56 protein-coding genes and 6 pseudogenes (1 of these 62 cut by a window edge) are annotated in these 53,265 nt (G+C 40.1%); 47 read left to right on the forward strand and 15 right to left on the reverse strand.

The annotated features are described in order from the left end of the window. Both AAY47_RS01690 and AAY47_RS01695 read right to left on the reverse strand, forming a co-directional pair. Positions 1 to 270: the 5' portion of a type II toxin-antitoxin system RelE family toxin gene (locus AAY47_RS01690; RefSeq protein WP_047766513.1), read on the reverse strand. It extends 30 nt beyond the left edge of the window; 270 of the gene's 300 nt are visible here — the first part of the coding sequence; it begins with the start codon at positions 268 to 270; the stop codon falls past the left edge of the window. Then, on the reverse strand, positions 267 to 518 hold the full coding sequence (locus tag AAY47_RS01695; RefSeq protein WP_047766514.1) for a type II toxin-antitoxin system Phd/YefM family antitoxin: 252 nt from the start codon (positions 516 to 518) through the stop codon (positions 267 to 269). The genes AAY47_RS01690 and AAY47_RS01695 overlap by 4 nt, the downstream gene beginning before the upstream one ends. 145 nt (positions 519 to 663) lie before the next feature. Between AAY47_RS01695 and AAY47_RS01700 the strand changes: the two genes are divergently transcribed. From AAY47_RS01700 to AAY47_RS01755, 10 genes are all read left to right on the forward strand, one after another. Next, on the forward strand, positions 664 to 5,460 hold the full coding sequence (locus AAY47_RS01700) for a phage tail tip fiber protein (RefSeq protein WP_235428266.1): 4,797 nt from the start codon (positions 664 to 666) through the stop codon (positions 5,458 to 5,460). An 80-nt stretch (positions 5,461 to 5,540) separates the two neighbouring features. After that, complete coding sequence (locus tag AAY47_RS22355; RefSeq protein ID WP_053014187.1) at positions 5,541 to 10,460, forward strand: tail fiber domain-containing protein; 4,920 nt, start codon at positions 5,541 to 5,543, stop codon at positions 10,458 to 10,460. A gap of 78 nt (positions 10,461 to 10,538) precedes the next feature. Further along, positions 10,539 to 10,865 (forward strand): hypothetical protein, encoded by a 327-nt coding sequence (locus AAY47_RS01715; protein WP_047766515.1) that lies wholly within the window; start codon positions 10,539 to 10,541, stop codon positions 10,863 to 10,865. 14 nt (positions 10,866 to 10,879) lie between these two features. After that, positions 10,880 to 11,578, forward strand: a complete 699-nt coding sequence (locus AAY47_RS01720; protein ID WP_047766516.1) for a membrane protein — start codon at positions 10,880 to 10,882, stop codon at positions 11,576 to 11,578. 90 nt (positions 11,579 to 11,668) lie between these two features. Further along, entirely contained in the window at positions 11,669 to 11,827 is a 159-nt protein-coding gene (locus tag AAY47_RS21940; protein ID WP_160300188.1) for a hypothetical protein, read from the forward strand. Positions 11,828 to 11,927: 100 nt separating this feature from the next. Then, on the forward strand, positions 11,928 to 12,590 hold the full coding sequence (locus AAY47_RS01730; protein WP_047766518.1) for a hypothetical protein: 663 nt from the start codon (positions 11,928 to 11,930) through the stop codon (positions 12,588 to 12,590). 58 nt (positions 12,591 to 12,648) lie between these two features. Beyond that, positions 12,649 to 12,930, forward strand: a complete 282-nt coding sequence (locus AAY47_RS01735; RefSeq protein WP_047766519.1) for a hypothetical protein — start codon at positions 12,649 to 12,651, stop codon at positions 12,928 to 12,930. Next, positions 12,927 to 13,166 carry a hypothetical protein gene (locus AAY47_RS01740; protein ID WP_047766520.1) on the forward strand — a complete coding sequence of 80 codons (240 nt, stop codon included), beginning with the start codon at positions 12,927 to 12,929 and terminating at the stop codon, positions 13,164 to 13,166. The genes AAY47_RS01735 and AAY47_RS01740 overlap by 4 nt, the downstream gene beginning before the upstream one ends. Before the next feature lie 377 nt (positions 13,167 to 13,543). Then, a complete protein-coding gene (locus AAY47_RS01750; protein ID WP_047766522.1) occupies positions 13,544 to 14,233 on the forward strand; it encodes a division plane positioning ATPase MipZ in 690 nt (229 codons plus the stop codon). Further along, positions 14,226 to 14,588 (forward strand): hypothetical protein, encoded by a 363-nt coding sequence (locus tag AAY47_RS01755; RefSeq protein ID WP_047766523.1) that lies wholly within the window; start codon positions 14,226 to 14,228, stop codon positions 14,586 to 14,588. Before AAY47_RS01750 ends, AAY47_RS01755 begins: the two co-directional genes overlap by 8 nt. A gap of 28 nt (positions 14,589 to 14,616) precedes the next feature. Here AAY47_RS01755 and AAY47_RS01760 read toward each other — a convergent pair whose 3' ends face one another. Then, positions 14,617 to 15,273, reverse strand: coding sequence for a hypothetical protein (locus AAY47_RS01760; RefSeq protein ID WP_047766524.1), 657 nt, complete (start codon positions 15,271 to 15,273; stop codon positions 14,617 to 14,619). A gap of 485 nt (positions 15,274 to 15,758) precedes the next feature. Between AAY47_RS01760 and AAY47_RS01765 the strand changes: the two genes are divergently transcribed. The 9 genes from AAY47_RS01765 to AAY47_RS01800 all read left to right on the forward strand — a co-directional run bounded on the left by AAY47_RS01765 (position 15,759) and on the right by AAY47_RS01800 (position 22,048). Further along, positions 15,759 to 16,067 (forward strand): hypothetical protein, encoded by a 309-nt coding sequence (locus tag AAY47_RS01765; protein WP_047766525.1) that lies wholly within the window; start codon positions 15,759 to 15,761, stop codon positions 16,065 to 16,067. Between the two features lie 8 nt (positions 16,068 to 16,075). Beyond that, positions 16,076 to 16,378 carry a hypothetical protein gene (locus AAY47_RS22525; protein ID WP_235428267.1) on the forward strand — a complete coding sequence of 101 codons (303 nt, stop codon included), beginning with the start codon at positions 16,076 to 16,078 and terminating at the stop codon, positions 16,376 to 16,378. A gap of 131 nt (positions 16,379 to 16,509) precedes the next feature. Then, a complete protein-coding gene (locus AAY47_RS22530) occupies positions 16,510 to 16,713 on the forward strand; it encodes a hypothetical protein (protein WP_235428268.1) in 204 nt (67 codons plus the stop codon). 243 nt (positions 16,714 to 16,956) lie between these two features. Then, positions 16,957 to 17,673, forward strand: a complete 717-nt coding sequence (locus AAY47_RS01775; RefSeq protein WP_083446775.1) for a hypothetical protein — start codon at positions 16,957 to 16,959, stop codon at positions 17,671 to 17,673. A gap of 59 nt (positions 17,674 to 17,732) precedes the next feature. Continuing rightward, entirely contained in the window at positions 17,733 to 17,966 is a 234-nt protein-coding gene (locus tag AAY47_RS01780) for a hypothetical protein (RefSeq protein ID WP_047766526.1), read from the forward strand. Then, positions 17,967 to 19,319, forward strand: a complete 1,353-nt coding sequence (locus AAY47_RS01785) for a DnaB-like helicase C-terminal domain-containing protein (RefSeq protein WP_047766527.1) — start codon at positions 17,967 to 17,969, stop codon at positions 19,317 to 19,319. 128 nt (positions 19,320 to 19,447) lie between these two features. Next, positions 19,448 to 20,575 carry a DNA primase catalytic core, N-terminal domain protein gene (locus tag AAY47_RS01790; protein WP_047766528.1) on the forward strand — a complete coding sequence of 376 codons (1,128 nt, stop codon included), beginning with the start codon at positions 19,448 to 19,450 and terminating at the stop codon, positions 20,573 to 20,575. A 40-nt stretch (positions 20,576 to 20,615) separates the two neighbouring features. After that, positions 20,616 to 21,398 carry a hypothetical protein gene (locus AAY47_RS01795; protein WP_047766529.1) on the forward strand — a complete coding sequence of 261 codons (783 nt, stop codon included), beginning with the start codon at positions 20,616 to 20,618 and terminating at the stop codon, positions 21,396 to 21,398. Positions 21,399 to 21,655: 257 nt separating this feature from the next. Continuing rightward, positions 21,656 to 22,048 carry a hypothetical protein gene (locus AAY47_RS01800; RefSeq protein ID WP_047766530.1) on the forward strand — a complete coding sequence of 131 codons (393 nt, stop codon included), beginning with the start codon at positions 21,656 to 21,658 and terminating at the stop codon, positions 22,046 to 22,048. Positions 22,049 to 22,155: 107 nt separating this feature from the next. On the opposite strand, the gene AAY47_RS01805 is transcribed toward AAY47_RS01800, so the two are convergent. Further along, positions 22,156 to 22,680, reverse strand: coding sequence for a hypothetical protein (locus AAY47_RS01805; protein WP_047766531.1), 525 nt, complete (start codon positions 22,678 to 22,680; stop codon positions 22,156 to 22,158). Between the two features lie 207 nt (positions 22,681 to 22,887). On the opposite strand from AAY47_RS01805, the gene AAY47_RS01810 reads away from it, so the two are divergent. Together AAY47_RS01810 and AAY47_RS01815 are read left to right on the forward strand one after the other, a co-directional pair. Further along, entirely contained in the window at positions 22,888 to 23,175 is a 288-nt protein-coding gene (locus AAY47_RS01810) for a BrnT family toxin (RefSeq protein ID WP_047766532.1), read from the forward strand. After that, complete coding sequence (locus tag AAY47_RS01815) at positions 23,162 to 23,455, forward strand: BrnA antitoxin family protein (protein ID WP_047766533.1); 294 nt, start codon at positions 23,162 to 23,164, stop codon at positions 23,453 to 23,455. The genes AAY47_RS01810 and AAY47_RS01815 overlap by 14 nt, the downstream gene beginning before the upstream one ends. An 83-nt stretch (positions 23,456 to 23,538) precedes the next feature. Here the strand turns inward: AAY47_RS01815 and AAY47_RS01820 are convergent, their stop codons facing one another. Continuing rightward, positions 23,539 to 24,480, reverse strand: a complete 942-nt coding sequence (locus AAY47_RS01820) for an Rpn family recombination-promoting nuclease/putative transposase (protein WP_047766534.1) — start codon at positions 24,478 to 24,480, stop codon at positions 23,539 to 23,541. A gap of 370 nt (positions 24,481 to 24,850) precedes the next feature. Here AAY47_RS01820 and AAY47_RS01825 point away from each other — a divergent pair, with 370 nt between their 5' ends. From AAY47_RS01825 to AAY47_RS01850, 6 genes are all read left to right on the forward strand, one after another. After that, positions 24,851 to 25,114, forward strand: coding sequence for a helix-turn-helix domain-containing protein (locus AAY47_RS01825; RefSeq protein ID WP_047766535.1), 264 nt, complete (start codon positions 24,851 to 24,853; stop codon positions 25,112 to 25,114). A 43-nt stretch (positions 25,115 to 25,157) separates the two neighbouring features. Beyond that, on the forward strand, positions 25,158 to 25,580 hold the full coding sequence (locus AAY47_RS01830) for a hypothetical protein (RefSeq protein WP_047766536.1): 423 nt from the start codon (positions 25,158 to 25,160) through the stop codon (positions 25,578 to 25,580). A gap of 334 nt (positions 25,581 to 25,914) precedes the next feature. Then, positions 25,915 to 26,193, forward strand: a complete 279-nt coding sequence (locus tag AAY47_RS01835) for a type II toxin-antitoxin system RelE/ParE family toxin (protein ID WP_047766537.1) — start codon at positions 25,915 to 25,917, stop codon at positions 26,191 to 26,193. Further along, complete coding sequence (locus AAY47_RS01840) at positions 26,193 to 26,507, forward strand: HigA family addiction module antitoxin (protein WP_047766538.1); 315 nt, start codon at positions 26,193 to 26,195, stop codon at positions 26,505 to 26,507. The genes AAY47_RS01835 and AAY47_RS01840 overlap by 1 nt, the downstream gene beginning before the upstream one ends. 494 nt (positions 26,508 to 27,001) lie before the next feature. Beyond that, positions 27,002 to 29,011: a colicin-like bacteriocin tRNase domain-containing protein gene (locus AAY47_RS19870; protein WP_053014189.1), complete on the forward strand. Its 2,010-nt coding sequence runs from the start codon at positions 27,002 to 27,004 to the stop codon at positions 29,009 to 29,011. Positions 29,012 to 29,025: 14 nt separating this feature from the next. Continuing rightward, entirely contained in the window at positions 29,026 to 29,277 is a 252-nt protein-coding gene (locus AAY47_RS01850) for a bacteriocin immunity protein (RefSeq protein ID WP_047766539.1), read from the forward strand. 64 nt (positions 29,278 to 29,341) lie between these two features. On the opposite strand, the gene AAY47_RS01855 is transcribed toward AAY47_RS01850, so the two are convergent. Further along, the gene (locus AAY47_RS01855) at positions 29,342 to 29,638 is read right to left on the reverse strand and encodes a hypothetical protein (protein ID WP_047766540.1); all 297 of its coding nucleotides are present in this window, start codon (positions 29,636 to 29,638) and stop codon (positions 29,342 to 29,344) included. A gap of 17 nt (positions 29,639 to 29,655) precedes the next feature. Further along, positions 29,656 to 30,350, reverse strand: a protein-coding gene (locus tag AAY47_RS21145; RefSeq protein ID WP_152669745.1) for an IS1 family transposase whose coding sequence is annotated in 2 segments (ribosomal slippage) — positions 29,656 to 30,104 and positions 30,104 to 30,350 — 696 coding nt in all. Because the reading frame shifts where the segments join, the coding sequence is not laid out codon by codon here. Between the two features lie 63 nt (positions 30,351 to 30,413). Between AAY47_RS21145 and AAY47_RS20260 the strand changes: the two are divergent. Next, positions 30,414 to 30,503: pseudogene (locus tag AAY47_RS20260) on the forward strand (helix-turn-helix domain-containing protein); the annotation flags it as partial. 101 nt (positions 30,504 to 30,604) lie between these two features. On the opposite strand, the gene AAY47_RS01870 reads toward AAY47_RS20260, so the two are convergent. Both AAY47_RS01870 and AAY47_RS01875 read right to left on the reverse strand, forming a co-directional pair. Further along, positions 30,605 to 31,129, reverse strand: coding sequence for an acetyltransferase (locus tag AAY47_RS01870; RefSeq protein ID WP_047766543.1), 525 nt, complete (start codon positions 31,127 to 31,129; stop codon positions 30,605 to 30,607). After that, positions 31,126 to 31,404 (reverse strand): DUF1778 domain-containing protein, encoded by a 279-nt coding sequence (locus tag AAY47_RS01875; RefSeq protein ID WP_047766544.1) that lies wholly within the window; start codon positions 31,402 to 31,404, stop codon positions 31,126 to 31,128. Before AAY47_RS01875 ends, AAY47_RS01870 begins: the two co-directional genes overlap by 4 nt. Positions 31,405 to 31,687: 283 nt before the next feature. On the opposite strand from AAY47_RS01875, the gene AAY47_RS01880 reads away from it, so the two are divergent. Further along, on the forward strand, positions 31,688 to 32,797 hold the full coding sequence (locus tag AAY47_RS01880) for a tyrosine-type recombinase/integrase (protein ID WP_047766545.1): 1,110 nt from the start codon (positions 31,688 to 31,690) through the stop codon (positions 32,795 to 32,797). On the opposite strand, the gene AAY47_RS01885 is transcribed toward AAY47_RS01880, so the two are convergent. Continuing rightward, on the reverse strand, positions 32,794 to 33,177 hold the full coding sequence (locus AAY47_RS01885) for a helix-turn-helix domain-containing protein (RefSeq protein WP_047766546.1): 384 nt from the start codon (positions 33,175 to 33,177) through the stop codon (positions 32,794 to 32,796). The two genes, AAY47_RS01880 and AAY47_RS01885, sit on opposite strands and share 4 nt — an antisense overlap. Before the next feature lie 262 nt (positions 33,178 to 33,439). On the opposite strand from AAY47_RS01885, the gene AAY47_RS01890 reads away from it, so the two are divergent. The 14 genes from AAY47_RS01890 (at position 33,440) to AAY47_RS01955 (ending at position 48,819) form a co-directional block, all read left to right on the forward strand. Continuing rightward, on the forward strand, positions 33,440 to 33,652 hold the full coding sequence (locus AAY47_RS01890) for a hypothetical protein (RefSeq protein WP_047766547.1): 213 nt from the start codon (positions 33,440 to 33,442) through the stop codon (positions 33,650 to 33,652). A 106-nt stretch (positions 33,653 to 33,758) separates the two neighbouring features. Beyond that, the gene (locus AAY47_RS19875) at positions 33,759 to 35,885 is read left to right on the forward strand and encodes a cobaltochelatase CobT-related protein (protein WP_053014190.1); all 2,127 of its coding nucleotides are present in this window, start codon (positions 33,759 to 33,761) and stop codon (positions 35,883 to 35,885) included. A 229-nt stretch (positions 35,886 to 36,114) separates the two neighbouring features. Further along, positions 36,115 to 37,332, forward strand: a complete 1,218-nt coding sequence (locus tag AAY47_RS01900; RefSeq protein WP_152669746.1) for an AAA family ATPase — start codon at positions 36,115 to 36,117, stop codon at positions 37,330 to 37,332. Positions 37,333 to 37,497: 165 nt separating this feature from the next. Continuing rightward, positions 37,498 to 41,034 (forward strand): DNA polymerase III subunit alpha, encoded by a 3,537-nt coding sequence (gene dnaE, locus AAY47_RS01905; protein ID WP_047766548.1) that lies wholly within the window; start codon positions 37,498 to 37,500, stop codon positions 41,032 to 41,034. A gap of 80 nt (positions 41,035 to 41,114) precedes the next feature. Further along, positions 41,115 to 41,561, forward strand: coding sequence for a hypothetical protein (locus tag AAY47_RS01910; RefSeq protein WP_047766549.1), 447 nt, complete (start codon positions 41,115 to 41,117; stop codon positions 41,559 to 41,561). 126 nt (positions 41,562 to 41,687) lie between these two features. Beyond that, positions 41,688 to 42,227 (forward strand): hypothetical protein, encoded by a 540-nt coding sequence (locus tag AAY47_RS01915; protein ID WP_047766550.1) that lies wholly within the window; start codon positions 41,688 to 41,690, stop codon positions 42,225 to 42,227. Between the two features lie 145 nt (positions 42,228 to 42,372). Further along, positions 42,373 to 43,323 carry a hypothetical protein gene (locus AAY47_RS01920; RefSeq protein WP_047766551.1) on the forward strand — a complete coding sequence of 317 codons (951 nt, stop codon included), beginning with the start codon at positions 42,373 to 42,375 and terminating at the stop codon, positions 43,321 to 43,323. A 56-nt stretch (positions 43,324 to 43,379) separates the two neighbouring features. Then, complete coding sequence (locus AAY47_RS01925; protein WP_235428269.1) at positions 43,380 to 44,327, forward strand: 5'-3' exonuclease H3TH domain-containing protein; 948 nt, start codon at positions 43,380 to 43,382, stop codon at positions 44,325 to 44,327. After that, positions 44,324 to 44,584 (forward strand): hypothetical protein, encoded by a 261-nt coding sequence (locus tag AAY47_RS01930; RefSeq protein WP_047766553.1) that lies wholly within the window; start codon positions 44,324 to 44,326, stop codon positions 44,582 to 44,584. Before AAY47_RS01925 ends, AAY47_RS01930 begins: the two co-directional genes overlap by 4 nt. Before the next feature lie 2 nt (positions 44,585 to 44,586). After that, a complete protein-coding gene (locus tag AAY47_RS01935) occupies positions 44,587 to 45,678 on the forward strand; it encodes a recombinase RecA (RefSeq protein ID WP_072059719.1) in 1,092 nt (363 codons plus the stop codon). Between the two features lie 272 nt (positions 45,679 to 45,950). Beyond that, on the forward strand, positions 45,951 to 46,202 hold the full coding sequence (locus AAY47_RS01940) for a helix-turn-helix domain-containing protein (RefSeq protein ID WP_047766554.1): 252 nt from the start codon (positions 45,951 to 45,953) through the stop codon (positions 46,200 to 46,202). Positions 46,203 to 46,205: 3 nt separating this feature from the next. Then, positions 46,206 to 47,519: a type II toxin-antitoxin system HipA family toxin gene (locus tag AAY47_RS01945; RefSeq protein ID WP_047766555.1), complete on the forward strand. Its 1,314-nt coding sequence runs from the start codon at positions 46,206 to 46,208 to the stop codon at positions 47,517 to 47,519. 548 nt (positions 47,520 to 48,067) lie between these two features. Further along, the gene (locus AAY47_RS01950; RefSeq protein WP_047766556.1) at positions 48,068 to 48,340 is read left to right on the forward strand and encodes a DUF1778 domain-containing protein; all 273 of its coding nucleotides are present in this window, start codon (positions 48,068 to 48,070) and stop codon (positions 48,338 to 48,340) included. Next, on the forward strand, positions 48,331 to 48,819 hold the full coding sequence (locus AAY47_RS01955; protein WP_047766557.1) for a GNAT family N-acetyltransferase: 489 nt from the start codon (positions 48,331 to 48,333) through the stop codon (positions 48,817 to 48,819). The genes AAY47_RS01950 and AAY47_RS01955 overlap by 10 nt, the downstream gene beginning before the upstream one ends. Before the next feature lie 242 nt (positions 48,820 to 49,061). Here AAY47_RS01955 and AAY47_RS01960 read toward each other — a convergent pair whose 3' ends face one another. Next, positions 49,062 to 49,322 (reverse strand): bacteriocin immunity protein, encoded by a 261-nt coding sequence (locus tag AAY47_RS01960; RefSeq protein ID WP_047766468.1) that lies wholly within the window; start codon positions 49,320 to 49,322, stop codon positions 49,062 to 49,064. 2 nt (positions 49,323 to 49,324) lie between these two features. Continuing rightward, positions 49,325 to 49,486: pseudogene (locus AAY47_RS23125) on the reverse strand (HNH endonuclease signature motif containing protein); the annotation flags it as partial. A 10-nt stretch (positions 49,487 to 49,496) separates the two neighbouring features. Between AAY47_RS23125 and AAY47_RS01970 the strand changes: the two are divergent. Then, positions 49,497 to 49,790, forward strand: a pseudogene (locus AAY47_RS01970) (IS5 family transposase); the annotation flags it as partial. Positions 49,791 to 49,831: 41 nt separating this feature from the next. After that, positions 49,832 to 49,963: pseudogene (locus AAY47_RS01975) on the forward strand (helix-turn-helix domain-containing protein); the annotation flags it as partial. A 112-nt stretch (positions 49,964 to 50,075) separates the two neighbouring features. Here AAY47_RS01975 and AAY47_RS01980 read toward each other — a convergent pair. Beyond that, positions 50,076 to 50,483, reverse strand: coding sequence for a type II toxin-antitoxin system HicB family antitoxin (locus AAY47_RS01980; RefSeq protein ID WP_047766559.1), 408 nt, complete (start codon positions 50,481 to 50,483; stop codon positions 50,076 to 50,078). Positions 50,484 to 50,580: 97 nt separating this feature from the next. Further along, positions 50,581 to 50,733, reverse strand: coding sequence for a type II toxin-antitoxin system HicA family toxin (locus AAY47_RS20270; protein WP_327213527.1), 153 nt, complete (start codon positions 50,731 to 50,733; stop codon positions 50,581 to 50,583). 453 nt (positions 50,734 to 51,186) lie between these two features. On the opposite strand from AAY47_RS20270, the gene AAY47_RS01985 reads away from it, so the two are divergent. Continuing rightward, positions 51,187 to 51,825 (forward strand): zinc ribbon domain-containing protein, encoded by a 639-nt coding sequence (locus AAY47_RS01985; protein ID WP_047766560.1) that lies wholly within the window; start codon positions 51,187 to 51,189, stop codon positions 51,823 to 51,825. Positions 51,826 to 52,078: 253 nt separating this feature from the next. Here AAY47_RS01985 and AAY47_RS01990 read toward each other — a convergent pair. Beyond that, positions 52,079 to 52,952 (reverse strand): annotated as a pseudogene (locus AAY47_RS01990) (RepB family plasmid replication initiator protein); the annotation flags it as partial. 157 nt (positions 52,953 to 53,109) lie between these two features. Between AAY47_RS01990 and AAY47_RS23245 the strand changes: the two are divergent. Next, positions 53,110 to 53,265, forward strand: a pseudogene (locus AAY47_RS23245) (IS982 family transposase); the annotation flags it as partial.

Below are 53,265 nucleotides of genomic sequence, written 5' to 3' on the forward strand. Positions count from 1 at the left end.
TTCATTCCGATTACGTTTTCCAATTGTTACAACGATAATAATTAGTTTTTTGTCTACGACTTCATAAACCAGTCTGTAACCAGATGCCTTGGACTTAATCTTGTAACAGTTTGGCATACCGCTTAGTTTCGCTGATGGAATATATGGATTAATTGTTAAGGCTTTTAATTTTTTGGCGAATTGTTGTTGAATGTTCGAGCGAAGTTTTTTCCACTCTTTTACCGCATCTTCTCTAAACTTTATTTTGTATGTCCTATCCTTGTTGCTCATAGATATTCATCCAAATCAATATCTACAAGATCCTGATTCTTACGCGCCTCTACAATTTGAATTAATTCCTTATCTTCCAGTTGATCTAATAAGCTTTCGTAAATATCAGCCGGAACACAATAGAATGCAGGCTTGTTGCGATTTAAGATAGCAACAGGATAACCTTCACCTGAACTAACAGTAGCCATTGGATTTTTTTTTAACTCACTAACGCTCGCTGTCACATTACTTAGGATAACTTGAGGCATATTTCAACTCCTTAAAAGACCAGTTAATAAGTCATATTATAGTTATAAAAGACTGAATAACAAGTCTCTTTAAATTGTATTAGCATATTGCATTGTCTATTATAATATGTATTTGGATACCTATTTTTGTGATATGGAGGTTACAGTGAAAAAAGAAAAAATATTCATTGCGGGAGCTGGTGGTGGTGGTGGTGATCGCCCAAGACAGTCTATTGAAGCCCCTGATAATGTTGAGTCCAAAACACTTGCTTCAATGCTAGATTTATTGGGAGAAGGTGTAATTGGTGGTTTGAAAAATGGCGGTCAGTCTATCTTTTTGGACGACGTGCCTTTGTTAAACCCTGACAGCTCGCCTAACTTCAATGGAGTGAAGTTTTGGGAAAGAAGAGGGGAACAAAACCAAGATCCAATGGATGGTTTTGACGATATTGAAACGCCTTATAATGTTGCAACACAGCTTAAGGCTACAACACCTAAGACATTGCAAGTGGATAATGATGATGCCGACCGAGTACGGATCATCATGGAATTCCCCCGTATGACTTCAACCGACAAAGAAAACGGAGACATAAATGGGACGGAGGTAAAATTTCAGTTTCAATTAGCCATAGGTGAAAATTCGTTTAAGCCAGTCATTCCGTTAGACCATAAAGATAGTACGATTAAGATTGCCAAGAAATCGAGCGGTAAATTTCAGCGGGAATATTTTATTGATTTACCTAAGCCCGGCAAAAATTACCGTATTAAGATTATTCGATTTACGCCTGATACTAATAGCGATTACCTGCACAACAAAACCGTAGTGGCATCCTACGGGGAAATCGTATTTGCAAAAATGGCATATCCTAACAGTGCGATTGTTGGGATCACCATTGATTCACAGGAATTTGGTGGAAATATGCCTCGTCGTTCATACCTTGTTTCGGGTATGAAAATTCGAGTCCCTTCAAATTATCGTTCTTCCGACAACAGCTATCAGGGAGATTGGGACGGTGGCTTTGATATTCAGGTGTCATCTAACCCTGCATGGATTCTTTATGACCTACTGACGAACAAACGATACGGTTTGGGTAATTTCGTCAACGAATATATGATAGATACCGGTCAGTTCTATCAGATAGGACGATATTGCGATCAAGAAGTCCCTAATGGCTTCGGTGGTATGGAGAAACGGTTCACTATTAATACAGTGATTGCTAGCCGTCAGGAGGCATATAAGGTCATTTCTGACATTGCTTCGGTTTTCCGAGGCATGGTGTTTTGGGCTGGTGGTATGATAAACCTCCGACAAGATAGCCCGGCTACACCAGTCATGCAGTTTTCAGCATCAAATATCATCGATAAAGTCATCCGTAAGGGATCTTCACGAAAAGATCGCCCAACAGTTGCCGTTGTTACATACAACGATAAGGATGATCTTTACAAGCAAAATATTGAATACGTCGAGGATGAGGAGGCCAAGAAACGCTTTGGGATTCGTAAAACAGAGTCGCTAGCGTTTGGGTGTACCAGTCGGGGACAAGCGTACAGAACTGGTTTGTGGCTGCTTTATACTTCGAAAATGGAGACAGATGTTGTTATCTTCAAGGCAGGGATCGATAGTTCGTTTCTGGTTCCCGGTGAATTGGTAAAACTGCAAGATAAATATCGTTCTGGTAAGCGTAATTCGGGGCGTATTAAGTCTTTTACCCAAAATAGCATAACACTGGACGCGCCAGTACGACTGGATAAAGAGGGAGCATTTATCACGTTTCTAACAGTTGACAGCCGTATGATAGATCGCAACTTACTTGAATCGGCTGGCGAATACCAGACTGTAACGTTTAAAGAGCCTATTGATACGGGTGACGAGCCAATGGAAATGGGTATCTGGACGATCACTGAGCCTGATTTAGAACCCGTTTTGATTCGTGTATTAAGTGTCAGAGAAGGTGATGAAAAAGGTACATTCGAAATCACCGGTGTTGAGCATAACCCCTCTAAATTTGAAGCTATTGACCGTGGTGCAATCCTTATTCCACCTAAAACAAGTGTCTTAGATCCGACTTTCAGTAAACCAGTTGGATTGGATGTGACAGAGGCAACGTACCTTTCGTCACCGGGTAATCTGTCGGTGAAGTTAATTGTATCTTGGGAAGGACGATCCCCTAAATATGTTCTCCGCTATCGCCGTAGTGATGTGGTGGATAATTGGATTCGGATGGAACTCACCGACAATCAATGTGAAATACTGAATGTTGTGGATAGCGCTCGATATGATATTGAAGTTTTTGCGATCTCAATTACAGGTAGAAAAACCGAGACATTAGCAGCGACTTATACCACTCTTGGCACTTTAATGCCTCCGGGAGCACCTAAAAATCTGGCAGCCGTTGGAGACTACCGACAAATTGTGCTGACTTGGGTAAATCCTGAGGCTATCGACCTTGAAACTATTTATGTTTATGGCTCCCGAAAAAATAATTTTGAGACGGCGAGTCTTTTGGCAAAAATACCGTCAACAACTTTTACGCACTCTGGTTTGGACGATGATGTTACATGGTATTACTGGGTAAGGGCTGTCAACAAGCGGGGAATGTTAAGTCCAGTAAATACTAATTTAGGCACAAGCGCGACTACGAAAGATGTATTGTCTTTTTTGAGGAATAAAATCACTTCAAGCGAGCTTGGTAAAGAGTTACTCGAAGAGCTAGACTCCAAAGCTGTCAGCGAAGATCTTGAGGTAATACAAGATTTGGTTGATAAGTCGGAGAGAAAAATTGACTCTATACAAGATTTAGTTGATGTATCAGAGAAAAAAATTGAGGCAATACAAGATCTGTTCGAAGTATCAGATAAAAAGATTCATGAAATTGACAAAATAACCGGTGAAATTAAAGCATCACAAGAGATCCTAAACTCTTCCGTAGAAACAGTAAAAGAGAGTGCTAAAAAAGCTCTGCAAGACTCAGATAGCAACGCTTCTAAGATTGTCAAAATCAAAAGTACTGTCTATGAGCAAGATAAAAAGCTTGCTTCAACGTTAGAGGCCATTCAGACGGTAAAAGGCAATATAGAAGCCGTCTTGATTGAAGAGAAAAGATCTCGTATCGAAGGGGATAAAGCAACAACTGAAAAAGTTGAATTGATCGAAACAAAAATAGACAGCCACGATGTAGCCATTAAAAGAGCCGAATCTACAGCGATTGATGCTGAGAAGACAATCGCTCGCGTTACCGGCTCAGTTGAAGCTGTTGCTAAAGCCGCTATTGATACGGCGTTAAAAGGTGAAGAAGAAGTTAGGGAACAACGCGATACCAATGCCAAGATATTCACGGATCAGAAAGTTATTGTCGATGGGCAACAGGCATTGTCTCAAAAAATAGAAACAATGACCGCTGAGTTCAACCAAAACATAAAAGCTCAATTAAATGAGGAAAAGCAAACGAGGGCAAGCGCGGATGAAGCATTGTCTAAGCAAGTTACACAATTAACAAGTGAAATAAACCAAAACATCAAAGCACAGCTAAGTGAAGAGAAACAAGCAAGAACAAATGCAGATGAGGCATTATCTAAACAGATCACACAACTGAAAAGTGAGGTCGATCAGAGCGTCAAGGCTCAATTAAATGAAGAAAAACAAACGAGGGTAAATGCAGATGAAGCATTGTCTCAGCAGGTTCTACAACTAAAAACGGATGTTGACCAAAACATCACTGCTCAATTGAATGAGGAAAAACAAGCGAGAGCTAATGCGGATGAAGCTCTATCTAAGCAAGTTACTCAACTGAAAAGCGATGTTGACCAAAACATCACTGCTCAATTGCATGAGGAAAAACAAGCGAGAGCTAATGCGGATGAAGCTCTATCTAAGCAAGTTACTCAACTGAAAAGCGATGTTAACCAAAATATCACAGCCCAATTGAATGAAGAAAAACAAACACGGGCGAATGCTGATGGAGCATTATCTACACAAATTACCCAATTGAAAAGTGAAGTCGATCAAAATATCAAAGCTCAGTTAAGTGAGGAAAAACAAACACGGGCGAATGCTGATGAATCATTATCTAAGCAAATAACTCAGTTGAGAAGCGAAACTGGGATAAACATCAAATCTCAACTTGATGAGGAAAAAAATACCCGAGCAACTAAAGATGAAGCGCTATCTCAAAGTGTTGAACGACTCAAGACACAGACCAGTAAGGATATTGAAGCAGCCGTATTAGCGGAAAAAAATGCACGTACAACCTCTGAGAGGAGTCTGGCCGATAGTGTCAATGTATTGAGTGCAAAGACCCAAAAAGATATTGCCAGTGCGGTATCCAGTGAAGCCAACGCAAGGGCAACCAGAGATGATGCCTTAGCAGGGGAAATATCTAAAGTTCTGGCAAAAACCAATGCTAATGAGGCTGCTGTAAGAACAGAACAGACAGCGCGTGCGAATGGTGATTCGGCACTGGGGAAACGGATAGATACAATTCAAACAACAGTCAATGGAAATACAGCCACTGTTCAGCAGACCACAAAAGCAGTAGCCGAACTTAATGGTAAAATCTCTGCATCTTGGAATCTGAAAGTAGAAACTGCTAAGGATGGGAAAAAGTATGCGGCAGGTATGACGCTAGGCGTGAATAACAATGCCTCACAATTTCTTGTTCAGGCAGATCGATTTGGCTTAATAAATGTAAACAATGGTGCAGTAACAACCCCATTTGTTGTTGAAAATGGCACTACCTATATGAATGCCGCTTATATTAAAGATGGCTCAATAAGTAGTGGCAAGGTTGGAGATTTGCAATCTAACAACTATTCAGCAGGGAAAACTGGCTGGCGATTCGGCAAGAATGGTCAACTAGAAATGAATGGTCAAACTTCTGGACAAGGAAGACTAAATATCTCCAATAATCGTATTGATGTGTATGATGAAAAAGGAGTTTTAAGAGTTCGGATCGGTTTGCTGTAAACAGCGTTATTTAGTGTGTTAATATCACTTTTATTGCAAGTAATTAAATACCTATCATATATCTAAAAGGGAGATATGGAATGTGGTACAGGGAAGGTACTAATTCTTTTGTGAAAGACAGCAAAAAGGTTACAGGTGTTGGAACTCTTTGGTCACAAGCAAAGTATGGCGTTATGCCGGGCATGGTGCTTATTGGTTCTGATAATCTCCTATATGAAATTGAAAGGGTCCAGAATAATACAGAACTGACGTTAGTAGAGGCTTACAAGGGAAATACAATCAAGGATCAACCCTGCCGTATTATTACTACTTACGAAGGAGATTTGTCACAATTTAGTGCGCGGTTCTCAGCCTTGCTTCACTCAATATCCGGTGATTCCCGTGAAATTAGAAATTGGTTAACGTCACCATCACCAGTCGTTATTGTTAGAGATGATGGTACTACATTCAAGGCAGATTCATTGGAAACAATCCATGCGGCGCACAAAGCTCGTATAGAGTGGTTTGATAAAAATCAGACTCTGATTTCAGATGCAGGCAATCAAGCCGCAAATGCGGCTGGTTCAGCGAAAGCTGCAAAAGACTCACAAATAGCTGCTAAGGGCAGTGAAACGCAAGCGGCTAATTCTGCTAAATCGGCAAAGGATTTTCAAGTTGTAGCATCAGCATCTCAATCGGCCGCAAAAACGTCAGAAACGAATGCCAAGACATCTGAAATAAATGCTGCAAATTCAGCGAAAGCAGCGGCGATTTCACAAACTGCGGCTAAGGCATCAGAAACTAATGCCGCGAACTCAGCTAAAGGGGCGAATATGTCTCAGGCGGCTGCAAAGGTTTCTGAAACTAACGCAGGTAATTTTTCTAAAGCAGGTAAAGCATCTGAACTTGCTGCTAAGACCTCAGAGACTAACGCAAAATCATCCGAAGTTAGTGCTAAATCATCAGAGGCTAATGCTAAATCGTCTGCGAATACTGCGACAGAGAAAGCCAAACAAGCAACCGGTTCACAAGTAGCAGCAAAAGCCTCTGAAACTAATGCTGCATCATCCAAAGCTTCCTCAGCTCAATCTGCCTCTAATGCTTCGGCTTCTGCAAGCAAAGCAGAACAGGAAGCTAATAAAGCAATAAGTTCAGCCAATAACGCAGCAACCTCTGCATCTAGTGCGGCAAGTTCTGCAAATTCTGCAAAAACGTCTGAGTCTAACGCTAAGGCATCATCAAATAGCGCCTCCTCCTCAGAGAGAAATGCTAAGGCATCAGAAAATAATGCAGCAATATCTAAGTCAGCAGCCGAACAATCGGCAAAAGACGCAGCAAGTACTCTTGCCAAAATGGTGAATGATGCAAAGGTTGCAGATAACGCAGCCAAAGCCGCAAAGTTATCAGAGAATAACGCAAAGGTAAGCGAAACTGCTACGAAATCCTCAGAAACAAATGCTTCCAATGCAGCAAAAGCAGCTAAAGTCTCTCAAGACGCTGCAAAAATTTCAGAAACCAATGCGGCAAATTCAGCAAAAATTTCCTCTACTTCTCAAATCGCAGCAAAAGCCTCAGAAACAGAGGCCGTGTCATCAAAAAATGCAGCACAAGAAGCAGCAACCTTAGCAACTAAAAAAGCAGAATTAGCCGCAGTCTCTGAAAGTAAGGCTCAGGATGCTGCCAATAGAGCAACACTTGCGGCACAGGAAAAAGAAGATCTTCTCAAAGGGAAGACAATTGCAATAAGCCTCGGTTCGGGTAAAACCAGTTGGACAAAAATAGCTGAAGTAGATATGCCTCAAAATCCCGGCGTGCCTAGTACAGTTCGTATAGAGCTTATAGGAGGTAGTGGTTATAACGTGGGCGAGTATCCACAAACAGCGATGTCTGAGATTGTCTTACGCTCTGGTAATGGTTATCCCAAGGGGCTCAATGCTTCTCTCTATAGAACAAATACTTGTGCCGCGAATAAAGTGGCAACCATCAATACAGGAAATGATAAATATGATGTTTATGTTCATTTCTATGGTTTTCCATTCAATTTGATTTGTAATGTACAACAAGCTAATGCCACGATATTAAATATAGGTAATTTATCAGGAGCATTAGAAACCTTACCTGATGGAGTGCTGGAGGGTAAAACGTACAATTACGTTTTGGCTTCATCTGACGACCGCGGTAATCTATCAATTGATACCAATATATATGGGCCGGGATTTGTTTCTGGAGCGCAAGGCAAGGATAGAACATGGCTAGAACCCAAAGAGGGTAATGCTTGTTGGTTAGCTAACATTGGCGATAAGTATGCTGGCGAATTCCGACATCCGAAAAAGTCAGGAACCGCTGCCATATTGGAAGATCATTATACTAAAGGTGAATCTGATGGTAAATACCAGCCTAAAGGAAATTATGCTGTAGTTGGGGCTTCGTACACTAAAGACGAAACTAACCAGAACTTTGTAAAAAGCGATACAACAAATCTTGGTAAATCATGGACTAGCCTGACAACTATTCCAGATGGCGGATGGGGTCAACCTATTGGCTATTCGACAATGGTACGTATCAACAGCTTTGGGTTACCGAATGGATTCGCTGATCATGGATATTGGAATGTCATTGCCGCTCGTGATATGGCTCAGGGATATGCCGGATTTTTAACGGGTTTTAATAATGGGAAAGTTTATTACGGATTTTCTAACACGAAAGAGGGCAATCCTACTTGGGTTAGGGTGTACACAGAAAATCATAAACCCTCACCGAGTGAATTAGATGTATACACTAAAGGTGAATCTGACAATCGTAATTACAGCAGCCTTAGTTATGTAATCCGTAAATCTGGCGGTGATAATACGGATCTAAATAACTGGCCGAGAAATAGAGTTGCGTTTGTTTATCATGATGCGGCAAACAATTCCAATGTTACAGGAGTAGGCGCTTCATTTTCTGCCTTGAATAATAACTATGTATTGCAGCTTGTTTCTCAATACCACGGTAATGGGGATGTTCTTAAGTTCAGAACTAGAAATGGGGATAAAAATAGTTGGAACCCTTGGCACCATATTGCAACAACAAACTGGACATATTCGCGAGGTGACATTGATGTGAAAATCAATGGGCGCATGGCTAACGGCACTGCTTATACTAAAGGTGAATCAGACGGTAAATACCAGCCGAAAGGTAGTTATGCCATCACTCAGAACACCGTCCCTAATAGCCGGAAAGTTAACGGAAAACCATTATCATCAGATATTACGTTGAATGCTGCCGATATTGGTGCGTTTTCTAGAGGATTAACGGAAGCTGTTTCAGGCGATAACGTACCGTGGAATGCGGCATCTGGTGTGTATAATGCCAATTATAGCGGTCATACCCAGATTATTGTTCATTTTAGTATGGGGGCGGGAAATACTAGTACACCATCACTCCAGTTAAAATCAATATGTAAGAATGGTGGTATAGCCTATCGTTCGGCTAGGGATGGTCATGGATTTGAAGAGACTTGGACGGAGTTTTACACCACAAAAAATAAACCTTCTGCGAGTGATGTAGGAGCGTATTCGAAAGGCGAGTCTGATGGTAAATATGTCTTAAAAAACTCGCAAGAAGAGATTAATGCTGGTTATTTTTCAGCTAAATGGATTAATAATTATGCAGGGATTAAATTAATAAAACCAGATAACCGATATGCATTAATTGAAACCACTCCACACGGCAGTGCGCCATTAAACTTTATCTACCGTGATGAAAAGGGCACTAATATTTCTGTTGCATCACTACCAACAGAAACTGGAGTTATTGCATTACAGGGTTATTCCTACTCTAAAGCAGAAGCAGATGGTAAATACCAGCCGAAAGGTAGTTATGCTAATGCAGCTTCTCACGCCTTTAGTGGTGAAGTGAGAGCACCAAACGTCATCACTGGAGCAATAAACAACCAAAGTTACTTTTTTCAAAGCGATGGTGTTTGGAGATGGACTGTACAACAGGGTGGAAATTGGAAGGGAGAAATTACGCATCCTGGAAGAGGTGGTGTATTTGCTCTCCAAGGGGATAGCTATACGAAAGGTGAATCTGACAATCGTAATTACAGCAGTCTCAATTATGTAATCAAAAAATCTGGTGGTGATAGTTCAGATCTAAATAACTGGCCGAACAATAGAGTTGCATTTGTCTATCATGATGCAGCAAACAGTTCTCAAGAGACAGGTGTGGGCGCTTCATTTTCTGCCTTGAATAATAATTATGTATTGCAGCTTGTTTCTCGATACCACAGTAATGGTGATGTTCTTAAGTTCAGAACAAAAAATGGGGATAACAATACTTGGAACCCTTGGCACCATATTGCAACAACAAACTGGACATATTCGCGAGGTGATATTGACGCGAAAATTAATGGTCGCATGGCAAATGGTACTGCTTATACTAAAGGTGAATCAGACGGAAAATATCAACCGCGTGGAAATTTCCAGCTCGCGGGGAATTACGCGGTAAGAGGGGAGAATTATACCAAAGGTGAATCTGATGGTCGTTATTATGCTAAATCAGGTGAGGGCAATTTAACCTTAGTAGGTGCATTTCGTCGCCATATTATCTTTAATAATGGTTCTAAAATTGATGGATATATCTTCAAAGATCCTAACGGGCACTTGATGTTTAATAATGGTGTTCACGGTGGTGACTGGCAGATGCGAACTGATGGATCGTTTTACTGTGGAGGTAATGGTAACTTTAACGATGTCTATATCAGGTCAGATAAACGAGCCAAAAAAGATATTGCAAAAATCAGTGATGCAACCCAAAAACTGTCAAAACTGAGTGGCTATACCTATACCGTATCTGACGATAACAAAAATAATAGTCGCTCTGCTGGTCTTATCGCTCAAGAGGTTCAGAAAGTTTTGCCAGAGGCTGTAACTCAAGATGAAAATGATTTATTACGCTTGAACTATAACAGCATAATTGGATTATTGGTTGAGGCAGTTAAAGATTTACAAAAACAGGTAGATGAACTTAAAAATTAATAAGTATTTACTTACCTATTAATTTTGAAAATGATATAAATTACCCACCCGATAGCGCCTAATACATGGAGGTTAAAAATGGCAAACGAGGTGGGAAATGTTTCACCAGAAATGGTTGAACGTATCGCCAAAATAGTCGCCAAAGAAGTTGCGGCAAATATAAGTGATGACTTAAAGGATAAAGTTGGTGAAGAAGTTGAGCGCCACCTTAAAGCCTACTTTGGTGATATGACAGCAGCACAACACAGTATTCAACATGCCAATCTGGAAAAATTACTGGTTAGGTTAGACAGCCTTTCTAGTGGATTTTACGGAGGCATAATTTCGAAGATAGCTTCCATGCTGGTAGCAGCTCTAATTTTAGGATTGGCGGCTTGGGGCTTAAAAAATGGTGTAGGTAACTAAAGGAGTAGTTAGCTATGGTTGGTAAAGGATTACCTCGTGGGATTAGAAACCACAACCCCGGCAACCTCGAAATAGGGTCTCCGTGGCAAGGTTTAACCAAAAAACCTCAAGATATCCGTTTCTGTTCATTCGTGGATGCAGCTTATGGTATTCGCGCATTAGCAGTTACGCTGATCACCTATCACGATAAACGTAAAGCAACAAATGGCACTCGCATCGATACCGTGCGTAAAGTCATTGAACGTTGGGCGCCCTCAGTTGAAAACCACACAGAACGGTACATTCAGTTCGTCAGTAAGGCAATGGGTGTTTATCCTGATCAAAATATTAACCTGCATGATTACGACACTATTTGTCCATTGGTGGAGGCGATAATTCGTCAGGAAAACGGTCGGGGTAAAATAAAAACACTAAATTCATGGTACAGCCGTGAAGTTATCGACGAGGGTTTGCGTCGTGCCGGTATTATCAAAAAGACGAAAGAAGTTGTCAAAATTCCGGTAACGAAGGAAACCGCGAGTGCAACGGTTGCAGCGTCTTTAGGGATTGGTCAGATTGCCGAAGTCATGCCTCAGATCTCAGATGCTATGATGAAATCAGAAAGCCATCTGTCCAGTGGTTCAGTAGTTCGCATCACCTTCGGAGTTGCAACTATTGTGGTGGCTTGTGTAATTGCTTACGCGCAAGTTCGTCGTCATAAACAGGGAATTTAATTAAAGGAATAGTCTTCAGTAATGGGGACTATGCTGTTATGTCATTAAGTGGAGTTTCAATTTACGCTCCTGATGGAAGAGAAAGTATAAGTGAAACAGATCGTATTGGCCGTATATTGCCTGCACTGGGTCGTAATGGATATCTTAAAAGAGAGTTTCATCACCCAGAACTTGCCGATATGGGGGAAATATTTGTGTGGACTGACCTTACATACGGATTTTGAAACATTGAAGGGTCTGGCCGCATAACTTTGAATGGTACGACAATCACAGTGGAATTAAAAGTGAGTAGCGGTGGCACGGGGATTCCAGAGACATCGGGAATTAAGATTTATTATGGGATCAGATAATGGCGCATGGTTTCGAACTTAGACGTAGTCACGGTATTTTGCAAGTTGATGGTAGATACCAAAATATGAATTTGACCATCAAAGAGTCTGTTGTTGCTCAGGGAGGCTACGTTGAGAACAGTACCTATAGACGCATTGGTGTAAATACATCATTTTCTAAACCAGTACCGCCAACAACAACAATTACAGCTGTTGATTCAGATAACTGGATTAATTCTGCCGGTGGTATCAAACAAGCTGCCGGAGCTGGTAAAGCAAATGTGACCTTGTATGGATTCGGTACTAATAAACAGAACTGGTTTAACTCTCAGTATGGTTTAAGTGTCCGAAACGAGCAAGGGCAAGAGGTTTATAACTCTAATTGGGCAGTAATGAAAGTCGTTGATGTGTTTAATCTGGGCTTTGTGCGTAATTGGAGTTACAAAATCCCTGCTGGAAAAAAATATGCATTGATGATGGGAGGTGGTCGTGAAGAATATCAAATGGGTTACTATAGCAATAACGCTTATGGATGTTGGCATGAGTTCAGGCGTATTGGCGATAGGTTTGAAATCCGCTACAACGAAAATACTATGTGGTGGTTTCGCGATGAAGATGAAATCTCTTATGTCGCTCAAGATTACGACTTGAACATCATCATATTAGACGTTACCGGATATTGATTCTTGTTTCCCTAGTTGAATGAGTTGTAATAAACTCAACAACATAAGGAAAAAATAAATGAAAAATAGTAAGTTAGTTATTGCTTCTCTTGCTGCTTTGTTCTTGGCAGGATGTTCAGCTATAGCACAGAATGAAAATATAAAGTCTGTTCAGTGTCGGGGTTACATTGACATTAAAGCTACAGCAAAAACTCAATCTATTCCGCTAACGAAATATAACGTAACCACAGGTAAATTCTATAGCCCCGGTCATGGTTTTGTTGGCATGATGGGTTGGCATTCAACTGAACCATTCAGCAAGATCGAATGTTTAAACGAAGATCCTCGAAAAGTTAAATGATTTCAAAAATAAAATCAGCGCTATATACCGGACTATCTGTTATCGCTGTTCTCTTCGCCGCCTATTTGATAGGCGGCAGAGCGGCTAAAAAATCTGTTGAAATAAAACGACGGCAGGAAGAAAATCAACGCCTGCAAACCACATTGGATGTGAAGAAAGAGGTTGAACATGAAGTTCAGCAAAAAGAAATCGGGGCTGCTGTTACTGAGCTTCGTAATGACTGGATGCGTAAATAATACCACTGGTTCGACAGCACCTGCCTTTTGTGACATTGCTTCACCTATCTATATTGGCAAAGAAGACACACTGACAGATCTTACGGCAAGAAATATTCTTACCTATAATCTTATCGGATATAGGCTCTGTGGGTGGAAAAAATCGTCTAAAAATTGAATTGTTTTAAAACATTACAATAATGAGGCTACCACTGATTATAGGCTACTATTTTTCTTGCTCATTAATTTATTATTTAGATAAATAACAAAACAATATATTTTTTTAAATGTTTTTATTTATAGGTTTTCTTCCATTTGTTAAATAACCAATGTATCTTATACAAAACAATAGTAACGGCGTGGTTGATTTATAAATCGAAATACATAAGGCGAATATGATGAGTGGAGAAGCCCAAATAATACTGGTTGGTGGCAGTAAAGGTGGCCCCGGTAAAAGTACTATAGCTCAACAAATTGCGGGTTATTTACTTAACCGCGCAAAGAAAAAGGTTCACCTGTTAGATATCGATGCCCAACGTACAACCTATCAATGGTGTCAAGATAGGGAAAGCCTACCAGCGGAGAAGCCAGCAGAAAAGCTCTCATATCATTACCGTGGTGACGGTGTTATCGAATATTTGGATGGCATTAAAGGCCAATTCGATTACATTGTTATTGACGCCGGAGGCTTCGACTCAGAAGCTCAACGTGAAGCTATGCTGAGAGCCACTCACTTACTGCTCCCAATTCGCCCAAAACGCCGTGACGTTCGCTCATTAGCTGCGCTAGATCGTATTGTTGAGAAAGCGCAGACTTTAAATGAAGATTTAAAGGTTAGAGTAGTGATGAACCAGTGTCCGGCACTGCCTAACCAATACTCACGTATTCAGTTTGCCAAAGACGTTTGTGAAACTTTTGGCATGTTCGCCTTAAATACCAATATCTACGCCCGTAACGTCTATGACGATGCGGAAGAAGCCGGTCGTACTATCTTTGAATTAACAAAAGAAGAACGGGATAAAAAGGCTGAGGCGGAAATTGAACTTTTAGTAAAAGAATTTGTGTATGGAGAAAAGGTAGATGGCTAAGAACCCGATGGCTGGACTGGCAAAACAAGAACGAGAAGAAGCGGTACAGGAGTTTCTGAGCAATTCTTCCCTGAAAGAGAAAACAGTCAAACAGCGTGGTCGCCGCAAGAACAGTACTGAAATTATCAAAAGTCGTACTGTCTCGATGGAAGATGAATATCATGAATTAGTAGATCTGCTGAGAGTCGCTCCTAGACGTGCCAATTTAAGTCGCTCAGACGTGTTTAGAGCTGCTTTGGTAACTTTAGCTTCTTTACCCTTTAGTGATATAAAGGCTGCGTTAGAGTTGAGCTTAGAGACTAAGCCGGAAGAGATTCAACAGCTCATAAAAGATTTAGATAAAAAGATCCCATAAAAGAAAAGCCGCTGATGCGGCTTTTCTTTTATGGGTTCGAAGCTAGAAGTGTTCTGCTAATAGCAATTAGGCGATGCTTGTGAACATCTTTGTCACTGCCCCAACAAAATTCATCCCATTTTTCATAAAACTCAGAAATGGATGGAATGACTACCAAGGGAATATAGTCCATATCACAATCATCAGAAATGCCATCAGAAGAGTATACGTGATAGCCTTTAGTTATTGCCCAGTCGATCATCTTTTCCCAAAAGCGTTTACCATCTTGAGTTTGTGCTTCATCAGTTACTACAATGTTATATTTGCTCAATAAATTCTTAAAAAAATCTCTTGGCAAATCGCCAATTGCATGTTGATGTTCTGAGCGGGGTGTACGCCATATCATAATCTGGGTGCAAGTTTCCTTCCCCACGATGATATCTTTTCGAAAATGTAATTTTACGGCATAAACTGTTTCAGAATCTTCACCAGTTGTAATCATACGGTATTGGTGTTCTTTGAGCGATTTTACTAGATGGTAGCCATAAGGGACATCAAAGTTTGGCAACTCAAAGTTTTCTACGCCTTTTTGTAAAAAAGTTTTAGTATGTTCTTCATTTTTTTTAGGATGGCGTAATTTATTGTTAAATCCTGTGTCGGGGATCAAATATGGCATTGTGTTATTTTTCGCTTGATTAACCAACATATATTTGTCCTCCGAAATTAGGACAATCCTTTGATACTTATAATATTAAATTCAATTATAATACAGTTTTGGCACAGATTGGCAAACTACCGATACTATCCTACAACTTTGGCATGAATTGTTCAAATAGCATGTGGTTAGGGGTAATGATCGGATAGCCGCGATAACCGCCAACTTTTAGACAAGTAATTTCTAATTGACTAAAAAGTGACATTACTATATTAGAGTTACAACAAGCGGGGGTATTAAGGAATTTATGTTAAATAAGGGTTAAGCTACAATTTCGGTCTTCACTAGTAATGCGTCCAATTTATTGATAATTACTTTCTTAGTGTACGATTGTTCCTTCCCTTAAACATGCTGAAAAAACAAACGAAAAGGTTGTTCAGTTGCGTAAATTCGTTATACTAACGATATCCATTGAGCATATTGGGTTTGTTTTATCCCACTGAATACTTTGAATTGATGAATTGACGGAGGTGACTATGATTACTCATACACCATTCACTATTGGTGATCGCTATGCTCTTATAGGCAGTTTTAGCGTACCTGATGTTCCGGGACAATTCGAAGTCCGTACCAACAGCGAGCGAGTTAAACGCCCAATGTTAATCGTCGTGCATGACAACTGGCATGAAGCTGGTCGCCGTGATCGTATTACTCCTGTGATAGTCATCCAGTTTGAAGCCGATGGCCGTGAAAAATGCATTGAGCAGAAAGAAGCTATGCCGTCGAAAACAATGAATCTGACTAATTTACGCCTCCGTGCTATTCAATTCTTTCAACAAGAATAAGATGAGACTTGCTGGACAATGCCACCACTTCTGATCGAAGAACACGAAAAAATCTGGTTTGGCCTGATAACTTAGATGATCCAGAGCAGGCGTATGTGCACTTAAATGATATCATTGATGATATTGGTGATGCACACACTGTTATCTTGGAAGACAGTAATGGTATGGTTCGGCTTTACCTGCGCCACGTCCGATCAGATCAGGTTTCTGCAAATATTTTGCTTGAGTTTAAGCTCACCGCTCCTGAAGGTTTCCCTGAGCGTATTCCGCAGGTCTCATCTTCTATGTTGGTAGAGACTATCGCGGTGTAAAACTCGCCCAGCAAATCTATCGTTGCGTCATAGATCATTACGGAGTGGTTGTCAGCGATACCCACCAAACAGCCGCGGGTATGTTTATATGGTTACTCATAGCTGAAGATGACTCTGTGCAGCTCAATATCATGCAGGTTAGCGGAAAGCATCTAGATTATCGTTTGTCTAATGGCAAACCGGAAGTTTACAAAGGTAAAATTGATGCACTGGAACAAGCTGGCGCGACCATTTGGGGTGGGCCAGATGCAGTGGTTTCCGACATTGACCTTAAGCGACTAGGCTTCAAACCTACCCATCAAAATATGGAACACATCATGCTAGCTGCTCGTTAGCAGATAAGCCTTATTTTAAGAGCAAAGTTCGCTCAAAAAACAGTATGATATTCTCCCATCTCAAAACTGTTCCCTGATTTTATACGATTTCTGATAGAAGAGGTTGTTTAAAATCGCAGCTACTCAGTCATTAACCCTACAAAAAGACCGACACTATGGAATTGATTTCCTATCTTGGCACTGATATAAAAAGTATTCTTTCACTTACTTATAAAAAGGTTTATTGTATTCATGTGCCTAACAATGGGTTTTTTCTTAGCAGAAGGTGATCCACAGGAGTTTATGCTCTCATGGACGGCACAAGATAAAGACCAATGGGTTGTGGAAAATGTCGGTCTATCTCGTACCCAAGGTGAGCTGGAGTTGTATCAATCCAAATGGTTTGATTATCGGCATTTGCATCCGATGGATGCCACGATGTTATTCACTAAATCCTATAAGCGTGAATACTCTCGGGTCATGAGCACCCACGGTCGTGAGGATTATCGAAAAGCACTTTTCCGTACCGGACTTAAACGTGTTCCGTTTATCAACTTATCAAAAGCAAACATAACGTCTCTTTGGAAAGCCAGACAAAAAGCCGATGAACTTGGTGTTGAATACAGCTTTTTCATCATGAGCATGTTGTCTATAGCGGCAAAACGGGAATGGGGGGAGTTACCGCGTCCACAGCATTTGTGGCAGGACGATTTGCTGGAAATATTTATCGATAGGAATGAAAAACGCAAGGGAACGCGATTGAATGGTTCTGAGTTGGATTATTTTAAAAAAAATAACTATGTGGGTGATGAAGTTCAAGATGCTCATAGAGCATATGTCATGGCGCAAATTTCTAATGCACGACCGGATAAACGTCATTTGTTGATTTTCTCTGCGGTGTATTCACTTGGTTATCTCGAACAACAAACATTCTTGAACCAGTTTCCCGATGATTTAAGAAAAGCCTCTAAGTTTTTATAGAACCCCTATACGGAAATGAAAATATCCAATAATGGATTGATGTTAAAGGAAAATGATAAATGATTGACGATTATGAAATTATCAAATCTCGTCTGTCTTGGTTAAAATATAACGGCGTAAAGCTGGAAATCACAACAAATACTGGCAACGTAATTTCGGGATTTGTGCGTAAGTTTGATAATCAATCGGCTCTGATTGACACCATCGGCAAGAATGACAGAAACGATTTTAAGACAGTGAACTACTCAGCAATTGAGAGTTTTCATAATGTTGCTGTAGTGCAGGTGGTTTAAATGTCAGCATCAAAACTTGAATTGGAACATACAAGCGTTTCATTATCCGAACGGTTTGATGATGCTTTTCAGGTAGTACTGGCTGCTTATTACTGCCGTGATTACCGTTTTGTTACTCAGGCTCACGACTTAGTTGAACCAAAGCAATTTAACAATATGGCTTTAGGTTTTTTGGTCGCTGCAGCCGGTCGTTTTTACAAGTTATATAAACAGCCACCGTCAATGACTACGTTGGTATCGCTTATTACCAGTGACGTGAAAGACAAGGTTATTCGCAAAGAATACGTGTCGGAGGTCACTGCTGCTATAAAAAAAATCAACGAGATAACATTAACTGATTCTCAATATATGGTTGATCAGGTGACATTGTTTGCTCGTTCGATCGCGTTTGATAACGCCATGATAAAAGCGGCTGAACTCAAAGATAAAGGTGACTTTGATAAGGCTATGCAAATTATGGAGAAAGTCAAACATCTTGGTGGTCAGGGAAGTAGCGAGGTATACGATTACTTTAGTGAATCAGCGACACGTTTTGAAGCACGTGAGAAAAAGGCGATTGGTGAAGCGCCACCACAAGGGATCACAACAGGATATCGAGCATTGGATGCTTTGTTGTATCACAGTGGATGGGGTCGCAAGGAAATGACCCTGTTTATGGGTTTTGCTAAATCAGGTAAATCGACCGGTATGGGAGAATTTTCAGTTAACGCAGCACTAGCGGGATTTAACGTTCTTTATATCTCTTTAGAAGTACACAAGGAGATTATTGCAGATCGTTTCGATGCCCGGCTTTCTGAAACGGATATGGACGAGCTGGTTGATGGTCGTGATAGGGTATCGAAAAAACTAAAAGAGATTGGAGCTACAGGTAAAGTAGGCAAAATGTTCGTTGTCCAACGTCCATCAGGCTCTGTTTCACCAAATGATGTTGTCCGTATTGTTGAAGGGATTATCTCTACAGGTGTTACGTTGGATATGCTGGTTGTGGACTATGCCGACTTGATGAAATCAAACTATCGTAGCGGTGACGTTAGAGAAGACGTGAAAAGTATCTATACCGACCTTCGAGCTGTTTTTGATACTTACAACGTAGCTGGCATTACTGCATCACAGACAAACCGTGAAGGTGGATCGTCAGAAGTTGCGACTATGATGCACGCCGCAGATAACGTTGAAAAAGTCCGTATTGCCGACTTGGTTATCACTATCAACAAAACAGAAGAAGAAAAAGCCAAAGGCGAAGCTAGATTATTTATTGCAGGTTCTCGTAATCAGAAGGGAGATGTCAGTATTCGTATTGAACAGAACCTCGATCAGATGCGCTTTATTAAACGAATAATAGATATAATCTAAAAGATTGTGACTCCCGATCTAATGAAATTTATATAAAACCACACAGTTAATAACTTCAAGCAATGAGCCACAAATCGCCAAATAATACCTGTGACTCTTATTATAACTACCTAAAGAAATAGTAGATTATGAGTGCAAACAGCAATTTTAGGGAAAAGTTAAACGAATTCGATTTTGAACAGTTTCTTGATCTGGAAGGCATCTCCTATCGCAGAACAACAGGTAAGAATGGACTTGAGTTAAACATCCGAGAATGCCCAACTTGTGGCAGTTATGATTGGAAGGTCTACTTCAATCCGAAAACGAAGGTAGGAGTATGTTTTGCCGGTAGCCATCCACAAGATGAGCAATTCAACCTATACCGGTTTTTACAGAAACATTCTGGTTTAGCTAGACGAGAACTTCATGCCTATATTGATACTCAATTACTTGAGCAAGGCTGGCGACCAAAAGAAAAAGAAATTGCTTTAGAGAGTAAAGTCGAGCTGAAAGAAGAAGTACAGCTCCCGCCACATTACTTACTGCCTTTACCTGATGGTCGTATTCCCGATTATCTTGCTCAGAGAAACATATTTTCTGAACTTATCCGGTATTTTGACTTGCGATTTATTGTGAATGGCTCACACGTTTATCACGACTATAGCGGTCGTATCTCAATGCAAGATTTTTCAATGCGGATACTTATTCCAATCTACGATTTAACGGGGAAATTGAGTACCTTTCAGGGGCGCGATGTCACTAATACCTCAGATAAAAAGTACTTGTTCCCATCTACTCTACCGGCATCAGGACGTTTTTTATATAACGGGCACAACGCAATGGGAAAATCTACGGTCGTTATCTTAGAGGGCGTATTTGACGTATTTGCCGTCAAGCGCGCTTTATTCAGTGATGAATCATTACGCGACTACGTTGAGCCAATAGGCACTTTTGGTATGCACTTGTCAGGGGCTTTATCAGAAGAAGGGCAAGATCAATTAGGTAGCTTTTTAACACTGAAAGAGACTGGCCTTAAAAACGTCATTTTCCTATGGGACTCAGAGAAACAAGCAGTTAAGAACACGATTAAGGCTGCTAAAAAGCTACAGTCTATAGGACTTAACGTGAAGATCGCTGCTTTTACTCGTGAGGGTCAAGATGCCGGTGAATCTGATGATGATGAAATACTACAAGCTTATTTCTGCTCTAAGTTTTTCAATCACCAATTAGCACTAGAAATGTCAATTAAAGGGCACAATGCGATTCGTTCTTATTAATACCTACCAATATAAGAAATCAAATAGAGGTGAATGCAAAATGAATAAGTCAGTTTATCTTGAAAAAATTGAGTCTTTAGAGGGATTCAGCACCATTAAAAATGATGAAAGACAGAGTGTCATTGATGCCGGTATGGATGCAATGGAACATGAATTTAATCGACTCACAGCTGAGAAATTCCCTTATTCCCCAAACGCCCCATGCCTAGAGATACATCATATTCACACTAGCGATGATGGTGTCAGCTATGACCTTGTATATATGAAGGATATGGCTCGTATTAAAACCGATAAACCTGTCACCTATATGATTGGTTTTAACGACCATGCGCTCGTAGCCACCGTATCTGATCTCGAACAGAAAAAAGTATCGGAAATGTTCGATCTCTTTGTCAAAGCTTACCGACAGCAATCTGATGAAGAATTTATTGATTTACCGCTGTCAGTCTTTGCGAAAGCAGTACAACAAAGAGAGGCTTATAAATCAGAAAAACATGTCGTACTATACCGCAAAGCAATCGCTAATATGCCTGATTATAGCAATATTAAAGGCTCATCAAATGAAGCTCTCACTTTTATTAAAGATTATCAGGGTGCAGAGATACTACCGAATCTCAGTTCAGCTATAGAAATTGTACTCCATGCTAACGCCTTTGCAGACAATGTCATTAATCGTTCTGCGCGTCTTACCTCTAATGCCATTGCAGAAGTTGGAATGATGAAAGAACAAGCTGTTGCATACGGGTTAAAAACAGCCTCATCAAAGATAGCTGAAATTCAACTGCGTGGTTCTAAATTGGCTGGTATGGCTGGAATGTTTTAAACCTGTGACTGGCATTGAGCAAGGATTTACATCGGATTGCTCTAATTAAAACCCCGCATCATATTTACACAAACACCCCTTATATGGGGTTTTTATGTATACAAGTAATTGTTATGATAATTATCTATACACATACTACCCTTTAAAGGGGTATTAAAGTGGAGATAATGAAATGGATAGGATCACAGCAATTAACAAATTAAATGAATTCAGCAAAATGGGAAGAGCCATAGTAGCGAACGGAATCGAAAGTCGCTATGAGAGCAGATTTGGCATTTGCGCTCCCAACGATGTCAGAATACGACCCTGTAACAAAAAGCTTTCCAATAGATAACCTCGGCTGTAAAGGCAAACCGAGACGAATAACCAATCCTCAACATGTTAGTATAAGTATCAAAAATGATATTTTCTGTAGCTTGCCTGTAACTGATAATATTCAGGTTCAAAAAATTGAGAACCTTAGAGCACAGCGTGATTCAGATATATCATACAGCGGTAAGATGTACATGGATGTGTATTCAAATGGTTATCATTTATTTGGAAACATAATTGATGTTGAGCTTAAAATATATGATATAAAATCAAGGAGCTATATCTATCAATACAACTATAACCCCGTAAACAATTCAGAGCCATCACCGAAGTCATAATGCCGCTCCCCTAGAACAGTACAAATTAAAGTGGGCGACTGTCATATCAAGTCTGAACTACTACAGTTAAATCAAGGTCGGTTATCCTACCTTGATTTAACAACAAGTTATTTAATACTTACCATGTAAGTTTGACCTGATTTCAGCTTTCCAATAAATGAATCGGATAACCTATAATTAACATTAGATGAGCGGTTCCGATATTCTTCCCATTTAAATATTTCAGATATGCCATCTATTGTTACAGTCAAATCCCGTCTTATCGTATGGGGTTTAAAAATAAGCACCCCACACTCTGTCCAATCATCTCTATAAAGACAGAGTTGGGTCAATTTCATTGATTCAAAGAATATGTTTCCTGATGGACTGCTTCCAAATCTCTCAAGAGCACCAAATCTCTCCCCACTAGTTTCTAACGCCACCCCATGAGCAAAAACATCATACACATCGTAATTATATTCCTCTTCCCACTCAGCACTCCCAAATGTTAATTTGAATCCTTGTGATTTACCGATGAAATCAGACATTTTAAAGGTGGGTTTTAAACCTAATTTAGCTCCAGCTTCAAACATTGACCGAAGACCCGTTTCTTTAACGACCTCGCTGCCAACATTTCCTCCGTTTATAGCCATTTTATCCTCCGTGATAAAAACATATTAAAAACGCACTTATAATACTATGAAATAAAATAATTTTTAGTCAATGGCTAAAAAGTGACATTACTATATTGGTGCTCCTCCACCAGTTTTAGCAACGGACGGTATGTAAAATATTTTGTTTGAGTTTTAGTCAAAAACAGACTAATATGTATATACAAAAATGTATTTTATGGTGTGAAGATGGAGCTTGAATTTGAATGGGATCTCGCAAAAGCGGAAACTAATTTCTGTAAGCACGGGATTCGTTTTGAAGAAGCTGCTCGTGTTTTTGATGATCCTTTTCACTTGTCAGTACAAGATCGCTTCGAAAACGGCGAATACCGCTGGCAGACAATTGGAGCAGTAAAAGGATATCTGATTGTGCTGGTTGCCCACACAATACTATTTGAAGATGGGACTGAAATTATTCGTATCATCAGTGCACGTAAAGCAGAGCGGAACGAGAGAAAACGTTATGAGCATAGTTAGATATAAACGAAGTGAATTGCCATCTCTGACTGAAAATCGGAAATCGGAGCTTAAGGCATTGTCTGATAGTGATATTGATTACAGTGATATTGCTCCGCTGGAGGATGATTTCTGGAAAAAAGCCGAACGAGGACACTTTTATCGTCCAGTAAAAACTCAGGCTTCGGTCAGGATTGATGCAGATGTTTTGGCTTGGCTTAAGCAACCGGGAAAAGGTTACCAGACAAGACTTAACGCTATCTTACGTGAAGCCATGATGCGTGATTTACATCAAAAGTAATGCCCGCGATGGCAAACTACAAAAGACACTTACCTGCCTTGAAAAAAGCAGGTAAGTGGGTAAAAAAAGTAGAAAGAAAAGAGTTATTGCAGTGGGATAAGTTCTTCGCGGCTCAGGCCGGTAATTTCCATAACCAGTTCAATACTGTCACCACGTTTTAAGAGGGCACGGGCAATATTTATGGATGCCTCTTTTTGACCTTCCAACTTACCTTCTAATTTACCTTCTAATTTACCTTCTAATCTTCCTTCTTCCCGGCCTTTGTCCTGTAATCGTTGTGCAATATTCACAATCACCTCCTGATGGCTATCTACCTGTTCAATCAGTTGCTGGATCACTTGTTCAAAATGCGGCGAGTCCATTGTAACAAATAGGTAGTTCATAATAGTCACAACATCGTTGTCACTATTATAGTTATGTTTGAGGGCGTGGGCTAATAGCGTGGTAACTGCTTTAAATCCCTCACGCAAATTCTTATGTTTCATCGCCAATTCCATTACGGCGATTTTGCGATGATTGACCAATTCGTTATCATCAATAACTGTCACATCAACCAGCGGAAACGGATTAAAATACATCTCCTCCGCCAGTTTTGGCAATGAAAAGCATTGTGTCCAAGCTTGCTGGAAAGGATAAGGACTGGTATCACCATGATAAAACAAAACAGGCACAACTAGCGGCAATTCCTTATTCCCCTGTTGCAAATGCTGATTCATCGCCATAAAAGCGTAGTGCATCATTCGCCACGCCATCATTTTATCTGGAGTAGACTGGTGTTCAACAAGCACATAAATATAACCATCACCTTGTTGAGTTTTCACCGAATAGAGGACATCGGACATTCTTGAACGTAACTGATGATCAATAAAAGAAGAGTTAGTCAATCTTAACGTATCAAAATCACACAGTTTCTTGATTTTTTCCGATAGATGAATATCAAAAAAATCACGAGCATTCTCAATTCGAGCCATAAATCCTTTGAACGCTGCATCATGAGGTGTGGGGATAGCCTTTTTATTCTTCATGTTTTCTTATCAAAAAATGATTCCCGCATCCAGTCTACAGTAGAAGAAAGGCGAGTATCAAGTGCAATGGCATAAGACTCTTAACCGGCTTACATACAAAAAGATAAGAATTATACCGATTCGCTTATTGATCCAAATAAACCAATCGGTTAAAGTGCTTCCGCCATCGGCAAAATCCGGTGGTCAAGGCGTCGCGGCCTTGTTACGAACCATCCACTGGTAGGAAGTTTCTGCCAGTGTGCTTGCTATCGCCCTTTCAATGGCGGTTCAGGTAGGGAAGGCTAATGCCTTGCCGGAAGATGGTTCCCGGTCCGCGAACCCTGCCTTGAATCGCCACCATCAATATTAATTAATGGAAGGGGTAGCAGGAATGTTCAATACCAAAAATGACTGGCATCAAGCTGATATAATTGCAGCCATACGCAAACAAGGAACAACCTTAGCCGCAGTCTCCCGTGAAGCGGGACTCAGTTCATCAACATTAGCAAATGCCCTATCGCGAGAGTGGCCTAAAGGCGAATGGATAATTGCTAACTATCTCGGAATCCATCCCTCAGAAATCTGGCCTAGTCGATACTTTGACAAAAATGGTCAACCAATTGAACGTAAACCTCGCAACAATTCTCAGGAATAATTATCAAATTATTACCCAAGCGCAGTAATTGTAGAGGTAAGCTGTGTGTAGTAATCCTATTCCACTAAAACAAGCCATGTACCGTGCAGGTTTGGCAGTGTCTCTATTTAAATTCATTTTCGAAAAAGCGAAAAATGAGTGCTCAATAGATTTAAATAACCTGATTGCACTGGTGAATGATATCAATCAGGACGTTCACCATGCCCTTTTGAAACATTCACCAAAGCCATTAACACTAAAATTACTGAGTTACGTAAAACATAAGAAACCTATCTCATTAGATCAGGCGATGTATCGGGCGGGTTTAGGAACCTCTTTATTTGAAGTGATTCTCGACAAAACCAGCAACAATTGTTCAACCGAATTACATGATCTGATTTCGTTAGCATGTGATATCAATCAAGAAGTTTATCATTCACTTGTAGCCGAGGTTTATAAAGATACTCCTGAAAATGATCTTACTTAGTAAATAAATTGATTTTTTGTTCATTTATCCAATGGGCTAATCCACCCTAAACCCATTCAAAAATTGGCGGTTATCGCAGCTACCCAGTCATTACTCCATTCAGAGCACAACTGACGAGGTTTACCCTGCAAAGTGAGCAGGATGTAGCGGTAACCCTGTTAGGGAATGGGAAGATAGCTGCGATAATCGCCAATTTTCCTCAACTCCAGCCATAAGAGCAAAAACGTTCGTTTGCGCAATCCCATTCCGCTGATCAGTAGATCAGTGGCTTATCCATTGCCCAGCGTGTAATATTACAGTATACTATTACACATCATGTAATACGGTTCGGACAATGATTAAATCATTCAAGCACAAAGGATTGAAGCAACTTTTTGAAAAAGGAATTACTTCTGGTATACCAGCGCAAGATGCCGAGAGGATTAACGACCGTTTACAGGCCATCGATACAGCAAATGAAATAAGCGAGTTAAACCGTCAAATCTACAAACTTCACCCGTTGAAAGGAGATCGCGAAGGTTATTGGTCTATTACAGTCCGAGCTAACTGGCGCATTACTTTTCAGTTCGTCAACGGTGATGCTTATATTTTGAATTATGAGGATTATCATTAATGAGACAGTTTAAAATTTCCCACCCAGGAGAGATTATCGCCAGAGATTTGGCTGATATGGGCATTAGTGGTCGTCGTTTTGCGCTCAATATCGGAGTAACTCCCGCTACTGTATCGCGTTTTCTTGCTGGTAAAACTGCGTTAACTCCACCATTAGCAATTCGCATCGCTGCCGCGCTGGGAAGCACACCTGAGTTTTGGTTACGTCTCCAGAGTGCTTATGACCTGCGTCAATTGGAAAATAAAATCGACACGTCTGGGATCGTTTTATACGGCGACCAAGACGAAACCTTGCAGGTCACTTCAAAGCATTAAGCAATAGTAAATGTGGGGCTACGCCAGCCTCGCATTTGCTGGAGGTTATCGCAGCTACCCAGTCACTACCCCCGCCATTTTCAGAATTCATCTTTCCGCTTTCTTATTCTGTGCGCTGTAAACCCCGTTCTTCAGGATGGGAAGGATATCAAGATAGCAACTTTTGATAGCTGTTTTTTACCAAATCAAAATGTAGACAATTTGATAATTCTTTGAAGAAAGGTTGTTATTTTAGGAGACATTCCACTAGACCCCAAATAGGTGCAAAGTACTAACTCGTATATTTCACTCCCCCTTTGGTTGAGATCTCTGTGAAGTTCCAATCACAGCATCGATAAAAATAGTATATGAAATAGATAAAAAATTTTTGACTTTCTGAGTTGTGGAATTTACAGTTCATATGCTGTATATAAATACAGCATCTATAAGTTCAATATGTATACGAACATAGTAGACAAAAAATTAATTAAGACTCACTGAACAGGAGGTTCACTATGAGTGGCGGAGATGGAATGGGTCATAACAGCGGAGCACACAATTCGGGTGGCGGTATCAATGGTGGTCCAACTGGCTTAGGCGGCGATGGTCGAAATAATAGTAATGCTGCTTATTCAGATCATTCGGGATGGAGTTCAGAGAATAACGGATGGAGTAGTGGTCAATGGGGTGGTAGTTCCGGACCAGATGGCAGCAGAAGCGGCAATAGCGGTGACACCAGTGGATATAGTGGTAGACAAGCGGCCAATTCATCAAGATACTCTGTAGCTGATCTCCGATTAGTCAAGCCCGGCTATCCAGCAGCAACTTTTCCCATCGGAGGGACTATAAACGCAACAGTTTGTACCAAAGTGCCTGAGAACACTTTTACGAATTGGGGAAGGTATATAGACAATGCTAAACCTATAGCCGCACGCTTAGCAGGTGCAGCAAAGAGGACTCCAATAGGGAGAGTCGCATCATTCCTAATGGGTCTGGAAGATGGACGAAAGGAATTTACCGCAAAATTACAGCAGCAAATGCTAGACGACGCTAGAAAAGAAGCCGAAAAGGTTAATGTCACTGATGTTTTTCACGTGACCACACTCCCAGTAGCAACAATTCTTGCAGCACCCATTTTGATGGAACGTATTCGTGAACAAGGTAAAGTGCTTGCAGATGTGGTTAGTCAACCTGTTGTTGATACAAAAAGTAAACAACGCCAAATAGCGATTACAAGGCAACCTACTAATGTTCCTGTAGTCAAAGCTGAAAAAACAAATAAACCTAACGTTTATTCTGCTCAGGTTGTTGCTGGGATGAAACCTATACAAATTACTGTTGATAATTCAGCTCGTTCATCCCTAGAACATCAAACTAAAGTAAATACAACCCCCGAAGTGGAAATATCTTCAACAACAGCAGCGGGTGACACTTATCACGCCATACTCGATTTTGGTAGTGAACATGATGCTATCTATATTTCTGTTTCCAAAGTTCCTACAAAAGCAGAAGAGAAAACGCAACTGGAAGAGTCTAAGCAAAGAGAGAAGGAATGGGCAGCAGCTAACCCTCTATTGGCCGCAGAATTAGAACTTTGTGAAGCTGATAAAGAATTACGTGATGCAGAAGCTACTGTTCTTGAAGCTGGTAAGACTCTAGATACTAAAAGGAATGAACCGCTAGGATTAACACTGGCAAACCCCGAAAAATATCCTATCACGCAAAAATGGGATGAGTGTATTGAGTTTCCGGTTTATGCACCGTATGCCAAGGTTTATTTTAATTTTTATGCAGTTGTTAATTCTCGAGAAAACCTGAAATTATTGCTGGAGAAGGGAGCTGAATCACTTTACCCAGAAGAAGTTAGTTGGAAAGATGTGTTTGAAAAATATGCTGCACCAGGGCAACTCCTTGAAGAGATTAGTCGAGGTGACACTGAAGATGTATTAGAAACAGGCGGCATATATACAGAAATGGCAATAGAGGAACTTAATTTTGCCAGAAAAAAATTATTGGAACAAAAGCGCTTAATTGCTGAATCAGAGCATGCCCTCACAGTAGCTCAAGAAAATCGGGAAAAAGCAAAGAATAAGAAAAAAGAAAAAGAAGAAAAGGCTAAGAAAGAGAATAAACGTAAGCAACCCGGTATAGCAACAGGAGATGGGACAGATGTTGGTGAGAAATGGCTGGAAGGTGTATCTAAAGAATTAGGATCCCCGATTCCCAAAGAAGTAGCAAATAAATTAAGAGGGAAAAAATTCAGTTCATTTGATGAATTTAGGGAAGCTATATGGACCGAAATAGGAAAAATTCCTAAATTAATGAGCCAAATAAAATCAAAAAACAATAAAAAGGTTGTTTCAAATGGTAGATCACCATTTGCCCGTAAAAATGATCAGGTTGGTGGAAGAAAAAGACTTGAATTGCACCATGTTAAAGAAATTCAACATGGCGGTGAAGTCTATAATGTTGACAACCTACGAGTGGTCACCCCGAAAAACCACATTAAAATTCATTCAAAATAAACAGAGATTCATTTATGAGTAAGAATAAACTTGAAGATTATACTGAAGCTGAATTTTTAGCCTTCGTGACAAAAATTTGTAACGCAGATTACGATACGGAACAACAAGAAGATTATGATGTCTCCGAGTTCGAACGCCTAACTCAGCACCCAGCAGGAAGTGATTTAATTTACTATCCAGAGGATTGTGATGATGACTCTCCAGCAGGAATTGTAGCTCGCGTTAAAAAATGGCGTATAGAGAACCAGTTACCATTATTCAAGTAGTAAAATCCTATGTACAGCCCTCTACACGGGGGGCTGATATGCTCATTATCGAAGCTGATCCCAATCAAAGATCTCCTATCCTATATGTATATTCTGCTCTTTCACTGTCATATATATCTATACAAGTAATATACTCCCCTACTTTAATTATCTTTCTGAAAAGATTTACAGTAGTAGTTGTTTCTTTTTCACCAGTCCCCCAGTACAGAAGCCCCTCTTTCTCTTTATATGTTATGCAGAGAGGATACTTACCACCATTATCGATGGCGTAGCCAAAAATTTCCATTTCACGTACAGAATTGTCTGCATTTAAGAACACATCAAAAACTAGTGTGTCTTTCGTCTCAACTGGGTCACGCATTCAATCCGTTGATTACCTTAAATATAGTATTCTCTTTCAATAAAAGTCCCGATGACTTTGTCATGCATCTCCGGGGATTTTGAGTAACCGAGTGTTTTACGGTTCAAACGTTTAATTCTGTTACGAAGTGTGAGATTTTCACGTTCGATACGTTGCGTGAAACTTTCCCCGACGAGGTGTTTATTTTTAGGCAACATATTGTAAGCCTTAAATTTATCTGTACACCAAAAAGCAACATTGAATCGTGATAATTTTTTCAGCCGTTTTTTAAGCGTTTTCTTGTTCCACCTTTCAAATGTGTGAGCAATAATACGCTTTAACCGAGGCTCCCAAGCGTACCATAGCCAGCGTTGGCATTTTTTATTCCCGACAAACGACCACATCTCGTCAACTTCACCGATGAGCTGAACGTTGACATTATCCAGCGGAAGTGTTGTTACGCATCGCGGTTTGAGTTTTTTAAAACACGGACAACGGCATTAATACTGATATGCAATGCTCGGGCAGTATCACGGATCCCCGAGTTGTTCATAGCAAGGTCAACGACTTGTTCTTTTATACCCGCTTGGCACGCTCGATAAGCGTACTCAAGTTGAAAGGTTCGTTTGCAGGATAAACAACGATAGCGTTGGTGGCCAGCATCGCCTTTACCGTGTTTTTTGACGAATTCTGTTTGTTGACAAAATCGACATTTTACTTCAACTGTTGCCATTTAACCTCTCCGAAAAAATGGCGATTATACACAACCATCAACAGATTGAATACGTGACCGACAAAATGGCTTCACCGTCAGGGTTTCAGCTATAAGAAGCCGAAGGGAACGCCGCATAAATTTGATGTCGATAAACAGCAACAATTTATTGAAGCCTAACAACAGACCTTGTTTAGTATCTTGTATTAGGCGACCGCTCAGGCGGTCGTCCATCTGATAAATAGGGTTTATCGCTCAATTGCAGAGGATCAAACTCAAAGTTTCCCTGCTGCCCTTAATGCTGCATAGATTGTTGTAAACGGTAGTAACAACGATAAAGAAGCATCTAATAATGGAACAGCTCCATATGCCGCATACCAGTGAGCTACTCGTTCATTTTTAGCATCAATTAATAACGCAATCCCACCTGCTTGTGCTGCAACTAACAGGCTGCGTCTACCTGCGGCAAGTAATAACTGACCACCAAGTCCTTGCCCCTGAACTGAAATATCTACCGCCAATCGACCTAATCGGAAAACCGGTACTTCGTGCCGTGCCAGACCACGCTTAATTACTTCGGGAGTACGTTCATAAGCAATAGAAGCGGGGCTTAGGCTATAATAACCAAGTACTTTTTGGTTACAGCCACTTACTGCAAGGTATGTTTTAGCTCCACCTTTCTCATGATTTTGCCTTGCGTGGCGATATAGGAACTGATTTAACGCATCATCGCCACAATCAAAAGCTGTACGATCATGGTGTCTGCCAATAGGCTCTTCATGCCAATCTACTAATATCATGGTAATTTAGGCAACGCAAAGGCCACAGCCATTAACTTATCATTAGGAGGCGGTGGATTATCTAAAAGATCAAGAACATGCAGACTGTCCCTTTCTGTCAGCACCTGTCTTTCGTCCTCATCAATAATTTTTCGCGCCACTGAAACAACATTGCGGATAACAAACTCCGTTAGATTAGTGTGTTGTATAGCGGCAGCGCGCATCAGAAGCGATTTTTCTTCTGAGGAAATGCGTAATGACATACGATCATTAGTTTCTACAGGAATTTGAGGCATGGTAAAACCCTCCTTCATTGTACATATTTAAATAGTACATTATGTTTTAAAATAGCACAATTTGTACGCCATGAAAACATACAGGTAATGTGCTTAAATTTGCAATTGATTCAACTGGGGAAATATTCCTCTTCTATGTTAGTTTTCATTAAAACCATTCTCTGTGACTCCAGACTAATTACGTCTGGAGTCACAATATTTAATCGACTATATTTAAATCAAAATAAAAAGCACAATAAGATTGTTTATAACAATAAATTATTTATAAAAATAAGGCATATAAATGAACAAGTATGGTAATAACGATTCATATCGCATAAATGAGTATGTAGGTATAAATACTATAAATTATTTATATATGATAGGTAATTACTCACTTATTGAATTGGAAGAAAAATTACAAAATGAATATAGAGTGAGAGATTTAATTAGTATGTGGGTAAAGGTTTCCTTACTTATTACTAGGCGCAGGCCAGAGATTGCTATTTCATCATTACTGGCTCACCTCTTACCTATTATTGGTGATCTAGATATAAGAAAATGTACAAAAATTCAATTGAATCGAGTATTTAATTACTTACTCTCCGATAATAAAGTTAACGAAGCTAAACGAGTCTTTGCTCTTACAAAACAGTTCCTTTCATGGTGTGAACATCAAGGGTACATAGAGTTAAATCCATTAGCCTCAATGACACGTAAAGATGTTGGCGGAAAGACTCCTGAACCACGTAGCCGCTCGTTATCAGATGCCGAAATATGGTGTTTTTGGCATGGATTAGACATGTGGGATTTCAGCGATCAAATTAGATGGGGACTGCGTTTTTGTTTGCTAAGTGCCAGACGACCGGATGAAGTTTTCAGAGCAAAAAAAAGTGAGTTTAATCTTGAATCTAGCATATGGAGACAGGGCAACCGTAACAAATCACGCCGCAATCACTCATTACCTATTAGTGAAATGATGGGAACTTGCTTAGAAAATCTCTTTAAAGCCTCTCCTAACAGTGAGTGGCTTTGCCCATCACCTAAATATCCGAGCGAACTCATATCGAAAGGTGCACCAGCGCAATGTATACGTCGCATGGTTCGTGACCATCTTCACTTTGGGTTGGAAGAGTTTACCCCTCGAGACTTGCGCAGAACAGCCAGAACCAAGCTGGCAGCATTAGGGATTCAAAATGATGTATCACGTAAAATAATGAACCATGCTCTTGAAGGAATAGACAGAGTGTATGATAGGCATGATTACTTTGGACAGATGCGGGATGCGCTTGATTTGTTTTCAAACGAAGTTAAAAGGATTGTAGAAGCAGATTCTTACCGAAATTTAAACCATGATTTTGAAGTAGGCAGCCTATCATTACCGCCTACTTCAAAAATCTATTGTGAAGATTAGTTACTTGTTGCTTTGCTGATAAATTCATCAGCAATCATTGCGGCCTTTGTAACATCACCAATATCGGCGCCTTTAAAGTTACGATACGCTTCTAATACTTTCACTTCATCCTTAGAGAGGGTACGGGCATTCTTTTCATACATTGCAAAGATTTCAGGGTAACGGGTCTTCATAACAATTCTGAACAAGACCCCCTCATCAATTCCTAAAACCTTAGCAAAAATATGTATTTTTTCAACTGGAAACAACATCTTGCCACTTTTTAGCATAGAAATATTATTGTGAGCTGAATACCCTACCTCTTCTGCAATCTTAGCCTGCGACTTCCCACTAGCCAGAATTGCAGCAGCTAAAAAGTCGCCGATAACATTTTTACTCATTTCTTGTGCCTTATTTAATGTGAGTTTTGTAATTTAAAGGTTTTAACAATATACACGCTAAAGACAATATAAGTAAATACCTATCTATTAACAGCCATTAACTATGACATATAAACCCAATCAACCTCATGTATTTCATGCCCAATTTAAAAATGAGAATAAAAACAATTGCCTTTATTGAGCTCTAATTTATATAATCTAACCTCCAATAAAGAATTATCAATATAAGTACTTAGTTACATACAAAAGAGGCGTTAATTACATGGCAGCGATAACAGGATTGCTTGAAAAAATGGAGTCAGGCAAATACGTTCTTTTGACTGAAAATGAAATGGCTGAAATCATGGGCGAAGCCTCTAACAATCTTTTGCAAATTTATACGTCTAATGACCTAATTATTCATCACATTACAGTCAATGGTGAGTTTTATATGTTGGCAGATACAGGGGCTTCACGAGTTTTAACTCAACGTTAGAAAATCCACATACCTTTCAAATAAAAAGCGTATAGATTGACTGCCTATACGCTTTTTTTATTATTTCTGCACTGAAAAACACGTAACACCATGAAAAGGAAAAAAAATGACAACAAATAAGAGAATAAGACATGAAGTCCTAATTTTTCGTGAATCGCTTCAAACAGTCGTTAGCCTTTTAGCAGCAAAGAAAATCAAAGTAGTAGATTTTGGCTCACAAGCGTATTGCGCATATAACAAAAAGACCGGCGAACTTGAATACATCAATATCCCGTCAATTCCAGACACAGCCTCTGATACATTGCTTAATGTCATACGTGGGTTTATAGACCATGAAGTTGCACACGTCTTGTTTACTGACCAGAAAATTTCAGCCTTTTTTTCAGATAAAAAGGCGCACTATGTTTGGAACGTCATCGAAGACACATACATTGAGCGGAAAATGTCCTCAATGTTTCAGGGAAGTCGTCAAAATTTACTTAAGACGCAGAAACATATAATTGAAAATTATTTTTTCCCTAAAATAGATGGTTACATTCATAGTTACTCAGAAAATACTCGCACTCTGTTTCTGGAAGTATTTTTGATGCCAATTTCACGAGCACTCTGCGGCCATACACCATTTATGGACTTTATGGAGCCATATTGGGATATGTTTGAAAGTGAGCTAGCCGTGCTTGATTCAATCAATTATAAAATCCGCATAAACCGTATCACTAAATCAGAGGGTTCGGCTAAGTTAGCTGCCGATTTGTTACGCGCATTCCGCCTTGATGAAGAAAAGATAGAAAAAGAAAAATGTGAAAAACCGTCTAAAACCGAAAAAGGAACAACGCCAAGTAAAGAACTAGAATCAACTGAAAGGGTGAAAGACGAAAAAAGCACCAAAAAAGAACCCGATTTTCCCGACAAAAAAGACACGTATTCAGATACTGATAAAAAATCAGAAAATAATGAAATACCAAAAAACGATGATAAAACCAAAGAATCGAAGAGTGATCATAATAATGAGCTAAGGAAGCCAGAACTAGAGGGAAGTGGTGAATCTGAGTCCAAAAAACTTGATCGGGAGTCAATTGGTAATTCAGGTTTAGGCGATGACTCTGATAAATCAGATAGTGATTTAGGTTCAATCAGTTCAGAGGAATCGGAGAAATTGACGGCAGAAGATATAGCCGAATTAGAATCAGATGATGCCCCGAAGTCTACAAGCGTAGAAGATGCAGCCAACGAAATGATCTCTGATGAGATTAAATCCGTCCATTCAGATGCTTATTTGCCGTTCACCCGCGTTAATGATTTCATGGGATTGTTGGAGAATGCATCAGAGTTTATCAGGAATGGAACAAAGCGTGTTGGTGGAGCTGTTTGGGCTGATAGTTCACATAGTTATTATGAAGTTAACGAAAAATTGGGACTGAGTAGTTTCAAAAAATTTATTGGGCCACAGCTCACTAACAAATCGCAAACCCTATCGAAAGATTTAGAACGAGCAATTGCCAGCAAAAACCGAGTACAAAAGGTCAATGGATTACGTAAAGGCAAAATTAACTCGTCAAGTTTATGGAAGATTGCGCTGCCTACTATCAATGATGACAGAGTATTTTCTAAAAAATACGACCATAAAGCAGTTAACGCAGCCGTTCAGCTTGTTATTGATCTATCCGGTTCTATGGGCGGAAAACGCATTATGCTCGCAACTGCTGCTGCCTACGCTTTATCTGATGCCTTAGATAAAATTAAAGTACCAAACATAATCACTGGCTTTACAACTGTTGGTTTAATGCGTGGCAGTGATATCAGTTGCAACCGTTATGAGCCTTTGTTTCTACCAATGCTAAAAAACTGGAACGAAAAAGTTAATTCCAGTACCGCAATGGCTAGATTAGGAGCATGTATTAATCACATTCCGTTATGTAATAATGTGGACGGGGAAAGCATTCTTGCCCTGTCGCGCCACCATGCAGGTAGAACTGAGGATAAGCAAATTATGCTTGTCCTTTCTGATGGCGCTCCTTGTGCTAAAGGTCATGGTTTTAGCAAGCATTTAGTTGAATCTGCTGATTATTTGATAAATAAGGCCAAAATTGATTTGCTGGCTGTTGGTATACAGACAAGTGATCCAGCAAGATTTTACAAGCACCATACTAAGGTTAATTCAGTGGATGATTTGCCGAAAACAGTGATTACAGCAATCCGCAACGCGCTACTAGGGAATGTTATAGCCCTTTAAATACGTAAAAAATTAATACTGTGCTCCCATAATATATTTATAGGTTTTCTATAAAATTCACATAAATTAGCAGGTATTAACTTACTTACATAATATTTTTATGTAAGATATAACTATAAGTTAAAACGATAACAGCAATGCAGATTAAGGTTACAAGAAAATGTCAAAAGAAGCTGACGAAAAGAAGATTGCAGCTATTCACTGCGCACTTTGCGGGAAACCAGATGTAATGATGAAGCGGCACTTCATTCCTAAAGATGGTGAGTATCTGTGCTCTAAGCATCCGACCTATGAGGACAATACACCTATGAGTCCAGACGATGCCTTAGCAGAATACAAGCGTCTCTATCCTAACATGCAGACGATCTCACCTAGCGCATTGGACGCATGGCGTAAAAAGCAGGAGAAAAAGCTATCAGAAGAAAGCACAAAGGTAACAATGTCCACTACAGCGGATATCTCTGACACAAAAACAACCACAATTCACGGTCATGTTGGTATGACAGAATACCGTACTGAACGAGTAGCAGTAAATGAAGTGCTTGGGCTTCCAACTGGACACCTGTGCAATGCACTAGGCAAGCCAATTGTTACTGAGGTTTTTATTAATCGACCATTCCCAGAATTTGTGCCGGAAGTAAAAGAATCATACGTATTCAATGATATTGAATTAATTAAAGATACATTGATGATGTTTACTACCGGAATGCCGGGTTATCTGTGGGGACACTCAGGGACTGGCAAATCGTCCTTGCCAACGCAAATGGCTGCTCGTTTAGGTCGGCCACTGATCCGCTCCCAGCACACGGCATCCACAGAAGAATCACACATTACAGGACAGATACTTGCCAAAGATGGTCGTACTTATTTTGAACCGGGACTTCTGACCTTAGCAATGAAGCATGGCTTTATCTATCTGGCCGACGAATACGATTTTGCTTATCCGCAAATTCTCTCTTTGTATCAGCCGGTACTGGAGGGAGAACCTTTGATCCTGAAAGAAGCAACACCGGAATGGCGAAAGACGACTCGCCATAAACATTTTGCCTTTGTTGCCACCGGAAACACAAACGGCTCTGGTGATGAAACTGGACTTTATCAGGGTACAAACCAGCAAAACGCAGCTAACTACTCACGTTTTGCGCTGGTATCAAAAGTGGAATACATGCCGGAAGCACAAGAAACCGCAATTCTAGTTTCACATGGTATACCTGAACAAATGGCTAAGAATCTGGTCAAGTTTGCTAAACGCTGCCGTGATGCATATGAAGCTCACGAAGTCTCCCAACCAATTGGCCCTCGTGAATTGCTGAATGCAGGCATTGTCGGTGTAATGCGTAACGACCCCGTACTCGGATTACAAAAATCCTATATCAACAAATTGCCTTCTGCCTCTGCTGTAGCAACTGGCGAGTTTGCGCAACGGATATTTGGTAAGGCCGCGTGATAGGTTGTTTTGGCTCTATCACTACAGCCTCAGAAAAGTCGTCGCTTTGTTGTGCTTGTACACATAAAGAGACGTGCCATACAGAGGCGCAGAAACGAATGATCTCTATCTTTGGCAAATTTGAAGGCTTCCCTATGGACGCAGGGAAGAAAAAAGGTAAAAAGAATGCAGGCTCTCCTTGCTAGAACCGACTTTTCATTAGGTGAATCCACCATTAAGGCATCGAAAGCAGTCGAAATTGCAAAGCTAAAAGGCTACAAAGCAATTATTTCCTCTGACACGATGAATATATCCGCTGTTATCCCAATGCAACTGGCAGCTTCTGACGAACTCTCAGTAGTATTGGGAAGCCGACTATGTATCGTTGATAACCCTCTTCTTGAATCAGAGAACAAAGCACGTAAAGAGGTTGGTGAAGAGCTACTTCCGGTTGTGCGCGATTTTAGCTATTCATTTATTGCTATGGTTAAAAATGAAGCCGGTTTTTCTGATCTTTGCTCGTTAATCAGCCTCGGATATGAACGCAAACAATTTTACAAAACACCACGGCTGGATATTGAGCAAGTAATCGATATATACCAAAGAGGCAATATCGTTTTAATGACTTCCGACTTTGACAGCGTATTTCGCCGTCGTGATTACATAGCGATTATGGAAAAGTTGGCATTTGTAAACCGTGATGATCTGTATGCTGCCATATATCCTATGGCTTCACCTTTCTTTGACCAGATTAATATTAAATCTTCTCTTGCTGCCGATACTCTTTCACTGAAAAAGATAGCCTTTTACCCTGCGTATTACGAAATGCCCGAAGATGCAGATCTGAAAGATGTCGCATATCAAGTATGCAACAACGTCAAATCAGATCAAATACACCGCATGAGAATCCCTTATGTGCGTGACAATGCGATTAACGATCGTGTACATCTACTCAAGAGTCTTCAAGAGTTCAGTGCGCGAACATCAACACCTGTCACATCGGCAATGGTTTCCACCATGCAAGATGAGCTAATAGAAAAATGCAAATGGCGCTGGCACAAGATGGATGTTGTTTTACCTAAAATGTCAGACGATGAAACTGCAACATTGAAAACAATGGCGGCGACTGGACTTAAAGCCAAGCTGACAGGGAAATCATTTGGCTATACGCCACCATCAACACAATGGCAGGTCTATATTGATCGTTTGAAGTACGAGTTAGAGGTGTTAAGTCGTTTAGGATTTTGCGGTTACTTCCTGCTGGTTTCAGATCTTATGCAACACGCACTAAAAACCAAAATACCAGTAGGCGCTGGGCGTGGTTCTGTAGGGGGTTCTCTTGTTGCATGGTGCATAGGCATCACTGATGTAGACCCCATCCGTCATGGTCTACTTTTTGAACGTTTCATTAACCCTGAGCGTCTGGATTTACCCGATGCCGATTTGGACTTTTCTCAAGCCAAACGTCACCTTGCTATTCAGTATCTTTATGATAAATACGGTCAGGACTACGTTGCCGGTATTGTTAACTATTCATATTTAGGAGCTGCATCGGCAATCCGTGATTCAGCAAGGATTTTCAACGTCCCGACAAGTGATCTTTCCGTTTCAAAAGAAGTGGGTTGGGCTGCTAAAGAAGGTGATAACCTCCCACTCGAAGAACTCCGTGTCGAGTTGGCATCACTAGACAGATACGCAAATAAATATCCACAAGCCTTTTCCGCAGCCTGTAAGTTAAAAAGCATGATGCGAAGCTATGGTCGTCACGCTGCCGGGATGATTGTTTCCAGTGTACCAATCCGTGAGCGGGCTGTGATAGAACTTCGTGGGGATGAGCGAGTCATCAACTGGGATAAGCGCCATTGTGAAGACATGGGATTAATCAAATTAGACGTGTTAGGGCTGGCTACGCTCGATTTACTGCAATTGGCAGTTGATTATATAGATGAGCGTTATGGCTCCGGTACAGTGAAGTTAAATGAGGTGTCACTTGATGATCCTAAAGTCATGGCAAACTTTGCTGATGGACGTACTAAAGGTGTTTTCCAGCTTGAATCTGCCCCAATGCGTAAGTTACTTAAAGATTTAGGCGGTGGTCTTGATCCCATTTCATTTGAAACGGTTGTTGCTACAACAGCGTTATTCCGACCCGGCCCGATTCAATCAGGCATGTTAGATACGTTTGTTGGAGTCTCTAAAGGCTTCCATGAACCAAGTTCACTTCACCCGAAACTTGATGAGCTAACCAAAGAAACAAACAGCGTTATTCTCTACCAAGAACAAACCATGAAAACAGTGCAAATACTCGGTGGTTTTACACTTGCCGAGGCTGATGGTGTCCGTAAAGCTATCGGCAAGAAAGATACTGCAAAAATGGCTTCGATGGGTACTCTATTCAAAGCACAAGCTGGAGCTGGTTGGGTTGATGTGTTATTTGAGGATGGAGTAATCAAAACGGTACATCGCGCAGAACATTTTAAATGCGGAGATACTAATTTAACGGTGGAAGATGCTCTGAGAACCGGTATTGAACTTCTTGTTGAAGACAAGTTAGTTAACTCTATTATTTCGGGATCAGAGCAACCGGGTTTATCCGAAGAAAAAGCAAATGAAGTTTGGGAAGCACTAGAAAAGAACGGATCGTACCAATTCAATAAATCTCATGCCGTGGCCTATACCCTGATTAGCTACCAATCTATGTGGCTGAAAACTTATTATCCGGCTGAGTTTTTTGCTGCTGCATTGACAATACTAGGGGAAGATAAGCATCAAGATCTCGTCAATGATGCATTGGATTACGGCATTGTCATTATGCCACCTGATATCAATATCTCCAGTCAACGAATGGAAATTAGAGACATTGACGGTCACCCTTCTTTATTTTCTCCATTTAGCTCGATTAAAGGCTGTTCATCGGCAGGTAGCATTGCGATTGTCAATGCCAGAGATAAGGTCGGTGGCAAATTTGAAAGCAAGGCTCAGTTTGTGGAAGCGGTCAACAAGCGTTCCTGTAACGCTCGTGTCATTGAGGCTTTGGATTCAGTCGGGGCTTTTGCGACGATAGAACCCGATCAACCATCAGCAACAGATGTGTCACGCCGGAAAAGTCAGGCTGAAATGATGGGTAATCTCATTGTCGAAGCTGTAAAAACTTCCCGTGAATTTGTGATGAATGAAAAGGTTAATGCCAATATCAATCTATTGATGAATCGCATAGCCAGTGAAACAGGACTAAAAGACGGTATTGTCCGTCCACGTACCGGTCGCAAGCCCCAATTCATGATCATCCTTGATGGTGCAAGCAAAAGTGATACAACAAACGGCTATTTTATGGAGTCCGGCTATAACGAATTTAAGTCTATTTTGACAAATACAGGCTTCCTAATGGGAGATATTTACATCACTGGTGTACTTAAAAAACCTAAAGATGAAGGAATGAAAACATATTCCAAAGAGGATATTTCTACATTTACCGAGTACATGAAAGCCGAGCTGGAAATAGCAAAACCTACCTATGTCTTAACCTGTGGCAGTTTGGCGGCTTCGCTATTCAACAACAAATCAAAACCATCAAATCTTATTGGCAGGAAAGAATACTTTTCAGGAATGGATGCTACCGTGTTTTATGCATTCAATCCTAATATTCTCTACTTCCGACCAGAAGAAGACGAAAAGCTGATAAAAATCATTTCAGAAATGGCAAACGCGATCAACGAAAGTTAACACTACTGCCGTCCAGTTATGGTTTAACACCTTCCTAGATGGCTTAGTATTCCAATGCAACTCATTAAAAGCTAAACAAAATGGAAATGAAAAAAACACAGCCAATTATCACAGATCAAATCCGCGAAAAAGCTAAATCAATGGTACTAACTTCACCTTACGGAAGATTCATCAGTGTTACGACCACGTTAGAAATCGTCATAGAGTTGGCAAAAAAAGAAAAGATGCGTGTTAATCGCCGCCTTCGTGACGTAACTAAAGGGATGATCGGTAAATATGAGCTGGACGAACTCAACCGACTACTCAAAGAAATCGCATTCAGTAACAATACAGAAAAGGCATTTCAGAATCTTGTTAGTTATCGTAATAGATTCCTATCTTCGGCTGAGGAACGTATAGCATTAATGAATGAGTTCATTGGGGGTGACTTGGACGATTTAATTGAACAAGGTGTTCCACGCGAAGAATTGACCCAAAAGGTTCGGTTATTCAGGCAACAAGAAGCGGAAAGACAAAAGGCAGCGTAATGGAAAAAATCGCCCAATAGCTTATCCGGTACTCGAACAAATCTTTGCGTCATATAGGATTATTAACACATAATTTCCACTCCTTTAAATGGGTATTTAAATACCTATTAATAAGTTATTATTTATATGAAAGAGCCTAATCAACGTATTAAAGAAACTATCATTGACCAGATAGAGCAAGACCTTAAAACCGATCTAAACGACCTAGATGCAGTCTGGACGACACAGCCCCTTTTAATGATGAAATACGCAGCTAAACAGGCTGGCGCCGAGCGTATCTGTTTAGAGGAAAAACAGCGTATCGAGGGACTTGAAGCTGCTATTTATAACGTTGTCAGGTCAGTACGTAGCATGAACGGCACAAAGAGTTCCGAATCAGCTATAGATGCAATGGTAAGCCAGATAGAACGCCATTATTCCGGTGAGGAAACCGAACTAAATCTCAACACGTCTTTTATAGAAGAATTGCCAGAAAAGGTTATTGCGATCGCTCATGCTCTCGCCTCTGCCCGACACAATTATAACCACAATAAAGAATTAGCAGATCTCTTTAAAGCCGCCATAGAAGCTTTTCGTCATCGTCGAGACATGATTGTCCAAGCTTCAAAGAAAGCCACGTTAGATTACGAGTACCTGAATGCCGGAATATTTACTGGAAAGAAATGAACCCCCCTTAAAAAACAGCTTTTATGTATGTATTTACTGATCTATTATTTAATCATAAAAATGAGTAAGAAAGAGCATCAATCAACTTACTAAATTAATTCACAGCCTAAACGCACAAATCAATAAACAAATTAAGGAAATCGGTATGTCTACATTGTTAGAGCTTATCAAAGGGAAACGTAAAGAACTGGCATCAAAACGCGCAAGCCGTGGCATCGATACCGCAAAATTACAAAGTGGAGTCCAGTATCTCCGTATTTTCCCTAATGTAGAAAATCCAAACTCAATCTTTTATCAGCCATTCGGTATGCACTTTGTTAAAACCAAAGAGGCTGGTAAAGATAAAACTGTCGCGTCTGTCTGTAAGACTGCGACATACGGTGAACCATGTGAATTATGCGAAGCTGTTATGGAGGCAAAAGCAATCCATAAAGGCAACTCTAGCATGGAAGATTTGATCTCAGAAATCCGATCAAGCCAGCGTTATATCGTCAATGGCGCATTAACGACAACACCAAATATCAATCTGGCCGAAAAAACTCAATTGGTTGAACTGCCTCAAACCGTGTTTGAAGACGTTCTTAAATCCATTGAAGAAGATATGTCCGATGAAATTGGTGAACCTCTGGATATCGAAAAAGGCTATTGCTTTAAAATCGAACGTACCGGTGCTGGTCGTGATACTAAGTACACAGTGTCACCATCACGTAAAGAGGGCAAAACTACCGTTCCAGCTAAATTTATTTCTTCCGTACATAATCTCGAAAACTTCGCTAACGGTCTGAATGATGCAAATAAACTGGCTATCGCTGGTAAAGCAATCGGAGCATTGACTGGAGTTTCAGTTGCTATTAGTTCAACTATGGCTCTACCCGCCACTGGTGCAACAGATACTGCATTACCGGGTTTTTCAAGTTCTGCTACTAGCAATGTGACTAAAGAAGCTGCTCAGGAAGCTGTAGCCGCTGAATTTAAAGGCGCTTCTAGTGTATCAACCGTTACAGAAACACCGGCTGCTCAAGTTGCTCCTGCATCATCCGAAGCATTAGGCGGTGATGAGCTGGCTGACATGATGGCACAGTTAGAAGGTCTGTAATTGTAACTTTGGTTGTGAACAAGGGCGCATTCGTGCGCCCTTGCCATTAGGGGAAAATGATGAACCTTTTATTAGTTGATGCACACAGTCAAGGCTACTATCACCAGCAATCAGCAGCGACATTGAAAGTTAGCGATATGGAAGTGCAAGCTATCTTCAATACGCTGCGATCTGTTAAACGTATCGCCTCTATCAAAAAAGCCCGTGTCATTGTCCTTTGGGATGGAAATCCGCTAAAGCGTACAGCCTTATTCCCGAAATACAAAACACGCGAGCCAAATCCTGATATGGAGGCAATGAAAGAGAAATTTAAGCAACAACGACCTCTCATTCAAGAAGCCTTTTCATATTTAGGCGTTGAACAACTCGTTGCAGAAGATGGTGAAGCCGACGATTTAGCTAGTCTTCTAGTTAACACTGAAAAACACAAATATGATCACATTTATCTCCTGACTGGGGATGGAGACTGGAAACAATTGGTTGATGAAAATGTGTCTTATATCAATCAGCGTGACGACAATATTCTACGCCTTGAGAAATTCTTTGAAGATACCGGTTATCACACCCCATTAGCCTTCGTTCAAGGGAAAGCTCTTCATGGTGATAACTCAGACACCATACCGGGAGTTGGCGGAATTGGTGAGAAAGGTGCAAAAGAGTTTATGGCTGAATATGGATCTGTAGCTGAAATTCGTCGCATCGTCCTAGCTGGCAAAGAACTTATGAAGAACCGTGCTCGTAAATCGTTTGAGAAGCTATCACGCAACGAATTTAACGAAAAGCAGGGTCTTGGCATGATGGATATCTTCAAACGCAACCTCAAGCTAATGATGCTACGTGGCTGCCCATTAAAACCAGACACTATCAAACAAATCCCGACAGATTACAATCCTGAAAAATTACGGCAGTTACTGCTCAAGTTAAATTTCCAATCCATTCTGGAAGACTTGGACGTGTTTCTTGTCCCATTTGAACGGTATGGACTGAAAGGAAAGAATTTATGATCACTTCACTCATAACCAAAGATCTGAAAATCACCCCAACCGAATTAGCAAAGGAAATTATCAACCTGTACGGTCGTGATGGATTAGGCCGTGTTCGCTCCATTTTGGCAAATAGAGAAATTAGTGTAACCGAACGTGAAATTGAAATTGTGTACGGTCACTGTCTGACTATTTATAACCGTGTCTGTAAACATTTAAGCCAGACTATCATTGAAATTGACGTATTAAAAACCGTTTACCCGTTGGAGAAAATGTAAACATGACAAAGAACGACGCATTAAAAAAATTCTTTAAAAACACCGTCAAATCTAACGCTAAGCAGCAACACGTCAATGTATGGCTGAATACAGGTTTACCTCATCTAAATAAAGCTATTTCAGGTAAATACAGCGGCGGTTTTCCATGTGGTCGCATCATTGAGATATTTGGTTGGGAATCCAGCGGCAAAACCTATATAGCAACTCAAGCCATGAAATCCGCCCAACAAGCAGGTGGGGTTGCTATTTTTATGGATCATGAAAAAAGCTTTGACTCTTTGTTAGGAGAGAAATGCGGTCTTAATGTAGGAAATGACGGGGATTGGATTTACCAACAGCCGGAAACGTTTGAGGAATCGATTGAATACGCAGCCTCAATCGTCAAAGCAATGCGTGATAGCAAGGCTATTAAGCCAGAAGCACCTATTGTTCTTGTGTTCGATTCACTGGCATCAATGGTTCCGAATCAGATTTTCCAGAAGTTCGAAAACAAGGCTTCTGGTAAAGGAAAAGATAAAGATAATCTGAACATGAACGACAATACAGCATTAGCTCGTTGCACATCTTCACACTTCCCTGCTCTCGCACAATGGGCGAGTAAATACAACGTGTGCATGATCTTTTTGAACCAATGTCGCTTAGATTTAGGTGTCACTTTTGGTGATAATACAAAAGCACCGGGCGGTAAGGCTCCGGGCTTTTACGCATCCGTCCGCATTCAGTTATCCAAAGCTCAAATCAAAGAGGGAGCGGAACGTATTGGTGACGTTGTAACGGCAAAAGTCATTAAAAATAAAGTAGCCCCACCTTTTAAAACCGCATCGTGGAGCTTCTATTACGATACCGATATTGGTATCGATTCAACCGAGTCTTTAGTTGAGCACATGCTGAATATCGGTTATCTGCAAAAGAATGCATCCGGTCGTATTCTCTTGGGTGAAAAAGCCTATTCACGTAAAGAAGTTGTCGAAAACTTCAAGAAGATCCCTACAGAGAAAATCATTGAGCTGCTTGAAAAGTGGCATACTGACAATGCAGAGATTGCAGATGCCGCAATGGATGGTGGTGAGTTGGAAGATAACGAGGAAGAATAATACATATCAACGAGGGTGCTATGCGCCCTTCCTACTTCCCATTCTATATTTTTATCAACTAGATACAAATTAATTATTTTTAATAATTAGAAAAATCAAAAAATAACTAATTAAGTAAACAATATAAATATCTTACGGTTAGTGTTTTCTAATTGAGTTATATTGCAATTATCCTCTATAGAGGATATTATAAATTTATCCGTTATAACAGATATTACAAAATTATCCCCTACAGAGGATAATTGTTTTTTTATCCTTTAGAGGGGATATTTATGAAGATCACAACACCTAAAACACTCGCTGCGGCAATTCGAGATAAACGCAAAAAAATGAAGTTCACTCAAAAGAATGCCGCTGAACTTGTAGGAATGAAGCAGAGTACAGTATCTGCTTTCGAGAATGATCCAGAAAAATGCAAACTAGAAACATTATTCAAATTGTTATCTGCACTAGAACTACAACTAGTTATTACTGAGCGCAATCCAGATAAGGATACAAACAATGGTTGGACTGAGGAGTGGTGATAAATGAAAAGCCAACACTTAACTGTTGCAATGAACGGTACAGAAGTGGGTATCTTATCCCGTGATACCGGTGGAGCGATGTCTTTTCAGTACAAAAAATCATGGATTGAAACCAGTGGTTCGCGGGCCATATCGCTCTCCTTACCTTTGAACTCTCATAAATATATCGGACGTGAAGTATTCAATTTTTTCAGCAACTTATTACCTGATTCAAATATTATACTTGCACGTATGCAGGCAAAATTTAAAATAGCTACTTCCCATCCGTTTGACCTGTTGGCTAGTGTTGGACGCGATTGCATTGGAGCAATTCAGCTTTATCCAGAAGATTCAAAAATTCCTCCCGTAAGAGAAATACATGCAGAACCGCTTAGTGAAGGAGATATAGTTCAGTTACTTGATGATTATAGAACAGCTCCTTTAGGCATGAATACTGATACTGATTTCAGAATTTCCCTAGCTGGTGCACAAGAAAAAACAGCCTTGTTATGGCATCAGGAACGCTGGCAACGCCCTATCGGTAGTACACCAACCAGCCATATTTTTAAACTTCCAATAGGAAGAATAGAACAAAATAATATAGACCTAAGTGAAAGCTGCGAAAACGAATGGTTATGTTTGAAAATTGCCAAAGAATTTGGTTTTCCAGTAGCAGATGCTGAGTTAGCAACATTTGGTAATAAAAACGTATTAATAGTACGGCGTTTCGACCGACGATGGTCTAATGACGGTTCTTGGCTAATGCGTCTACCACAGGAAGATATGTGTCAGGCTTTAGGGGTATCTTCCGCACAAAAATATGAGTCTGATGGAGGGCCGAGTATTTCAGATATAATGAAATTACTTATTAGTTCTCGACAATCAACACTGGATAGAGAAACATTTTTTCGTACTCAAATTCTATTTTGGCTATTGGCTGCGATTGATGGTCATGCTAAGAATTTTAGTCTCTTTATTGAATCAGGGTCATCTTTTACCATGACTCCTTTGTACGATATCATATCAGCCTACCCTCTGTTTCATCCTAGAGGAATTCCACAACAGAAAGCTAAAATGGCGATGGCACTACAAGGAAAAAACCGTCAATACCATTGGGCAAAAATCCTACCGCGTCATTTTCTGAATACTGCTGATCATGTTGGTATTTCTCCAGAGCTAGCAAAAAAATTCTTAACAGAGATAGGGCAACAAACACCTGACGTTATCCAGAAAGTTTCGGCGCAACTACCTGATAATTTCCCTACACACATCAGTGATGCCATATTTAAAGGAATTGAAAAACAGGCAATTAAGCTCCTCAAAGCAATACTAGGATAGCTCACATAACTTACCTATTCATCATATCAATGACCTTAGCAATAAGCTTGAACAGCATATCTAGTTAATTTTAAAGGCACTTTATTGAGTGCCTTTTCCATTTTGGAAAAATACTATCAGCAATCAAACAATGGCATTATCTTAATGATTAAAATTAGATAATGTGATTATTTTTATATTTACTCTTATAAAAAAATCACTATGATATGTATTAAAATACATACATAAAAATATTATGAATCACACCATCATTATACTGATCATGCTTTACATCGGCGGAGCTGGTTTAATGCTCGAATCTCTGTTACGGCGTAACATCCGCCACCCATTTTTAAAATGCTGGTTATGGATGTTCATCTGTTGGCCTCACATCAAATCAGGGATAACTAAATTGATAACCTCATCAACTGCGAGTTAAGGCAAGTGACGATTTCACCAAGTTAACCTTGCGGGATATTACTGAACAACGGAAAAACAAATATAATGTATAGCTATTAGCTACACGGATGCTATAATGACTGTATATACATTTGCTACACAGGTGATTTATGAGAACACAGCCGAAAGAAACTCCGATTAACATACGGGCAAAAGCTTTCCAGCGGGAGCTTATTGACCATGCAGCAAACCTGCACTCAAAGACCCGAACAGATTTCATTTTGGATGCTGCCTGCCGTGCAGCCGAAGAGGTCATACTTGATCAGCGCCACTTTTTCGTTGACGAGGAGAAATATCAAGCATTCATGCAGATGTTAGAGAAACCACTTTCTGAGAATGAGGGCTTTAAAAAACTGATGGAGTATAAAGCACCGTGGGAATAAGCACCCCTGAAATATTAACGGCTGAACATAATGTAAATGGTTTTTATTGCCAGCATGAAACATTAAACGAATGGCTTTCTCGCCGAGCGTTAAAAAATAATAAGCTGGGCGCGAGCCGCACATTTGTTATTTGCAAGGAAGATACAAAAGACGTTATCGGTTATTATTGTTTAAGTGCTGGCTCAATTAATCATATTGAATCTACACCATCACTTAAACGCAATATGCCAGATCCTATCCCTGTGGTGCTTCTCGGTCGTTTGGCTATCGATGTGGAATATCAGGGGAAGAAGCTTGGTGCATTGCTTCTTCAGGATGTTTGGAAACGTGTCGCTAGCACAGCAGAGCATGTGGGCATTTCAGCTATAATCGTCCACGCACTTGATGAGAGCGCACGTACATTTTATATGCGTCTTGGCTTCGCACAGTCACCGTTGGAGCCATACACGCTGATGCTCCCATTAAGCAAACAGAAGTAACTATTTATGCAGCTACATAAACAGGTCTAAGTGAGTGTCTGGAATTCGACCGGCGCTGTTTGAATCAAAGCTGGTGGCATCGCGCCCGAACTGGGTATTTAACTGATCACGAATTTTGGTTTTTGCATCTGAAATAATGACGCTTTTGATAGCAACCCCTATGTTGTTGTGAATGAATACCCGCTTCTCATCCGTGAGTAACGGGTATTCGACTACTTTGTTAATCCGTTAACGTAATTTTATTAACCCTTTTTAAAGCCGGGCTTACCATTTTTGGCTCGCCATTCTTTAACTGTTTTCAAAATGCCTGCCGGAGAGTCATCCTCACCATCATTAGGATGATAGATCAGGCCATTCCCACGAGGATGCTCCGATAATTTAACGAAATGTCTAACCCATGATTTGTGTTCTTCCTCACTGGAAGCCTCTACATTACAAATCACCTGTAACAACTTTAAAAACTCAGCTTCGGTGTAATCACTGATACTGTTTTTCTGTTCCATGTTTATTTTCCTCTGTGAATATCAATATGGCGCTTAGGCGTTGTAACGCGAATATTATCAATATCATAAACACCACCACCTTCACTGATTGGCTTAACGTGATGAAGTTCAAATGTTTCTCGTCCACCGACTTGTTCTTCTGGAATAGGGTAAGGCGCATAGCCTTTCTCTAATTCACCGGCATCCGATTTTGTGATTGCGGATAAAGGTTACGATAGCAGTGCTTTCAGCGAGTTCGTTGAAAAACAAGGTTCGACAACGGTCATTCCTTATCGGAAAAATAGCCGAAAATCTGATAAAAGTATTGATGATGTTTTATATCGTTATCGACATTTGGTCGAAAATGCGTTTGCCCGAATAAAACATTTTCGAGCTATTGCAACAAGATACGATAAATTAGCAAGAAATTACGCCAGTATGTTAGCACTGGCATTTGTCATTATATGGCTGCCAATGTGGGCAGAATAAATAATGATGAACACAAAACGTCAACAGCCCCTAGCATCAAATTAGCCCTTAGTCAGTTACGTGATGAACTAGACATGTCACAAGCGGAACTGGCTGCCATTATAGGTGTTCAACAACCTTCTATTGCTCGAATGGAAAATGCTGATCATGATCCATTACTTTCGACGCTCAAGTAGCTACATATAGTGGTCATTCATTTATAGTGCGTAGTACCATCTATTTAATAACAGAAAAAACCCGCACATAAGGCGGGATTTTCTAATTTTGCAAAGAGGATATTTTGAGTTACGAGTGTTTCGCTAGTTCACGCCTAGCTAATTCGGCAAAGAATCCGCTACGGCTGTGGTATTCACGATGTGAGTTTACATAGTCATCAATTCTTACCAACAGAAATTGTGGTAGTGTGATGTTTAATTTAGTCGTTTTACCTTCGTATTTAGTTAGATCTATATCGACATAAGCCCAGATTCCACCTTGACAATCGTCATCATTCAGGTGCTCAGCTACAGTTTTTGCCTCTACAGGGGTGTTACCATTCTCACTCATATATTCAAAGTAAGTATCTAAAGCATTTGTAGCATCAGAAATTGCATCGTCTATAGTATCACCAGCGAAGTAACAACCAATTACGTCTGGAACGAAGCCGGAAAATGAACCGTCATCAGCCTGATGTAAATATATTGGGTATCTCATAGTTACCTCATTTTAAGTCAGGATAAGCGACCATAAACGGCCGCTTAACTTCATTGTTATTTCAGTTTTGCTTGTTTTAGTAATTTGTTTAGCGTTCCTACCGCAATATCTTTACGCGGTGAGGAATTACTAACGGCAAGGGTTCTCCTGATTTCTCGAAAACATGGTGAGATCCATTGATCCTAACTAATGTCCAGCCGTTCGCTTTAATTTTCTTAATTAAATCATCGCTACTCATTTTTCTCCTCATTTGCAAAAATCAGAGTAATTTTACTTCATTTAATACCCACAGTCAATACCAATACCCACTATCAACACCTCCTGATAATTATTAAGGAAATACACCACCCAACATCACAGTAATGAGCAATGTAGTGCAAAAACTATGGACGTTATTTATAAGAAACATGACTACTATAAAGAGTGATTTACTTCTTCCTATAGTGGTCTAGTGAATACTATAAGAGAACACAAAAAGTTACGCCGTCACTATTAATTGAATTGGTATCCTTACAGAAGGAATTTAGCAGACTGCTTTAATGCATTTCTTCACAAATAAATTTACCAACTGATTGTTAAATTTATTATAAAAACTAAAGCACGTAGCATAAAAATACAGTATATATATTATACTCACTTACCTGTGAGCCTCTTGCACATTAAAGTCCATTACTAGGTAGAATCATATAATTAGGAGGTTACGTTGGTATTTTGTACAGCTTGTGGAAAGGAAATCGCGGAAAATGATAATTTTTGCTCAACATGCGGTAAAACGAGAGGAAGCACCTCTATCGTCTTTGGTGATAATAGTTTTAATGCCCTTAACTCCGAGATAAAAGATAATGTTATCCATGTAGGTGACAGTTATACAAATTCGAATAACATCGACCCTTCTACTCTAAATATCCAGCGTTCTTTCGTAAAACTTCCTTGGTCAAAAGAAGGTAAACTGGCAAAACGTTCAACTTTTTTAAAGCTAGGTACTTGGGGAAGTCTTGCTAGTATAGCTGGAATTTTCTTACCATTCCTTACAGGAAACTACTATTTACACTCAATCGCGCTCATAGCTTTAGTATTCTCTCTACCTATTTTGCTTATGGGGTTACTCATTAACCGAGTTAAGTTCCAACATCTTCTCGGTCTGCAAAATCTGGAAATTGGTTTAAAAGAAAACATTTACTTAACTAAAATAACTTGTGATTGCCCGTGGTGTAGATCTGAAATGAAACTGCGTATGATAGGCTCTAAAGAACATCGACAGCATCTGCTAATATGCGCTAGAAATCCATCGCAGCATAGAATTATCTTCGACCCTACTGTTTTGCCAAATATAGAAGAATAATTCTAATACCCTAATCCAAACCCAAGTAACATAAAAAAGACCACTATGAAGAGTTAACTTCTCACTATAGTGGTCGTTAGATGTTTACTTTCTATAACGTCTTAATCCAGATATTACTTTGATTTTCTTATTTTTTCTAGTAACTCCAACTCTTCCCTAGTCAATTCGGCAAGGATAGTATCATCACTTCCTTTAGAGGCTTTACTATCTTTAGTGGTCTTTCGTTTCCTAACTGTCTTGATAGTTTTGGTTTTTTTTAGTTTAGGTGTTCGCTCGTGGATCATAAAGTAAACGGAATTGCCCTTTTTGGTTTCAGTAAAATCCAAGTAACCTATTTCACGCAGTTGCTCCATACCTCGGCGGACAGTGGCATTTTGAGTGTTAACACGAGACTTCAAATTTAACCGTGCTCTAAGCCTTGCCATTGAGACAGGAGCAGGATTCGGAGGAAGACTTTCAATGAAAGTATAAAGTGCCTGTGCGCTCTCTTTACGAGATAATTCATTGATAGCTCTGAGTTGCAAGAGAACCTTGTGATCGAATTGGTACAATTCAAAAATTTTTGGATCAGCCTGCAACGTAACTGTATCTTTCTCCATGTCGTAATAGGCTGATTGAACAAGATGGGTATGGTACGCCTTTGTGTCATTGGTAAACGAAAGTGTTGTTGAGACAATGCGCCGCAAAGATTCATCGAGTCGTTCACGTAACCGTTTTGAAGAACGGGACGATGGAATACCACACAACTTGATAAAATCAACAAACTTTAACGTAACCTTGTCACCAATGACTTTGTGCTTGGCAAAAGAATGGATCACGCCTACCCACGTCTTGAAATCATTATCCATATCAAGACGTTCTCCAGTTATCTTAATATTCGTATAACCCTCAGATTTGGCAAGCGATAACTGTTTCAATTCATCGGTTGCATCCATTGAAGTCATTAGATTACGTTTACTGCGATTAGTCGATTTAAGGGTTGGTACAAACAATCCGAGACGCATCAAAGCCACTGGCTGAACTGTATTGTTCGTGTTCGGCATTAATGTGACTAATCCGCCTGTTTCTTTTCGTACCTCTGAAAAGGCTTGAATCAATCCCCCGTTAATTAAGGTATTTTCAGGCAAAACAGTTCCCCTTCAATTGAATTGATTAGACTCGTTTACTCATCATAGTAGTCTATTATTAACGCGATGCTCGACTTTTATGATGAGTTGAAATGACATAGCCGCTCCTTTATAACTTTAAGTCGTCAAAAATAGAGAAATAAAGGAACAAAAGGCTATGTCACAACAAGATTTTATCATTTGGGTGTTTTGTTGGGTAGATGACAATTTAACGCAGTTACAGCAAGGCACACGATTCAGAAGCCGAGGGCTTCCACCTAAATTGAGTGATGCGGAAGTCATCACGATGGAAGTGATTGGTGAATTCTTAGGA

The sequence above is a fragment of the Xenorhabdus griffiniae genome (assembly GCF_001028135.1).
GTDB lineage: Bacteria > Pseudomonadota > Gammaproteobacteria > Enterobacterales > Enterobacteriaceae > Xenorhabdus > Xenorhabdus bakwenae.

What these genes read in the sequence shown, in the direction of transcription:
- AAY47_RS01695 (WP_047766514.1), bottom strand. Translation starts at nt 518, where the DNA reads ATGCCTCAAGTTATCCTAAGTAATGTGACAGCGAGCGTTAGTGAGTTA.
- AAY47_RS01935 (WP_072059719.1), top strand. Translation starts at nt 44,587, where the DNA reads ATGACAAAGAACGACGCATTAAAAAAATTCTTTAAAAACACCGTCAAA.
- AAY47_RS01885 (WP_047766546.1), bottom strand. Translation starts at nt 33,177, where the DNA reads ATGAGTAAAAATGTTATCGGCGACTTTTTAGCTGCTGCAATTCTGGCT.
- AAY47_RS01765 (WP_047766525.1), top strand. Translation starts at nt 15,759, where the DNA reads ATGATTACTCATACACCATTCACTATTGGTGATCGCTATGCTCTTATA.
- AAY47_RS01870 (WP_047766543.1), bottom strand. Translation starts at nt 31,129, where the DNA reads ATGATATTAGTAGATTGGCATGAAGAGCCTATTGGCAGACACCATGAT.
- AAY47_RS01950 (WP_047766556.1), top strand. Translation starts at nt 48,068, where the DNA reads ATGAGAACACAGCCGAAAGAAACTCCGATTAACATACGGGCAAAAGCT.
- AAY47_RS01720 (WP_047766516.1), top strand. Translation starts at nt 10,880, where the DNA reads ATGGTTGGTAAAGGATTACCTCGTGGGATTAGAAACCACAACCCCGGC.
- AAY47_RS01855 (WP_047766540.1), bottom strand. Translation starts at nt 29,638, where the DNA reads ATGCGTGACCCAGTTGAGACGAAAGACACACTAGTTTTTGATGTGTTC.
- AAY47_RS01755 (WP_047766523.1), top strand. Translation starts at nt 14,226, where the DNA reads ATGGCTAAGAACCCGATGGCTGGACTGGCAAAACAAGAACGAGAAGAA.
- AAY47_RS01890 (WP_047766547.1), top strand. Translation starts at nt 33,440, where the DNA reads ATGGCAGCGATAACAGGATTGCTTGAAAAAATGGAGTCAGGCAAATAC.
- AAY47_RS01775 (WP_083446775.1), top strand. Translation starts at nt 16,957, where the DNA reads ATGGGTTTTTTCTTAGCAGAAGGTGATCCACAGGAGTTTATGCTCTCA.
- AAY47_RS01920 (WP_047766551.1), top strand. Translation starts at nt 42,373, where the DNA reads ATGTCTACATTGTTAGAGCTTATCAAAGGGAAACGTAAAGAACTGGCA.
- AAY47_RS01760 (WP_047766524.1), bottom strand. Translation starts at nt 15,273, where the DNA reads ATGTTGGTTAATCAAGCGAAAAATAACACAATGCCATATTTGATCCCC.
- AAY47_RS19875 (WP_053014190.1), top strand. Translation starts at nt 33,759, where the DNA reads ATGACAACAAATAAGAGAATAAGACATGAAGTCCTAATTTTTCGTGAA.
- AAY47_RS01810 (WP_047766532.1), top strand. Translation starts at nt 22,888, where the DNA reads ATGGAGCTTGAATTTGAATGGGATCTCGCAAAAGCGGAAACTAATTTC.
- AAY47_RS01815 (WP_047766533.1), top strand. Translation starts at nt 23,162, where the DNA reads ATGAGCATAGTTAGATATAAACGAAGTGAATTGCCATCTCTGACTGAA.
- AAY47_RS01945 (WP_047766555.1), top strand. Translation starts at nt 46,206, where the DNA reads ATGAAAAGCCAACACTTAACTGTTGCAATGAACGGTACAGAAGTGGGT.
- AAY47_RS01780 (WP_047766526.1), top strand. Translation starts at nt 17,733, where the DNA reads ATGATTGACGATTATGAAATTATCAAATCTCGTCTGTCTTGGTTAAAA.
- AAY47_RS01880 (WP_047766545.1), top strand. Translation starts at nt 31,688, where the DNA reads ATGAACAAGTATGGTAATAACGATTCATATCGCATAAATGAGTATGTA.
- AAY47_RS01785 (WP_047766527.1), top strand. Translation starts at nt 17,967, where the DNA reads ATGTCAGCATCAAAACTTGAATTGGAACATACAAGCGTTTCATTATCC.
- AAY47_RS19870 (WP_053014189.1), top strand. Translation starts at nt 27,002, where the DNA reads ATGAGTGGCGGAGATGGAATGGGTCATAACAGCGGAGCACACAATTCG.
- AAY47_RS01730 (WP_047766518.1), top strand. Translation starts at nt 11,928, where the DNA reads ATGGCGCATGGTTTCGAACTTAGACGTAGTCACGGTATTTTGCAAGTT.
- AAY47_RS01805 (WP_047766531.1), bottom strand. Translation starts at nt 22,680, where the DNA reads ATGGCTATAAACGGAGGAAATGTTGGCAGCGAGGTCGTTAAAGAAACG.
- AAY47_RS01825 (WP_047766535.1), top strand. Translation starts at nt 24,851, where the DNA reads ATGTTCAATACCAAAAATGACTGGCATCAAGCTGATATAATTGCAGCC.
- dnaE (WP_047766548.1), top strand. Translation starts at nt 37,498, where the DNA reads ATGCAGGCTCTCCTTGCTAGAACCGACTTTTCATTAGGTGAATCCACC.
- AAY47_RS01795 (WP_047766529.1), top strand. Translation starts at nt 20,616, where the DNA reads ATGAATAAGTCAGTTTATCTTGAAAAAATTGAGTCTTTAGAGGGATTC.
- AAY47_RS01715 (WP_047766515.1), top strand. Translation starts at nt 10,539, where the DNA reads ATGGCAAACGAGGTGGGAAATGTTTCACCAGAAATGGTTGAACGTATC.
- AAY47_RS20270 (WP_327213527.1), bottom strand. Translation starts at nt 50,733, where the DNA reads ATGAGGAGAAAAATGAGTAGCGATGATTTAATTAAGAAAATTAAAGCG.
- AAY47_RS01740 (WP_047766520.1), top strand. Translation starts at nt 12,927, where the DNA reads ATGATTTCAAAAATAAAATCAGCGCTATATACCGGACTATCTGTTATC.
- AAY47_RS22355 (WP_053014187.1), top strand. Translation starts at nt 5,541, where the DNA reads ATGTGGTACAGGGAAGGTACTAATTCTTTTGTGAAAGACAGCAAAAAG.
- AAY47_RS22530 (WP_235428268.1), top strand. Translation starts at nt 16,510, where the DNA reads ATGCAGGTTAGCGGAAAGCATCTAGATTATCGTTTGTCTAATGGCAAA.
- AAY47_RS01960 (WP_047766468.1), bottom strand. Translation starts at nt 49,322, where the DNA reads ATGGAACAGAAAAACAGTATCAGTGATTACACCGAAGCTGAGTTTTTA.
- AAY47_RS01840 (WP_047766538.1), top strand. Translation starts at nt 26,193, where the DNA reads ATGAGACAGTTTAAAATTTCCCACCCAGGAGAGATTATCGCCAGAGAT.
- AAY47_RS01800 (WP_047766530.1), top strand. Translation starts at nt 21,656, where the DNA reads ATGAGAGCAGATTTGGCATTTGCGCTCCCAACGATGTCAGAATACGAC.
- AAY47_RS01980 (WP_047766559.1), bottom strand. Translation starts at nt 50,483, where the DNA reads ATGAGATACCCAATATATTTACATCAGGCTGATGACGGTTCATTTTCC.
- AAY47_RS01925 (WP_235428269.1), top strand. Translation starts at nt 43,380, where the DNA reads ATGATGAACCTTTTATTAGTTGATGCACACAGTCAAGGCTACTATCAC.
- AAY47_RS01790 (WP_047766528.1), top strand. Translation starts at nt 19,448, where the DNA reads ATGAGTGCAAACAGCAATTTTAGGGAAAAGTTAAACGAATTCGATTTT.
- AAY47_RS01735 (WP_047766519.1), top strand. Translation starts at nt 12,649, where the DNA reads ATGAAAAATAGTAAGTTAGTTATTGCTTCTCTTGCTGCTTTGTTCTTG.
- AAY47_RS01850 (WP_047766539.1), top strand. Translation starts at nt 29,026, where the DNA reads ATGAGTAAGAATAAACTTGAAGATTATACTGAAGCTGAATTTTTAGCC.
- AAY47_RS01940 (WP_047766554.1), top strand. Translation starts at nt 45,951, where the DNA reads ATGAAGATCACAACACCTAAAACACTCGCTGCGGCAATTCGAGATAAA.
- AAY47_RS01875 (WP_047766544.1), bottom strand. Translation starts at nt 31,404, where the DNA reads ATGCCTCAAATTCCTGTAGAAACTAATGATCGTATGTCATTACGCATT.
- AAY47_RS01750 (WP_047766522.1), top strand. Translation starts at nt 13,544, where the DNA reads ATGAGTGGAGAAGCCCAAATAATACTGGTTGGTGGCAGTAAAGGTGGC.
- AAY47_RS01835 (WP_047766537.1), top strand. Translation starts at nt 25,915, where the DNA reads ATGATTAAATCATTCAAGCACAAAGGATTGAAGCAACTTTTTGAAAAA.
- AAY47_RS01900 (WP_152669746.1), top strand. Translation starts at nt 36,115, where the DNA reads ATGATGAAGCGGCACTTCATTCCTAAAGATGGTGAGTATCTGTGCTCT.
- AAY47_RS01915 (WP_047766550.1), top strand. Translation starts at nt 41,688, where the DNA reads ATGAAAGAGCCTAATCAACGTATTAAAGAAACTATCATTGACCAGATA.
- AAY47_RS01930 (WP_047766553.1), top strand. Translation starts at nt 44,324, where the DNA reads ATGATCACTTCACTCATAACCAAAGATCTGAAAATCACCCCAACCGAA.
- AAY47_RS01820 (WP_047766534.1), bottom strand. Translation starts at nt 24,480, where the DNA reads ATGAAGAATAAAAAGGCTATCCCCACACCTCATGATGCAGCGTTCAAA.
- AAY47_RS01910 (WP_047766549.1), top strand. Translation starts at nt 41,115, where the DNA reads ATGGAAATGAAAAAAACACAGCCAATTATCACAGATCAAATCCGCGAA.